At 63.9% G+C, this 57,317-nt stretch carries 49 protein-coding genes (2 of these 49 cut by a window edge); 24 read left to right on the top strand and 25 right to left on the bottom strand.

Annotated features, from left to right (window positions below; genetic code table 11):
* Positions 1-563, top strand: the final stretch of a protein-coding gene (locus tag AWB72_RS06865) for an MFS transporter (protein WP_052450139.1). It extends 709 nt beyond the left edge of the window; only the last 563 of its 1,272 coding nucleotides appear in the window; the start codon falls outside the window, past its left edge; the stop codon is at positions 561-563.
* A 465-nt stretch (positions 564-1,028) separates the two neighbouring features.
* Here the strand turns inward: AWB72_RS06865 and AWB72_RS06860 are convergent, their stop codons facing one another.
* The gene (locus AWB72_RS06860; protein WP_040053308.1) at positions 1,029-1,616 is read right to left on the bottom strand and encodes a MarR family winged helix-turn-helix transcriptional regulator; all 588 of its coding nucleotides are present in this window, start codon (positions 1,614-1,616) and stop codon (positions 1,029-1,031) included.
* Positions 1,617-1,844: 228 nt separating this feature from the next.
* Here AWB72_RS06860 and AWB72_RS06855 point away from each other — a divergent pair, with 228 nt between their 5' ends.
* The 8 genes from AWB72_RS06855 to AWB72_RS06820 all read left to right on the top strand — a co-directional run bounded on the left by AWB72_RS06855 (position 1,845) and on the right by AWB72_RS06820 (position 11,511).
* On the top strand, positions 1,845-3,197 hold the full coding sequence (locus AWB72_RS06855; protein WP_096030983.1) for an MFS transporter: 1,353 nt from the start codon (positions 1,845-1,847) through the stop codon (positions 3,195-3,197).
* Positions 3,198-3,401: 204 nt separating this feature from the next.
* Positions 3,402-4,376 carry a PDR/VanB family oxidoreductase gene (locus AWB72_RS06850; protein WP_040053310.1) on the top strand — a complete coding sequence of 325 codons (975 nt, stop codon included), beginning with the start codon at positions 3,402-3,404 and terminating at the stop codon, positions 4,374-4,376.
* 19 nt (positions 4,377-4,395) lie between these two features.
* Positions 4,396-5,721 (top strand): Rieske 2Fe-2S domain-containing protein, encoded by a 1,326-nt coding sequence (locus AWB72_RS06845; protein WP_040053311.1) that lies wholly within the window; start codon positions 4,396-4,398, stop codon positions 5,719-5,721.
* Positions 5,721-6,890, top strand: a complete 1,170-nt coding sequence (locus AWB72_RS06840; protein ID WP_040053312.1) for a Gfo/Idh/MocA family protein — start codon at positions 5,721-5,723, stop codon at positions 6,888-6,890. Before AWB72_RS06845 ends, AWB72_RS06840 begins: the two co-directional genes overlap by 1 nt.
* Before the next feature lie 26 nt (positions 6,891-6,916).
* A complete protein-coding gene (locus tag AWB72_RS06835; RefSeq protein WP_040053313.1) occupies positions 6,917-7,909 on the top strand; it encodes an ABC transporter substrate-binding protein in 993 nt (330 codons plus the stop codon).
* Positions 7,910-8,010: 101 nt separating this feature from the next.
* Positions 8,011-9,399, top strand: a complete 1,389-nt coding sequence (locus AWB72_RS06830; protein WP_040053314.1) for an MFS transporter — start codon at positions 8,011-8,013, stop codon at positions 9,397-9,399.
* Between the two features lie 175 nt (positions 9,400-9,574).
* Positions 9,575-10,669, top strand: a complete 1,095-nt coding sequence (locus AWB72_RS06825; protein ID WP_040053315.1) for a glycosyltransferase family 4 protein — start codon at positions 9,575-9,577, stop codon at positions 10,667-10,669.
* Positions 10,666-11,511, top strand: coding sequence for a polysaccharide deacetylase family protein (locus tag AWB72_RS06820; protein ID WP_040053316.1), 846 nt, complete (start codon positions 10,666-10,668; stop codon positions 11,509-11,511). The genes AWB72_RS06825 and AWB72_RS06820 overlap by 4 nt, the downstream gene beginning before the upstream one ends.
* A gap of 323 nt (positions 11,512-11,834) precedes the next feature.
* Here AWB72_RS06820 and AWB72_RS06815 read toward each other — a convergent pair whose 3' ends face one another.
* The 6 genes from AWB72_RS06815 to AWB72_RS06790 all read right to left on the bottom strand — a co-directional run bounded on the left by AWB72_RS06815 (position 11,835) and on the right by AWB72_RS06790 (position 20,994).
* Positions 11,835-14,624 (bottom strand): bifunctional YncE family protein/alkaline phosphatase family protein, encoded by a 2,790-nt coding sequence (locus AWB72_RS06815; RefSeq protein ID WP_342065420.1) that lies wholly within the window; start codon positions 14,622-14,624, stop codon positions 11,835-11,837.
* 714 nt (positions 14,625-15,338) lie between these two features.
* Positions 15,339-16,493 (bottom strand): ABC transporter substrate-binding protein, encoded by a 1,155-nt coding sequence (locus tag AWB72_RS06810; RefSeq protein WP_208863121.1) that lies wholly within the window; start codon positions 16,491-16,493, stop codon positions 15,339-15,341.
* A gap of 76 nt (positions 16,494-16,569) precedes the next feature.
* Positions 16,570-17,502 (bottom strand): 3-hydroxyacyl-CoA dehydrogenase, encoded by a 933-nt coding sequence (locus tag AWB72_RS06805; RefSeq protein ID WP_040053318.1) that lies wholly within the window; start codon positions 17,500-17,502, stop codon positions 16,570-16,572.
* Between the two features lie 99 nt (positions 17,503-17,601).
* Positions 17,602-18,333: an ABC transporter ATP-binding protein gene (locus AWB72_RS06800; protein ID WP_084593135.1), complete on the bottom strand. Its 732-nt coding sequence runs from the start codon at positions 18,331-18,333 to the stop codon at positions 17,602-17,604.
* Positions 18,326-20,116: a branched-chain amino acid ABC transporter ATP-binding protein/permease gene (locus AWB72_RS06795; protein ID WP_040053320.1), complete on the bottom strand. Its 1,791-nt coding sequence runs from the start codon at positions 20,114-20,116 to the stop codon at positions 18,326-18,328. Before AWB72_RS06795 ends, AWB72_RS06800 begins: the two co-directional genes overlap by 8 nt.
* Positions 20,113-20,994: a branched-chain amino acid ABC transporter permease gene (locus AWB72_RS06790; RefSeq protein WP_040053321.1), complete on the bottom strand. Its 882-nt coding sequence runs from the start codon at positions 20,992-20,994 to the stop codon at positions 20,113-20,115. The genes AWB72_RS06795 and AWB72_RS06790 overlap by 4 nt, the downstream gene beginning before the upstream one ends.
* A 170-nt stretch (positions 20,995-21,164) precedes the next feature.
* On the opposite strand from AWB72_RS06790, the gene AWB72_RS06785 reads away from it, so the two are divergent.
* The gene (locus tag AWB72_RS06785; protein WP_052450135.1) at positions 21,165-21,971 is read left to right on the top strand and encodes a FadR/GntR family transcriptional regulator; all 807 of its coding nucleotides are present in this window, start codon (positions 21,165-21,167) and stop codon (positions 21,969-21,971) included.
* 500 nt (positions 21,972-22,471) lie between these two features.
* On the opposite strand, the gene AWB72_RS06775 is transcribed toward AWB72_RS06785, so the two are convergent.
* Positions 22,472-25,144 carry an excinuclease ABC subunit UvrA gene (locus tag AWB72_RS06775; RefSeq protein ID WP_040053323.1) on the bottom strand — a complete coding sequence of 891 codons (2,673 nt, stop codon included), beginning with the start codon at positions 25,142-25,144 and terminating at the stop codon, positions 22,472-22,474.
* A 181-nt stretch (positions 25,145-25,325) separates the two neighbouring features.
* Here AWB72_RS06775 and AWB72_RS06770 point away from each other — a divergent pair, with 181 nt between their 5' ends.
* Complete coding sequence (locus AWB72_RS06770; RefSeq protein ID WP_040053383.1) at positions 25,326-26,027, top strand: SDR family NAD(P)-dependent oxidoreductase; 702 nt, start codon at positions 25,326-25,328, stop codon at positions 26,025-26,027.
* Between the two features lie 4 nt (positions 26,028-26,031).
* Here the strand turns inward: AWB72_RS06770 and AWB72_RS06765 are convergent, their stop codons facing one another.
* Entirely contained in the window at positions 26,032-26,196 is a 165-nt protein-coding gene (locus AWB72_RS06765; protein WP_208863120.1) for a hypothetical protein, read from the bottom strand.
* 513 nt (positions 26,197-26,709) lie between these two features.
* Between AWB72_RS06765 and AWB72_RS06760 the strand changes: the two genes are divergently transcribed.
* The 5 genes from AWB72_RS06760 (at position 26,710) to AWB72_RS06740 (ending at position 31,961) form a co-directional block, all read left to right on the top strand.
* Positions 26,710-27,444, top strand: a complete 735-nt coding sequence (locus AWB72_RS06760) for a Crp/Fnr family transcriptional regulator (RefSeq protein ID WP_040053384.1) — start codon at positions 26,710-26,712, stop codon at positions 27,442-27,444.
* Positions 27,445-28,008: 564 nt separating this feature from the next.
* Positions 28,009-28,869, top strand: coding sequence for an ABC transporter ATP-binding protein (locus AWB72_RS06755; RefSeq protein ID WP_040053325.1), 861 nt, complete (start codon positions 28,009-28,011; stop codon positions 28,867-28,869).
* Positions 28,862-29,674, top strand: a complete 813-nt coding sequence (locus tag AWB72_RS06750; protein WP_040053326.1) for an ABC transporter permease — start codon at positions 28,862-28,864, stop codon at positions 29,672-29,674. The genes AWB72_RS06755 and AWB72_RS06750 overlap by 8 nt, the downstream gene beginning before the upstream one ends.
* On the top strand, positions 29,671-30,648 hold the full coding sequence (locus tag AWB72_RS06745) for an ABC transporter substrate-binding protein (protein ID WP_040053327.1): 978 nt from the start codon (positions 29,671-29,673) through the stop codon (positions 30,646-30,648). The genes AWB72_RS06750 and AWB72_RS06745 overlap by 4 nt, the downstream gene beginning before the upstream one ends.
* 2 nt (positions 30,649-30,650) lie before the next feature.
* Entirely contained in the window at positions 30,651-31,961 is a 1,311-nt protein-coding gene (locus AWB72_RS06740; protein WP_040053328.1) for an amidase, read from the top strand.
* Position 31,962: 1 nt separating this feature from the next.
* On the opposite strand, the gene hydA is transcribed toward AWB72_RS06740, so the two are convergent.
* The 5 genes from hydA to AWB72_RS06715 form a co-directional block, all read right to left on the bottom strand.
* On the bottom strand, positions 31,963-33,414 hold the full coding sequence (gene hydA / locus AWB72_RS06735; protein WP_040053329.1) for a dihydropyrimidinase: 1,452 nt from the start codon (positions 33,412-33,414) through the stop codon (positions 31,963-31,965).
* 41 nt (positions 33,415-33,455) lie between these two features.
* A complete protein-coding gene (locus tag AWB72_RS06730) occupies positions 33,456-34,952 on the bottom strand; it encodes an NCS1 family nucleobase:cation symporter-1 (RefSeq protein WP_040053385.1) in 1,497 nt (498 codons plus the stop codon).
* A gap of 55 nt (positions 34,953-35,007) precedes the next feature.
* Entirely contained in the window at positions 35,008-36,294 is a 1,287-nt protein-coding gene (gene preA / locus AWB72_RS06725; RefSeq protein ID WP_040053330.1) for an NAD-dependent dihydropyrimidine dehydrogenase subunit PreA, read from the bottom strand.
* Positions 36,295-36,309: 15 nt separating this feature from the next.
* Positions 36,310-37,644: an NAD(P)-dependent oxidoreductase gene (locus AWB72_RS06720; protein ID WP_040053331.1), complete on the bottom strand. Its 1,335-nt coding sequence runs from the start codon at positions 37,642-37,644 to the stop codon at positions 36,310-36,312.
* Positions 37,645-37,734: 90 nt separating this feature from the next.
* Positions 37,735-39,003: a Zn-dependent hydrolase gene (locus AWB72_RS06715; RefSeq protein ID WP_040053332.1), complete on the bottom strand. Its 1,269-nt coding sequence runs from the start codon at positions 39,001-39,003 to the stop codon at positions 37,735-37,737.
* 226 nt (positions 39,004-39,229) lie between these two features.
* On the opposite strand from AWB72_RS06715, the gene AWB72_RS06710 reads away from it, so the two are divergent.
* Positions 39,230-39,922, top strand: a complete 693-nt coding sequence (locus AWB72_RS06710) for a TetR/AcrR family transcriptional regulator (protein WP_040053386.1) — start codon at positions 39,230-39,232, stop codon at positions 39,920-39,922.
* Between the two features lie 26 nt (positions 39,923-39,948).
* On the opposite strand, the gene AWB72_RS06705 is transcribed toward AWB72_RS06710, so the two are convergent.
* On the bottom strand, positions 39,949-40,542 hold the full coding sequence (locus AWB72_RS06705) for a ParB-like protein (RefSeq protein WP_040053387.1): 594 nt from the start codon (positions 40,540-40,542) through the stop codon (positions 39,949-39,951).
* A gap of 178 nt (positions 40,543-40,720) precedes the next feature.
* The gene (locus tag AWB72_RS06700) at positions 40,721-41,617 is read right to left on the bottom strand and encodes a LysR substrate-binding domain-containing protein (protein ID WP_040053333.1); all 897 of its coding nucleotides are present in this window, start codon (positions 41,615-41,617) and stop codon (positions 40,721-40,723) included.
* A gap of 204 nt (positions 41,618-41,821) precedes the next feature.
* Between AWB72_RS06700 and AWB72_RS06695 the strand changes: the two genes are divergently transcribed.
* Positions 41,822-42,460 carry a hydrolase gene (locus AWB72_RS06695; protein ID WP_040053334.1) on the top strand — a complete coding sequence of 213 codons (639 nt, stop codon included), beginning with the start codon at positions 41,822-41,824 and terminating at the stop codon, positions 42,458-42,460.
* A 138-nt stretch (positions 42,461-42,598) separates the two neighbouring features.
* Entirely contained in the window at positions 42,599-43,495 is an 897-nt protein-coding gene (locus AWB72_RS06690) for a pirin family protein (protein ID WP_040053335.1), read from the top strand.
* A gap of 136 nt (positions 43,496-43,631) precedes the next feature.
* Here AWB72_RS06690 and mdcH read toward each other — a convergent pair whose 3' ends face one another.
* Genes mdcH through AWB72_RS06650 form a run of 8 tightly spaced genes read right to left on the bottom strand, consistent with a single transcriptional unit; the run spans position 43,632 to position 50,482 of the window.
* Positions 43,632-44,567: a malonate decarboxylase subunit epsilon gene (gene mdcH / locus AWB72_RS06685; protein WP_040053388.1), complete on the bottom strand. Its 936-nt coding sequence runs from the start codon at positions 44,565-44,567 to the stop codon at positions 43,632-43,634.
* Positions 44,564-45,193 (bottom strand): malonate decarboxylase holo-ACP synthase, encoded by a 630-nt coding sequence (locus AWB72_RS06680; RefSeq protein ID WP_040053389.1) that lies wholly within the window; start codon positions 45,191-45,193, stop codon positions 44,564-44,566. Before AWB72_RS06680 ends, mdcH begins: the two co-directional genes overlap by 4 nt.
* A complete protein-coding gene (mdcE, locus tag AWB72_RS06675) occupies positions 45,193-46,008 on the bottom strand; it encodes a biotin-independent malonate decarboxylase subunit gamma (protein WP_040053336.1) in 816 nt (271 codons plus the stop codon). The genes AWB72_RS06680 and mdcE overlap by 1 nt, the downstream gene beginning before the upstream one ends.
* Positions 46,005-46,847 (bottom strand): biotin-independent malonate decarboxylase subunit beta, encoded by an 843-nt coding sequence (locus AWB72_RS06670; RefSeq protein ID WP_040053337.1) that lies wholly within the window; start codon positions 46,845-46,847, stop codon positions 46,005-46,007. Before AWB72_RS06670 ends, mdcE begins: the two co-directional genes overlap by 4 nt.
* Positions 46,844-47,146, bottom strand: coding sequence for a malonate decarboxylase subunit delta (locus AWB72_RS06665; protein ID WP_040053338.1), 303 nt, complete (start codon positions 47,144-47,146; stop codon positions 46,844-46,846). The genes AWB72_RS06670 and AWB72_RS06665 overlap by 4 nt, the downstream gene beginning before the upstream one ends.
* A gap of 35 nt (positions 47,147-47,181) precedes the next feature.
* Complete coding sequence (locus AWB72_RS06660) at positions 47,182-48,048, bottom strand: triphosphoribosyl-dephospho-CoA synthase (protein WP_040053390.1); 867 nt, start codon at positions 48,046-48,048, stop codon at positions 47,182-47,184.
* Positions 48,049-48,053: 5 nt separating this feature from the next.
* Positions 48,054-49,715 (bottom strand): malonate decarboxylase subunit alpha, encoded by a 1,662-nt coding sequence (gene mdcA, locus AWB72_RS06655; protein WP_040053339.1) that lies wholly within the window; start codon positions 49,713-49,715, stop codon positions 48,054-48,056.
* Entirely contained in the window at positions 49,712-50,482 is a 771-nt protein-coding gene (locus tag AWB72_RS06650; RefSeq protein ID WP_040053340.1) for a GntR family transcriptional regulator, read from the bottom strand. Before AWB72_RS06650 ends, mdcA begins: the two co-directional genes overlap by 4 nt.
* Positions 50,483-50,624: 142 nt before the next feature.
* Here AWB72_RS06650 and AWB72_RS06645 point away from each other — a divergent pair, with 142 nt between their 5' ends.
* Entirely contained in the window at positions 50,625-51,947 is a 1,323-nt protein-coding gene (locus AWB72_RS06645; RefSeq protein WP_040053391.1) for an MFS transporter, read from the top strand.
* Between the two features lie 57 nt (positions 51,948-52,004).
* Here AWB72_RS06645 and AWB72_RS06640 read toward each other — a convergent pair whose 3' ends face one another.
* Positions 52,005-53,129 carry a mandelate racemase/muconate lactonizing enzyme family protein gene (locus AWB72_RS06640; RefSeq protein ID WP_040053341.1) on the bottom strand — a complete coding sequence of 375 codons (1,125 nt, stop codon included), beginning with the start codon at positions 53,127-53,129 and terminating at the stop codon, positions 52,005-52,007.
* A 102-nt stretch (positions 53,130-53,231) separates the two neighbouring features.
* On the opposite strand from AWB72_RS06640, the gene AWB72_RS06635 reads away from it, so the two are divergent.
* The 4 genes from AWB72_RS06635 to AWB72_RS06620 form a co-directional block, all read left to right on the top strand.
* Complete coding sequence (locus tag AWB72_RS06635) at positions 53,232-54,134, top strand: LysR family transcriptional regulator (RefSeq protein ID WP_040053342.1); 903 nt, start codon at positions 53,232-53,234, stop codon at positions 54,132-54,134.
* Positions 54,135-54,253: 119 nt separating this feature from the next.
* On the top strand, positions 54,254-56,014 hold the full coding sequence (locus AWB72_RS06630) for an IlvD/Edd family dehydratase (RefSeq protein WP_040053343.1): 1,761 nt from the start codon (positions 54,254-54,256) through the stop codon (positions 56,012-56,014).
* Positions 56,015-56,194: 180 nt separating this feature from the next.
* Entirely contained in the window at positions 56,195-57,139 is a 945-nt protein-coding gene (locus AWB72_RS06625) for a dihydrodipicolinate synthase family protein (RefSeq protein WP_040053344.1), read from the top strand.
* A 46-nt stretch (positions 57,140-57,185) separates the two neighbouring features.
* A protein-coding gene (locus AWB72_RS06620) for an MFS transporter (protein WP_040053345.1) crosses the window boundary here: on the top strand, positions 57,186-57,317 show its 5' portion. The gene runs 1,176 nt beyond the window's last position; only the first 132 of its 1,308 coding nucleotides appear in the window; it begins with the start codon at positions 57,186-57,188; the stop codon falls past the right edge of the window.

Here is a 57,317-nt window from a genome sequence, read left to right as displayed (position 1 = left end):
TGTTGCCGCTCTACAGTCTTGCCCAGGCGGCGGCTCACCACGGCAACGCCAGCCAAATAACCGCGGCGAACATCATTGTCTCGCAAGTCGTGATGCTGGCGGCGGCTGTCTGTGCGAGCCGCATCATTCGCCGTTGGGGGTTCTGGTGGGTCATTCTCGTGACGCTGCTAACACTTCCGCTGCGAGCATTGGCCGCGGCCACGTTGACGACTACGTGGGGCATCGTGCCTGTGCAGGTATTGGATGGGTTGGGCGCGGGCCTCCAAGGCGTCGCGATACCGGCGCTCGTCGTCCACCTGCTGCATGGAAGCGGGCGAGTGAACCTCGGGCAGGGAGCGGTGAAAAGCGTAGAGGCGGTGGGCAGCTGCCTGAGTCCATTGCTCGGCGGATGGCTCGCCAGCCGTTTCGGCTATCCGACGGCCTTCGTTACGCTGGGAAGCCTGGCGATTCTTTCGCTGGCGATCTGGATCGCGCAAGGAGCGGTGATAAGGCGCGCTTGCGAAACGCGCCGCGACGAACTTTCCAGGATGGCCGACGTGGATGGTTCGGCGCTGCTTTCCTAGCGTGAGTCATTCGGGTGCACAGCGCAGCATCGATGATACGACCGTGGGACGCGGCGGATCGCTCCACCGTAATTGTGCTCACCGCAAGCGACCGTCCCGACATCATTCCGTTGTTCCGCATGCGGCTGTATGAGAGCACTGACAGCTTGGCGCTCGTACAGACCCGAGAGGAATCAGTTCATTGATAGGGCAGGTTATTTCGAAAGGAAGCCCGCCTCTGGCATCGGAACGTCGGGCGAGCCGACATCGCCGGCGAGATATTGGCGACGCCGCTTCAAGAGCAAGCCTGCGTTGATGTCATGCTCGCGCGCGATCCCGGCCGGTCGCTTATCGAGTGGTTCCCCGCACACGCCGACTACATGGATTCGGCGCTGGCTCCGTGGCCGGCGACGGCGGTGCGCCGCCAGCCTGTCGAGACGGTGATCGCGCGGCGCGTGCCCGCTGTGCTGGCGCGGCTCACCCTGCTTACACATCCTCCAGTGTCTCGCCGCGCTCTGCGATGATGCGTCCCAGCTCGCGCGTCGAAGGCACGCGCCGCATCGGATTCGTCGACTCGGCCTCGTCTTCGGCGAGATTCTCGATGATCGTCAGCAGTACCTTCCGCGCAACGTTGATATCGCGCTCACTCAATCCCGTTACGCTGATCTCGTTGACTTCTTCCGCGAGAGGCACCAGCTTTCTTTTCAGCGCGCGGCCCTCGGCGGTGAGGTACACATGCGTGTTCTTCTTGTTGTCCGGGCGCTGCTGACGTTCGACGAGTCCGAGCTTTTCCATCGCGGTGACGGCCGCAAACGTCGTGGGCGCCATCACGCCTGCCTGTTCGCTCAGTTCGCGCTGCGTGAGGCCATCCGTTTCCCACAGGATGCGCAAAAAGGTCCAGTGCCCGAACGAAACCGAATGCTCGGCGAGCCGCATCTGCAGCGCGCGCACCATCGAGCGGGTCGCGTCCTTCACCAGGTGCGCGAGGCGATCATGGGGCACGGCTTCGTGCCAGTGACGCAAGATTTCAGCCGTCTCACGCGGTGCGCCTTCCACAGTCTTCTTTCGTGTCATGACGATCTCTTCTTTCCGAACCAGAGGTCCTGCCTAGCCGACATCATATCCGCTCGATCCGCCGCCTTCCCATTCGCAATCCGCGCCGCATGTCTCGGTGCAAACCCGAGCTTGTTAGCGTGGTGGCGGGTCCTTATCATTATAGTTAGATATCGAATAAAAAACTTTCGATGGGGGCCGGATTCGACCCCGCATCGTTCCTGTGTGCAGACGCAACGGAGACGTCTTGTGGCCAAATCCACAGTCACGGAGTTCATGTCGGAAGCCGACGCGACGGCCGCGCGCATCGAGGCCACTTATCACAAGGTCACGTGGCGACTGATGTCGTTCATTTTCGTGTGCTGGGTGCTGAACTACCTCGATCGCGTAAACGTGAGTTTCGCGCAACTAAATCTGAAGCAGGATCTCGGCCTGTCCGATGCCGCTTACGGACTTGGCGTGAGTCTGTTCTTCATCGGCTATATCCTGCTCGAAGTGCCGAGCACGTTGTGGCTCAAGAAGATCGGCGCGCGGCTCACGATCTCCCGCATCATGATTCTGTGGGGTGGCATTTCCACGGCGATGGCCTTCATGACGTCGCCCGCGCAGTTCTATGTCGCGCGCATTCTGCTGGGCGCCGCGGAAGCGGGCTTCTGGCCCGGCATCATCCTGTACCTGACGTATTGGTATCCCGGCGCGCGGCGTGCACGCATCACGTCGCGCTTTTTGCTCGCGATTGCAGCGGCGGGGATCATCGGCGGTCCGCTCTCGGGCTGGATTCTGCACAACTTCACCGGCACCCTCGGATTCAAGAACTGGCAATGGCTGTTCTTCCTCGAAGGCCTGCCGGCGCTGGCGATGGGCATCGTTGCGTTCTTTTATCTGGTCGACCGGCCGCAGGACGCGCGCTGGCTCGACGACGACCAGAAGAAGATCATCCTCGATGCGCTCGCCGCCGACCGCGCGGAGAAGAAACCGGCGAAGCATACGCGCCATCAACTGCTGGTCGCGCTGAAAGACCCACGCGTTTATATTCTCGCGGCAGGTTGGGGCACCGTGCCTCTGTGCGGAACGATCCTGAACTACTGGACGCCGACGATCATCCGTCAGGCGGGCGTCGCTGACGTGCTGAACGTCGGCCTGTTGTCTGCGTTGCCGTACATCATCGGCGCGCTTGGCATGTTCGCGGTGGCGCGCAGCTCGGACGTGACGCTCGAACGGCGCTGGCACTTTTTCGTCTGCACGGCGGTGGGCGCACTGGGCGGCTTCCTGCTGCCAGTGCTTTCCGGAAATTCCGTCGCGGCCATCGCATGCCTCGGCATGATCTCGATTTCTTACTTCGGCGCGGCCGCGATCATCTGGTCGATTCCGCCCGCGTATCTATCGGATGACGCGGCGGCCGCAGGCATCGGCGCGATCAGTTGTCTCGGGCAAATCGGTGCGTTCTGCGGACCGATCGCGCTTGGCTGGATCAAGACGATGACAGGCAGTCTCGCAATCGGCTTGTCCGCGATCGCCGCGCTCGTGGTTCTCGGCGGCTTTGCCGTGCTGATCGGCGTGCCCGCGAACAGCTTGCGCGAGCATGCGGAAAAGCACGCGTGAGTCGCTCGAACCACGCGGCCGCGGAGATCGGCTTTCTCGCAGCACGACGGCGCCTTCCGGCGCCGTTTTTTTTGGACGGCTCCACGCGATCCTTCAGGGAAAACCCTCTTGATTCAAAATCATTAGATATCTAATATTAAGTCCATGAATGCGGCGAGGATGAACCAGCCGCGCAGATGATCAACGAAGCGGGAGAGTGCGGAGATGAGCGAGACGGCGAGCAGCGAACTGTCCTTCAGGACGCTCATTGTGGTGAAGAAGAACCCCGTCGCGGACGGCATTGTGAGCTTCGAATTGCGTGATCCGGAAGGCGGCGCGCTCGCGCCCTTCACCGCGGGTGCGCATGTGACAGTGCGCGTGCCGAGCGGTGTGAACCGCAACTATTCGCTGTGCAACGATCCGGACGAGACCGACCGCTACGTGATCGCCGTGAAGCGCGACGCTTCCGGCCGAGGCGGCTCCCTCAGCATGACCGATGACGTGGAGGAGGGCGATCGCATCGAAGTATCGGAGCCGCGCAACGAGTTCGGATTGAGCGAGCGCGCGCGCAGCTTCGTGTTCGTCGCGGGCGGCATCGGCATCACGCCGATTCTGTCGATGATGCGTCATCTCAAGGCCACGTCCGGTCCGCGTTTCAAGCTCTATTACGTGTCGCGCAGCGCAGAAACGACCGCGTTTCTCGATGAATTGTCGAGCGCGGAGTGGAAGCCGCACGCGGTGATTCACCACGATCACGGAGACCTCGCCAACGCCTTCGATTTCTGGCCGGTCTTCGAAAAGCCCGCCAGCGGCGCGCATGTCTACTGTTGCGGTCCGCGCGCGCTCATGGACAGCGTGCACGACATGACCGGTCATTGGCCGACCGGCACCGTGCATTTCGAGAGCTTCGGCGTGGATCAGTCGCGCGCGGCGGAAAACACGCCCTTCAGCGTGAAGCTCGAACGCTCGGGCCGTTGTTTCGAGATCCCGAAGGACCGGTCGATCCTGGAAATTCTGCGCGACAACGGCATCCGCGCGCCGAGTTCGTGCGAGAGCGGCACCTGCGGATCGTGCCGCACCACGCTGTGCGCCGGTGAGGCGGACCACCGCGACATGGTGCTCGGCGACGACGAGAAGCGCGATCAGATCATGATCTGCGTGTCGCGTGCGAAGAGCGAAGAACTTGTACTCGATCTTTGAAATATCTGGAGAAGCGTAGATGCTCACGCATGAAGAAAACGAATTGCTGTGCCGTGTAGAAGGCAATGCACCGATGGGCCAGCTGATGCGCCGCCACTGGACGCCCGTGTGCCTCATCGAGGAAGTCAGCGAGCCGGACGGAGCGCCCGTGAAGGCGCGCGTGTTCGGGGAAGACCTCGTCGTCTTTCGCGACACCGACGGCAACGTCGGCGTGATGGACGAGTACTGTCCGCATCGGCGTGTCTCGCTCGTGTACGGGCGCAACGAGGATTGCGGCCTGCGCTGCCTCTATCACGGCTGGAAGATGGACGTGAAGGGCAACGTGATCGAGATGGTGTCCGAGCCTTCGTCCAGCGACATGACGAAGAAGGTCAAGCACAAGGCGTATGAAACGAAGGAATGGGGCGGCTTCGTGTGGGCGTACATGGGCCCGCAGGACGCGATTCCGGCGTTCGTGCCGCCCGCGTGGGCGCCGACCGAGGACTCGCGCGTCTCCATCGCGAAAGCCATTCTTCCGTGCAACTGGGCGCAGATTCTGGAAGGCGCCATCGACTCCGCGCACAGTTCGAGCCTGCATTCGTCGGACTTCGTGCCGGCGCGCGTCGGCGGCGCGGAAGCGACTTCGAAGAACTGGCTGCGTCCGTCGACGGACAAGGCGCCGCGTTTGCAGGTGCATCGGACCGAATACGGCTTTCGTTACGCCGCATTGCGACGTCCGATCCAGAACGCCGCCACGCACGATTACGTACGCTCGACGGTGTTCGTCGCGCCCGCTACCGCGTTGATTCCGCCGAACAATCTGTACAACGTCGCCAATATCAATGTGCCGTGCGACGACACCAGCACCGCGTTCTATTTCATGGCGTGGGGCCATCCGGACAAGACGCCTGAAACGGAAACATGGCGCAAGTTTCTCGGGCAGCAGGTCGGCATCGATCTCGATGCTTTCTATCGGCCGCTGCGCAATCACGACAACCGCTTCTGGCAGGATCGCGAGGCCATGAAGGCGGGTAACTTCACCGGCATCAAGGGCTTCCCGAATCAGGACATCGCGATGTGGCTGACGATGGGCCCGATCGCGGACCGCACCGAAGAACGGCTCGGCGCGAGCGATGTCGCCGTGGTCGAGTTTCGCCGCCGCATGCTCGATGCGCTGAAGGCGTTCCAGGCGGGCGAAGCGGCCATCGGCACGGGTGACAAGGCGATCCCGCGCAGCGTGTGTTCGTTTCAGGCGATGGTGCCGAAAGACACCGACTGGAAGCAGTACCCCGCGCGGCCGGTGTGGGTCGAGGCGGCCGGACAAGCCTCGCCTGAACTCGAATCGAACTATCAGGTTCAGGTCTGATGCAGAAGATCCGCCTGGGCGTTGTGGGACTCGGCCGCGCTTTTTCGCTGATGCTGCCGACTTTTCTCGCGGACACGCGAGTGCAACTGGTCGCCGCCTGCGATCCGCGCGCAACGGCGCGTGCGCAGTTCGAGGCCGATTTCGATGCGCCGTCCTTCGACGACATCGACGCGCTCGCCCGCAGGCCTGACATCGATGCCATCTATATCGCGAGCCCGCACCAGCTCCATGCGGTCCATACGCGCATTGCGGCGGCGCACGGCAAACATGTGCTCGTCGAAAAGCCGATGGCGCTGTCGCTCGCCGAATGCGACGACATGATCGATGCATGCCGCGTGGCGGATGTGCATCTGATCGTCGGCCATTGCCACAGCTTCGATACGCCTTATCTGCGTACGCGTGAACTGATTGCATCAGGCGCGTTCGGCGCGGTCCGGATGATTCACGCGCTCAACTACACCGACTACTTGTACCGGCCGCGCCGTCCCGAGGAACTGAAGACCGAAGAGGGCGGCGGCGCGGTGTTCAGCCAGGCGGCGCATCAGGTCGATATCGTGCGCATGCTCGCGGGCAGCCGTGCGACGCGCATACGCGCGGCCGTCGGCAAGTGGGATGCAAAGCGTCCGACCGAAGGCGCGTACACCGCGACGCTGTGGTTCGAGAACGGCGCATTCGCCACGCTTTGCTACAACGGCTATGCGCATTTCGACTCGGACGAGTGGACCGGATGGATCGGCGAAATGGGACAGCAGCGCAATGCCGACGAATACGGCGTCGCGCGCCGAAAGCTGTCGCGGGTGACCTCGTCCGATGACGAAGCGCGTCTCAAGGCAGCGGGGACTTACGGCGGAAACGCCTACACGCCCGTGTCGCCAGTGGCCGATGCGCGCCGGCATCAGCACTTCGGTCCTCTGATCGTGTCGTGCGAGCGCGGCGATTTGCGGCCCTTGCCGCATCAGATCGTCGTGTACGGGGACGAACGGCGCGAGTGCATCGAACTCGAGGCGCCGAGCGTGCCTCGCGCGGAAGTGATCGACGAATTGATCGGCGCCGTGCACGGCGGCATCGCGCCACTGCACGACGGCGAGTGGGCGCGCGGGACGCTCGAGATATGTCTCGCGATGCTTCGTTCGAACGCCGAATCGCGCGATGTGCTCATTGGCGGCTAAACAACCAATTCCAGGAAACGTTGACTATGGCAAAGCTGAACCTTTCTATTGCAGTGGGCAACTACGATCGCATGCGGCCGCTGGTCGACGGCGAAGTGCAGATCGACGGCGTCGATCCCGTCTTCATGCTTCAGGAACCGGAGGAAATCTTCTTTCGCGCCTTTCGCCATGCGGATTACGACATCTGCGAACTCTCGCTCTCCAGCTACAGCGTGAAGACCGCAGCGGGAACGAGCCCGTATATCGGCGTGCCGATATTTCCGTCGCGTGCGTTTCGCCATACGTCGATCTATGTGCGCAACGATCGCGGCATCGAGACGCCGGCCGATCTGAAGGGCAAACGCATCGGCGTGCCCGAATATCAGTTGACGGCCAACGTGTGGGCGCGTTTGTTCCTCGAAGAGGATCACGGACTGAAGGCGTCGGACGTCACCTGGATTCGCGCGGGTTATGAGGAAGCCGGCCGTCTCGAGAAGATCAGTCTCAAGCTGCCCGACGATGTTCGGCTCGAAAATGCGCCCGAGAATCAGACGATCTCCGGCATGCTCGCGTCCGGCGAAATCGATGCGCTCATCGGGCCTCGCGCGCCGTCGTGTTTCACGGACGGCCATCCGAATGTGAAGTATCTCTTCGACGATCCGCAGAAAGCGGCCGCCGACTGGTACTCACGCACGAAGCTCTTTCCGATCATGCATCTGCTGGGCGTGCGGCGTACGCTTGCGGAGCAGCACCCGTGGCTGCCGGGCGCGGTGGCGAAAGCCTTCGAAAAGAGCAAGGCGATCGCGCTCACGAAGCTGAGCGATACGTCCGCGACCAAGGTCACGCTACCTTTCGTCGAAGAGCAATTGCGCAATGCACGCCGGCTGATGGGACACGACTTCTGGCCATACGGCTTCGAGCCGAACCGGCATGTGCTGTCGCGCTTTCTGAAGCGCCATCACGAAGAAGGGCTGTCGATCCGGCTGCTGCAGCCGGAGGAATTGTTTCATCCGGCTACGCTGGAGAGCTTCAAGATTTGAGCGTGCCTCGCAGCGTCCTCTCCAATGTGATCCGGCGCATGACCACTCCACGCACGAGACATCGCCGACTAAACGAGCCGCAAGCGGCAACGGGAGACATCATGCAGGCACGACATCCAGCAGATGAAACGCGCAGCGTGGTCCTGCAGGACGTGATCAACCAGCGCGGGCTGTCGCGGTTCCAGGTCGTCACGTTCGTGCTTTGCTTTCTGATTCTCGTCCTCGACGGCTATGACACCGTAGTGGTCGGCTACATCGCGCCGGCGCTCGCGGCGCACTTCGGGGCCACGCCCGCGCAGCTCGCACCAATGTTCGGCGCAGGCCTCTTCGGGCTGACGCTCGGATCGTTCATCTTCGGTCCCGTTGCCGACCGCTTCGGACGCAAGCCGACATTGCTAGCATCGATTGCGATTTTCGCGCTCTTCAGTCTGATGTCGGCCTGGGCGAATTCAATCGGCATGCTCATCGCGTTGCGTTTCCTGACGGGCCTCGGATTGGGTGGCGCCATGCCGAACGCGTATACGCTGGCGGCGGAGTATTGCCCCGATCGCCTGCGTTCGACACTCGTCGCGCCCATCGGATGCGGAATCGCCGTAGGTGGCGCGCTTGGCGGACTTGTCGCGTCGCGGATGATCGGCGCTTTCGGCTGGCAATCGATGCTCGTCCTGGGCGGTGTCCTGCCGCTGCTCGTTATCGCCGTGCTGGTGCCCTGGCTCCCCGAATCTGCGCGATACCTCGTGGCGCGCGGTGGAAGGGAAAGGCAGGCGCGCTCAATCCTGCAAAAGATCGCGCCCGACGCCGGTTTCCATGACGTGGTGATCATGAGCGAAGAGCGGCGGGTGCAGGGGCAGGCGATCAGCCAGTTACTGAAGCCGGGCGTCGGCGGCGGCACGCTGTTGCTTTGGACGACGGCGTTCATGACGCTCTTTGTCATCTACTTCCTCGGCAACTGGCTGCCGATCCTGATTCAGCAGAGCGGGCTGTCGTTCCGGAACGCATCGCTGATGACGGCGCTCTATCTCACCGGCAACAGTCTCGGCGCAATTCTGCTAGGCGTGCTGATGGATCGCATGAATCCGCAGTACGTGCTGTGCGGCGCGTTCGTCTGTGCCGCGATCAGCCTCGCATCGTTCGGCCATCTTTCCGGCACGCCCGCTCTGGCATTGCTGGCGCTCCTCATTACCGGCGTCGGCACCGGCGGCACGATGACCGGCACGAACATTCTTTCGGCAGGCTACTACGCAACGGCGGGACGTGCGACCGGCGTTGCCTGGACGCTCGGCATGGGCCGTGTAGGCTCGATCGTTGGATCGATGATCGGCGGCGCGATGCTGGCCGCGCACTGGGGGCCGAAGGTCATCTTCGGCGTCGTCGCTGCGCCGCTTGTCGTCGCAGCAGTCAGCGTTTCCGCGCTAGCGCGCTATCGATCTCGCCACGCCGATGCCGAGCGCGAGGAAGAGGAAGCCGCAATCGGATCGCCGGCACGTTGAAACGGACAAGACGGCATACCTGATTTAAAGGTAACGAGAGCCAGAGATCATTCGCCGGGAGCGGCGGCGCATTACCCTGAGTTGAGAGCTAGGACAAACCCTGAAAGATAGCTTACATTGTTACGGTATATTTCGTCGTGGAGACCATATCGAAAGATTACGTGCGGCAGGGAAAATGAAAGCGTTGAAGGTGTTGCACAGCGAATCGTCCACGGGTTGGGGCGGGCAGGAGATTCGTACTTTGAAGGAGATGCTCGCGTTGCGTGAGCGCGGGCACATTGTGGAAGTCGTTTGTCCCCGGGACGCGGGAATCGGCATCCGCTCGGCCGAGCTAGGTTTCAAGGTCCACTACGCGCGATTGCGAGGTGTGGGCGACATCCGGTCGCTAATGTCGGTCCAGGCGCTTTTGCGGCGCCATGCGTTTGATGTGCTGAACACGCACAGCGGTCATGACAGTCTTGTCGCGGGCACAGCCGCGCGATTCGTGGGTACGCCGCTAGTGGTGAGGACTCGCCATCTCGCGCTGCCAATCAGTTCACTCGCCACTTACAACTGGATACCGCATCGCGTGATCGCAGTAAGCCAGTATGTTCGACGATACCTGATCTCGGTCGGCGTTTCGGCTGATCGCGTCGAGACGATCTATGACGGGATCGTGAAGCCAGAACCCATCGCGCAATCGACGCTGCGCGCGGAACTCGGGCTTGGCTCGGATGCAGTGATTTGCTGCATGGTCGCGATCATGCGCGACAAGAAGGGGCATGAAGACCTGATCTCCGCAGCACAACCTCTTCTAGCGCGGCGTTCAAACCTGCACATCGTGATGGCAGGAAATGGCGAACGTTTCGACGAGATAAAAGGTGTCGTCGATGGTCTCGGGCTTGGACGACGTATCCATTTGATCGGATTCCGCACCGATATTCCGAACGTGCTGCGCGGCTGCGACTTATTCGTACTGCCCACTCACCAAGAAGCGCTCGGCCAGTCGTATATCGAGGCGATGGCGGCGGGGCTGCCTGTGATCGGTACTGACGTCGATGGTGTGCCCGAACTCATCAAACACAATGTCAACGGTTTGCTGGTGCCGCCGAAGAACCCCGACGCGTTGCGCGCCGCGCTCGTGCAACTGATCGACAATCCGGATCAGCGCACGCGGTTCGGTGAGGCGGGCCGCCGCATGACAAAAGACAGATTTAGTGTCGACGATATGGCGGACGAGACAATCGACTTCTATTTGCGCGGACTGCACCGACAGGAACGTCACGCATGAAGGGTCGCGCGCGTTCTGTTCCAGTGCTGATGTATCACCACGTCAGTAGCTCGCCAGGAATGATCACGGTCAGCCCCGAACATTTCGGGGCACAGATGGCGTATCTGGAGAGAGCCGGTTACCGCACCCTTGGCTCACAGCAACTATCCGCCTATCTGGCAGGGGAACCGGTGCCTGCAAAGTCTGTGGTTTTGACTTTTGACGACGGCTATCTGGACAACTGGGTTCACGCACATCCGGTGTTGCAACGGCATGGCTTCACAGCCCTTTGCTTTCTGGTGACTTCTTGGCCGCGCGACGGTGAAGTGCGGCCGAATGCGAGTAGTGCGGTTAACCTGACGGAACTCCCGCGCTTGCTTAACCATCGGGAAGGCGAGCTTGCGATTCGCAGCGGTCGTGCCGATGAAGCGATTCTGCGCTGGTCGGAGATCGACGCGATGCGCGTAGCCGGAACGTTCGAGTTTCACAGCCATACGCATACCCATGAACGTTGGGACCTGATCACGCCGAATCGCGACGAGAAGCGCGCACGTTTGACCGACGACCTCATCGCCGCCCGACAGATGCTCGAGGCGCGACTGGGGGACGTTTCAGATCATCTGTGCTGGCCTCAAGGCTACTATGACGAGGACTATCAGCAGATCGCGCTCGACGCAGGCTTCCGCAATTTCTACACCTGTCATACGGGTGCCAACGAAAGCGATCACGGGCGTGCGCTGACCGCGGGACGCTCGATCAACCGGCTCGAAGTGCGCGACCGCCCCGCGTCCTGGCTTGCCAGCCGCCTGTGGGTCCACAGTCGGCCCGCGCTTAGCCGCGCCTATCTACGGATCAAGCGCTGAGCCGCTCCATTTGGGTCGACTCGTCGATGTTTGCGAGCACTGCACGCAGCTAGCTGATAGGTGCATTGTGGCGTCGATATCATGATCGCGCGCGCTCGTCGCCGTCCGGCCGGTCACCGTGACGGGCGCAAGCGTGACTTCCGGCCGGCTCTGGATCTCCTGCGCCTGCGCGGAGTGGATCTCGCAAGTGACAGTTCTCAGCCGAGAGGCGTTGAATGAATTCGCGCGTATTGGCTTTGTCGCGAACGAAGGGAAAGTCGGCGGCCAGCGGCCTCTAGGACGGCCGACCGCAGCGAGAAGCGCACCTGCTTCAGGCGGTCCGATCAGTCATCGTCGTCGTCAGCAGCGGCAACCGTCTTCGAGCCGTCGGGCGTGATGTTCGTATAGATCGAATGCGGTTGCGGATACGGCCGGTCACCCATCACGCCTTTCCACAACACCTGGTTGAACAGGTCCGGCGGAATGCGATCTTCCTTCGAGAAGTCGAAGCCCTTCGTCGCGTCAGCCCAGTACGTCGCATCGTGCAGGGGATGAATGTCCTCGCCTTGGGCGAACTGATTGCCGCCGGCATTCACCACTTTGCCGACATTCGTGTTCTCGAGAATCGTCGATGCGACCGCGGTGTAGGTCCACCGCCCGTCCGAATGCGTGTCGAACAGATCGGACATTGGGCGGGCGTAGGCCGTGTTGAGATCGATATGCTGCGTGCCGAGCAAATCCTCGATGGTACGCAGCGCGTTGACCTGGCTGTACGCGGTGCTGACGACGGCATGCTTCTTCACATACGGACCCACGACATAAGCGGTGGAACGATGTGAATCGACGTGATCGGAGCCGGCCTGCGAATCGTCCTCCACGACGACGATCAACGTATCCGCCGCGTACGGGCTGTGCGCGACGGTCTCGACCAGCTTGCCCACCGCGAAGTCGTTATCCGCTTGCTCTTGTTCGGCCGAACCCATCTGGCCGACGTTCGTCGCATAGCTGCCGGTATGGTCCGAGCCCATGCGCACGAATTCGAACGACGGCAACTGGCCGTTCGCCACGTATTGCTGGAACTCGCGGTTCCATTCGAGTTCGCGGAAAGTATCCGGGTAAGCCTGGTCGAATCCGCGATAGTAGTGGTCAGTCAGATTGACGAGCGTCGGCTTGAGCGGATTGGCCTGCACGATGTTGGCGCCCGCGGGATCGAGCAGTGGATTGGCGACGGTGCCGATGCTGCCGACATTGTTCACCATACCGCCGTAGTTCCGCACGGATCCGCCCGCCTGCAGCACTGCATCGTAAATATTGGCCTTCTGATAGCCGAACGGTGCATCCGGCACCGAAACATCGGCGATGCCGGGCAGTGCGTTGGCGGCGCCTCCGGGCAACGAGGCCGTCGCCGTCGTGTATGCGCCGTTGGTGGCCGCGTCGCGGGAAGCGGTGGTCGAAAGACCGACGGGCAGGCCACGATTCGAGCCTTCCGATTCGTACGCCATGCCACGCTTCACGCCCGCGTAGTTCTCCTGTTGCGACACTTCTTCTGTCGGCGTGACGTGTGCGTGCTGCACCCAGGACCAGCCGTCCATCGAGCCGTCGCCCGGATCCGTGAAGTTGTCGATCGTGACGAAGTTGCTGGCAATGCCATGAAAGTTCGGCGTGGTGGCCTTGCCGTACATCGTCAGCGTCGGATCGCCGTTCGCGCCGTTGCCGAGATCGCCGAGAATCTGATCGTAAGTGCGATTCTCCTTGACGATATAAATCACATGGCGAACACGCTGGCGCATGAAGTTCATCACTTCGCGCTCACGTTCCGATTCCCTCACGGAGTAGTGATTGTTCTCGTTCACCTGACTGGTCAGCCGTTCGAGCGCGTCCTGACGCGGCACCGGTGCGCTGACCAGACTGCTCTTTTCGAGTCCGAACTGGTATTGCGCCGTGCTGCCTCCCGGCGTGTAGAGTGGATTCGGACCGGTGACCGACTTGCCGTTGATGATGTACATCTCGGAGCTGTCGGCGCTGAGGGTGATGTCCTTTGGCGCATATGCAGTCGGGATCAGGCCGTCTACGTGACAGCCGCGCTCGCCGTTAAGCGAGATCACCGCGATGGAGTTGTCGCCGTTGTTCACCGCGTACAGCGTCCTGCCGTCCTTCGAGACGGTCACGCTTACGGGATCCCGGCCGCTGTACTTGCCCCTCCCGCCATCGCGATGCTCGTGTTCTTCTTCCGTGCGCGCGGCGATGTCGATGGTCTGCTCCACGTTGCGGCTTGCGGTATCGATGACGGCGATCTGATCGGCATTCGAGACCGCGACATAGAGCTTCGACTGGTCCGGCGAGAGCGCCATGCCATAGGCATTGCCGTTCAAGGCAATGCGCTTGATGAACTGCGGCGAGTTCGGATTGGCCAGATTGAGCACGACGACTTCGCGGTCGCGCACTGAAGAGACGAACGCCGTGCCATCGGCCTTGAGCGAAACGGCCCACGGATATTCGCCGCCCGCGACACCGCTCTGCCCCGAGGTGTGGAAGGGGCGCAGATCGTAGTCGGAGACGAGCGTATTCGTCGACGTGTCGATGATAGAGATGGAATCGTTGTAGTTGTTCGCGACGACCAGCGTACGACCGTCGGCCGACAAAGCGAGACCGCCCGCGTTCGGCTTCACGCCTGCACCGATGCCCGTGGTGTGATTCAGCGCGATGGCAGCGGTCTGCGACCATTGCGCCGATGGGCTCGCCGACGCGCGGCCGTACACGTACACCTTGTCGTCGGCGCCGCCCGTTCCGTACAGTATCTGGTTGCCCTTCCACGCCAGGCCGTCGAACGCGTTCGGCTGATGGATCGCCTGCATCAACTTCGGGACGGCCTTGTTCGCTCCCGATACGTCGTATATGAAGATGTATTGAGTCGAGTCGGCCGCGTCGAGCGTGGCGTTGTTCGCGCCCGTGTACACCGTGTTATAGCCGGCGGTGATAACGGCGAGCGTGTTGCCGTCCGGGCTGAGCTCCGACTTGATGGCGCCGCTCGCGATCTGCTGCGGCTTCGCCGCGAGATGCGGATTGAGCAACTGCTGCACGGCACCCGGTATCGCCCGCGGCGAGATGAATTGACCTGTCGGCAGTAATTCCATCTTGCTTTCAGATTCGGCGCGAGCCTGAAAGGTTGGCAAAAGAATGGATACTGTAAGCAATCCTAATGTAATGTAAGGTCTAGTCAGCCGCAGGTTTTTCATTCTTGTCTCTCCAGATGGACAACGGAATTCGGCGTGTCCCCGGACACGAAAAGAACGTCGTGGCATGCATTTATTGTCGGAGCGTCGACCGGAAGCTCACGTTCTGGCAAGTATGCTTTTTAAGCGCATCCGCAAAATCTAGCTTTCGTACGTGTCAGATACGTGAATCGACGTGATTCGATTCGATCGAACGCAGAGGATGAGCCGGTGCAACGGACCTTCGGCGTGGGTTGACGACGACCTGCGCCAACCGGCCATTCGCGGACGGTCTTGCCAGGACATCGAAACAGCCATGACTGAGGACTCAGGGCCGGGCGGATTCTCGCTCGCATCGACGCCGCGCCGGGCGGCCTCCCGAAGTCGAGCTGGCCTTCGCCATCGCGCGCTATGCCGCGATAGTAGGCCGTGCGATCGTCGATCACACGGCCGTCATGTCAATAGCCGTTTCCAGATGAAAGCGCCTCCGTCGGGCCGGGAAGCGCGCGTGCGAAACCACATTCCGGACGCGGGACACTCGCACGTTCCGTAGTCGCCTCTGGCGCCATCGCAAGATGTCGTGACGATAGTGCCGCCGTGCGACCGGCGGCACTGCCTTTTCACAAGGCGGTTGCTTTATTGATTGCTGAAGTCGATGTGCTTCACGAATACGATCTTGCCGCCATCGTTCTTGACGATGTTGTAGCCGTGTAGACCGTCGCCGTTTGCATCGAACGTGTACGTGCCTTCAACACCCTTGTAGCCCTTGATATCGTGCAACGCCTTCGCGATATCGTCTGCCTTGGTGCTATTGGCATTCTTGATCGCGGTCGCCAGCAACTTGACCGAGTCATAAGCCCACGCGGAATAGAAGTCCGGCTCGACCTTATAGGCCGCGCGATACTTCTGTGCATAAGCCTGTGCCTCCGGGCTCGAATCGGGCGAGAAGTCGGCGATCGAATAGGAACCGTACAGCGCGTCGCCGCCGAGCTTCATTGCGGTTGCCGTCGATACGGACGGTGAACCGATCCAGTCCGCTTTCACGCCGAGCTGACGCAACTGCTTGCCGAAAATGGCGACATCGGTCGAATTGGCGATATACGTCGCGACGATGTCGGCGCCCGAGTTCTTCACGGCCAGCACGATCGGCGTGAAGTCCTGCGAATTGCTGTTGAAGCCTTGCACGATCACCGGTGTGATGCCCGCCGCTTTCAGCGCTTCCGTCAGATTGTTCTTCCCGCCGTTTCCGAATGCATCGGTCGAATGTATGACCGCCCATTTCTTCAGCTTCATCGTATTGACGCCGTAATCGGCAATCACCTTTGCCGAATAGCCGTCGTTCGGACGCGCGCGGAAGATCCACGGATTGTTCGTATGCGTGAGGCCGACGTCGGTGCCGCCCACGAGAATCGGCATGCGTGCGCGCATGACGGTCGGCGAGATCGCCTGAATCTGGGTACTGCGCACCGTCGCAATCAGTGCGGACAGATTGCCCGCGCTCGTCAGCTTCGAAATTGCGAGAACGGAGCCCGGGTTCGTGCTCTGGTTGTCCTCGTTGCGCACTTCGAGCTGATGGCCAAGCACGCCGCCCGCCTTGTTGATTTCGTCCAGCGCAAGCTTTGCACCGTTCGCCTGATAGATGCCGGCTTCGGAGCTTGGCCCGGTGCTCTCGGTCATCATGCCGAATGTGATGGGGTCGGCCGCGAGCGCGTGCGACGACGCCAGTGTGAGCGCGGCAGTGGTAGCGGTCATGGCCATGACGGCCGCAAGCCGTGCGGATTTTGTTTTCATAACGTGTCTCCAGACGTTGAAGGCCCGGAGCCCGATGCAGTGGTCATGTTCGTCGCGGGCCCCGGGTTGCGCAGTTTCATTCCTGCGGCGCGGATCGCTTGTGTGCGACGAGGTTCATCAGACGCTGATCGCGCCATGCATTGCGCGCCGGCCGTTGCTCGGCCGGCAATGCGGCAAGACGTTCCTGCTCCAGCTTGCCGATCAGGGCATCGGTCCACGCGCGAGGCGCCGCCTGTTTCGCGATGTCGTGATACAGCGGGCCGTAGCGCGCGCAGTAATCGCGAATGCCGCCCGGCGCGTTGAGGTCGATGGTTTCCATCGGCCCCATGAACGACCAGCGCAGGCCGAGACCGTCCTTCACGGCTTTGTCGATATCGGCGCCGCTCACGTAGCCGTCTTCGACGAGGCGGAATGCTTCGGCGAGCAGCGCGCCTTGCAGACGGTTCACGATAAAGCCCTGAATCTCTCGACTGACGACGATCGGCACCTGCCCGGCGCGCGCATAGATCGCGCGTGCGCGTTCAATGACGGCCGGGTCGGTCCACGGCGCGGGAACCAGTTCGACGAGCGGCACGACGGACGGCGGGTTGATCGGATGGCCCACGAAGCAGCGCTCGCGGCACGCGATCCCTTCGGTAAAGGCCGACGCCGGGATACCCGAAGTCGAACTCGCGAGCAGCGTCCGGGGACCCACCAGCCGGTCGAGCTTCGCGTAGATTTCCTTCTTCGCATCGACTGTCTCGCGGACGTTCTCCTGCACGAAGTCCGCGTCGCGCACCGCGTCTTCGAGTGAACCGGTCGCGCTCACGCGGGACAGCACGGTCTCCGGGTCTTCGGTGATGAGGCCGGCCGCGTGCTGCTTGACGAGACTTGCCTTCACCGTGTCGCGCGCGCTCGCCACTGCGTTCGTGTCGATGTCGAAGAGCGCGACCGTGTGCCCGGCGCGGGCGAACACCGAGGCCCAGGCACAGCCGATCAGCCCTGCGCCGATGATTGCGATTTTTTCCATCCTTGATTGACTCCCTGTGGTTCTCTCATCAAAAACGTTGGACGTATGTTCCCTGCGAACGCGCGGACGGGGCGGGGCGGCCCACGCTGCCGACTCGCGCTACCCGGCCGGGGCCGCCGCCTTGCCACCCAGATAGGCGGCGCGCACCTCTTCGTTTCCGAGCAGGCTGCCGGGGGTGCCTTCGACGATCACCCGTCCCGTCGACAGCACGTAACCGCGATCGGCTACCGACAAGGCCATATTGGCGTTCTGCTCGACGAGCAGTACCGTGGTGCCGCGTTCACGAATCGAGCGGATCGTCGCGAAGAGCTGCTGCACGATGATGGGCGCGAGCCCGAGCGACGGCTCGTCGAGCATCAGCAGCTTCGGCTTCGACATGAGCCCGCGCGCGACCGCCAGCATCTGCTGCTGACCGCCCGACAAACTCCAGCCCAGCGCATTCGACAGGCGTCGCAGATCGGGGAAGATCCCATACATCTCTTCGACATCGGCTTCGAGCTCGCGCCGGCTGACGCGGCCGCGCGGCGACGAGCCGATCAGGATGTTTTCCCTGACCGTCAGACCCGGAAAGATCCGCCGCCCTTCGGGAACATGCGCGATTCCCATGCGCACGATCTTCTCGGCCGACATCCGCTCGAGCGCTTCGCCCTTGAAGCGGATCTCTCCACGCGTCGGCGCGACGAGCCCGGACACGTTGCGAAGTACCGTGCTCTTGCCGGCACCGTTCGCACCGAGCAGGGCGACGATCTCGCCCTGCTCGACATGCAGCGAAATGTCGTGGAGGGCCTGCACGCGGCCGTAGTGACTTTCGATATGGCTCAGTTCAAGCATCGGCATGTGCATTCTCCCCAAGATAGGCAGCGACCACCTCCGGATGGGACATCACTTCGTCGGGCTTGCCTTCGGCGATCTTCTTGCCGAAGTTCAGCACGGTGATCGTGTCGGAGACCTGCTCGATCAGGCTGATATCGTGCTCGATGAGGAAGATCGTCATGCCGTGTCCCTTCAGGCGCTTGAGCAGTTCGCCGAGATTTTTCTTCTCGGTCAAATTCAGGCCGGCCGCCGGTTCATCGAGCAGCAGGAAGCTCGGATGTCCCGCGAGCGCCCGGGCAATCTCGATCAGCCGTTGATGCCCGTAAGGCAGATTCTTCACGGTCACATGCATCTGCTCCGCCATGCCGACGAACTTCAGGGCCGACAATGCGCGATGATGCAGCGCCGCGCGCGTGTTCCCGATCGGGTTGTTGGCGCGCTGCGCGCCGACCATCACGTTCTCGACCACCGACATCGATGCGAACAGGCGGATGTTCTGGAAGGTGCGGCCGATGCCGAGACCCGCTCGCTGATGCGGCGACATTCCGGTGATGTCGATGCCGTCCAGCTTGATTCCTCCGCTTGTCGGCTTATAGATGCCGTTCAGTACGTTAAGCGTCGTTGTCTTGCCCGAGCCGTTCGGTCCGATCAGCGTATGCACGGTGCCGCGCGCGACTTCGAGTGAAATCCCGTCGACCGCCTTCACACCGCCGAAGTGCTTCGCAATGTTCTCGACGGTTAGGATGGGCGCGGGATTGTCGGTCGGCACATCGAGCGAAAGCGGTGCGATGCTGTCGACGTCGACCGTCGCTGCCGTTGCGCGCACGAAGCGCCCCCGCACGAGGCCCCAGATGCCCGCCGGCAGGAACACCATGATCAGGATGACGGCGAGACCATACACAGCCAGGTAGATGTCTTTCAGGAACCGCAGCCACTCGGGCAGCACGATCAGCAGACCGGTGCCGACCACCCCGCCGAACGCCGAATCCGCGCCGCCCAGCAAGGTCATCGTCAGGAATTCGATCGAGCGCGCGAAGTTGAAGTTGTCCGGACTGATATAGGCGAAACCCGCTGCGTAGAACGCGCCGCCGACGCCCGCGAGCCCGGCGCTCAGCGTGAACGCCGTGACTTTCACGCGCAGCGTATGGACGCCCGTCACCTCGGCTGCCAGTTCGTTCTCGCGCACCGCGCGCATCGCCCGGCCGATGCGCGTATGCGGCAGCCACCAGACGAATGCGACGGCCGCATAGAGAAACGCGAGGCACAGCACCAGGTACATGCGGTCGTCGGTGAACTGCAAGCCGAAGAGCGACGGCCGTCCGATTCCCGCGATGCCGTCCGGACCTTGCGTGACGCCCGCCCAGTTGACCATCACGAGATCGAAGATCTGCTGGAAGCTGATCGTGATCATGGCGAGATAGTGACCGCCGAGCCGCAGGGTCGTGAGGCCGAGCACGAAGCCGGCGACCGTCGCAAGGCCGATGCCGAGCAGCAGCGTGACCCAGAAGTTCAGGCCGAGCACCACGGTGCCGAGTCCGACCGCATAGGCGCCGAGTCCGAAAAAGGATGCCTGCGCGAGATTGATCTGCCCCGTGTAGCCGAGCACGACGGTCATGCCGAGCACGGCGATCGCGTAGGTCGCTGCCTGCATGAAAATGTTGAGCACGTACGGCGTGAGCGGAACGACGAAGGGCACGAAGGCGACGACAAGGGCCACGATGGCGAATGCGGCGACGCCGACGCTGAAACGCGCGCCGCGCGCGACGCGAGCCGGACGGGTGGAGGCGGATACCTGATTCATGCCTTCTCCGAAATCTTTTCGCCGAAGATGCCTTGCGGGCGCATCAGCAGGAAGAGGAACAGCAGCAGGAATGCGAACGCATCCTTGTAGGCGACCGAGATGTACTGCGCGCCAAAGCTTTCGACCACGCCGAGCAGCAGCCCGCCGATGATCGCGCCGGTGATATCGCCGAAGCCGCCGATGATCGCGGCGGCGAACGCCTTGAGCGCGATGATCGATCCCATGCCGATCGACACGAAGAGAATCGGCGACACCAGCGCGCCCGCGAGGCCGCCGAGCACCGCGCTATAGAAGAACGTGAACGCAATCATTCCCGCGACGGGAATGCCGACGAGCCGCGCCATGTCCTTGTCCTGCGACGTGGCCTGCAGTTTCTTGCCGAGCATCGTGCGTTCGAACAACACGTACTGGAACGTGACGGCGATCGCGGTGAAGCCGAGGATCACCAGGTACTGCGTGTCCATGAAGACGCCGCCCACTTCGATGCCCGGTTTGTCGAACAACCGGTTCATCGGGCGCGGCTGCGGGCCGAAGACGTACTGCGCCGCGTTCTGCATGAAGATCGACGCACCCAGCGTGCTGATGATCACCGGCAGATAGGAGCGATTGCGCAGCGGGTAGTAGACGCCGAGCGCGAAGATCACGCCGAACACGCCCAACGCGACGAGCGCGAGCACGAACGCGAGCCAGTAGGGCAGGCCGCTGCTGAGAAACGCGACCATCGCGAAGCCGCCGACCATCGCGAAGTCGCCTTGCGCGAAGTTGACGACGTTCGTCGCCCTGACGATCAGCACGAAACCGAGCGCGACCAGGGCATAGATCGAGCCCAGCGCAAGTCCGGCGAACAGCACCTGGACGTTGTTTACGATGAAACTCATCGCATGTCTCCTCCGCTTTTGTACTGACACGACGCGAGGCACTGCTCGCGACGCATAAGCAGCTAGATGTATAAAAGTTGTCTAGGAATAGTATTAAGCTGTATCTTTGCTGTCAACCAAAAGTGCGTACAATAAATGCACGTTCAACGCGTTCGAAGAGGAATTGAGTGATGACCCCCGCGATTCCCGGCGCTGTGGCGGAAACCGACGACCCCGCTGGCGGCACGTTCGATACCGGCACGCTAGGCGAGCGTGTCGCAGAAAAGCTCGTCGCGAAGATTCGGGAGGAGGGAATTGCACCGGGCACCCGCTTGCCGTCGGAGCACGCGATGGCGCAGCATTTCGGGGTGAGCCGCACGATCATGCGCGAGGCTATTGCGCTTCTGAAAGCCGACGGCTTGCTGACCACGCGCAAGGGCAGCGGCGCGTTCGTTTGCAAGACGGCGCTTCCGCGCGCGGCAAGGGGCGACCCGTTGACGGAGCAATCCGTGCAGTCGCTGCTGAATCTGACTGAAGTTCGTCGCGGTCTCGAAGCGGAGATCGCCGCGCTTGCCGCGGTGCGCCGTACGCCCGGGCAACTTGCGGCTATCGAGCACGCGCTGCGCGGCGTCGAAGATGCGATGCGCGCTGGCGGCGACGGTGTCGAGGAAGACGTGCGATTTCACCTGTGCATCGCCGAGGCGACTGGCAATCCTTATTGGGTGCGTTTTGTCGAGATGTTCACGCAGCAGATTCGCCTTGCTGTGAAGGTCACGCGCGCCAACGAAGCGCGTCGACTGGATTTCATGAATCAGGTGCGCGAAGAGCACGAAAGAATCGTCGCGGCGCTTGCCGCCGGCGATGCGGATCGGGCGCGCGCGGCAGCAGGCGACCACATGTTGTGCGTCGCCGAACGCGTGCGGCTTGCGGACCGCGACTTCTGGGCGGGAAGCGGCGGCGAGCTGGCGAGAGACCTCGTGAGCAGTTTTGGTCGGTGAGACGCGCAGCGGTGCATGAACCGGCATCAGCTGGCTTCCGGCTCTCAGCGCTTCGATGTCGTTTGATACCTGCTTTGCGGACGTCGGGTGTGGCAGCCAGGCTATGCGAGACACCATCGCCTATACGTCGGACCCGGAGGTAGTCTCGATCGTTGGTGTGGTTTACGGCGGACAAGATTCCAACTGGCGCTTAGCCTTGGTGAGGATCAGTGACCACAAGGTCGACAGCGAATGACGGTTGTCGCAGCAACGGGCCCGTTGTTAAATTGACATAATGTAATTTAGCGCATTTTCTGTTGTAGGTCGCAAGTTCAAATGTCGGGTTTGGGGGCGCGTTGGAAATGTCCGATTTTCGCCCTTGGGCGCAAGCTGGTTTGATGCGTCGTCGCATCGGGCGGCGAGTGCCGATCGACGCGCGTTCATACGTTCAAGCATTGAGCAGCGATGCTCCGAGTCCATCCATTCATGCAATCAGCAACGATCTGACTCCTTCGCCGTCCTCACATCGCTCCCTCACCACGCGCCGCTTCGCGCAAATAATGCGCCGTGCGGCTCCCCGCATGGCGTGCCACGACGCCCGGTCCGCCCGCCGCCACGATCGTGCCGCCGTTTTCCCCCGCGCCCGGGCCGATATCGATCACCCAGTCGCTTGCGGCCGCGACGCGCATGTCATGCTCCACGACCACCACGGTGTTGCCCGCATCGACGAGGCCCTGTAGCTGCGTCATCAGACGGTCCACGTCGGTGGGATGCAAACCTGTGGTCGGCTCATCGAGGATATACAGCGTGTCCGCACGATGCGCGCGCTGCAGTTCCGTCGCCAGCTTGATGCGCTGCGCCTCGCCGCCCGACAGTTCCGTCGCAGGCTGGCCAAGCCGCAGATAACCGAGGCCGATGTCGCGCAGCACGCCCAGCGCGCGCATCACGGCGGGTTCATCGGCGAAAAAATCACAGGCGGCATCCACGCTCATGCCGAGCACGTCGGCAATGTTCTTGCCGCGCCATTCGATTTCCAGCGTCTGCGGGTTATAGCGCGAGCCGTGACAGGTCGAGCATGACGTGTACACGCTCGGCAGAAACAGCAGTTCGACGCTCACGAAACCTTCGCCTTCGCATGTCGGGCAGCGCCCCTGCGCGACATTGAACGAGAAGCGGCCTGCGCCGTAGCGGCGCTTCCGCGCGCCGGGCGTATCCGCGAAGAGCTTGCGGACGTGGTCGAACAAGCCCGTGTAAGTCGCGAGATTGGAACGCGGCGTGCGGCCAATCGGTTTCTGATCGACGCGCACGAGACGCTTCACAGTCTCCATGCCTTCGACGATCCGCCCGTCCGCCATCGTTTCGACGGTGGCGAGGAGCGGGTCCTTCTCTTCGTCGCCGGGATCGTCGAGCGAGCGGCCGAGCCGTTCCGCGACGAGTTCCGGCAGCGCCTGACTCACGAGGCTCGACTTGCCCGAGCCGGAAATGCCGGTCACCGTCGTGAACGAGCCGAGCGGAAACGCCGCATCGATGCCATGCAGATTGTTGCGCGTGATGCCCGCGAGCCGCAGCCAGCCGCGCGCCTTGCGCGGCTCACGCGACCGGCGCTCGCGTTCGCCGAACAGATGCTTGCGCGTCTGCGATGCCTCGACGCCGGCGAGTCCCGCCGGCGGCCCGCTGTAGAGCACTACGCCGCCCCGCTCTCCCGCTGCGGGACCGACATCCACGAGCCAGTCGGCGCGGCGCATCGTGTTCAGATCGTGTTCGATCACGAAGAGCGAATTGCCCGCCGACTTCAGGCGCTGCAAGGCGGCGAAAAGCGCTTCGCTGTCGGCGGGATGCAGGCCGGCGGACGGCTCGTCGAGCACATACACGACGCCGAAAAGTTGCGAAGCCAGTTGCGTCGCGAGCCGCAGGCGCTGCAGTTCGCCCGATGACAGCGTCGGCGTGGCGCGATCGAGCGAGAGATAGCCCAGGCCGAGATCCGTCAGCGTGCGGATGCGCTCCAGCAATTCCGCCGCGATCCGTTCGGCGGCAGCGCGTTTCTCGTCGGAGAGATTGGGCGTGGCGCGCACATCGGGCGCCGCCTTGTGCGCCGAACCGCCCGCCGCCACGCGCCTGGCCGTCGCCGCGCGGCGCGCATCGCGGTTCAGGACGTGGCCGTCGGCATCGGATTCAGGCCATTCGCCGCGCGCGATCGGGCCGAGCAGTTCGGCCAGGCGGCTGAGCGGCAGGCGCGAAAACTCGGCGATATCGAGTCCCGCGAAGGTCACCGACAATGCCTCTTTCTTGAGCCGCTTGCCGTGACACGCGGCGCAGTCGCTGCCCACCATGAAACGCGAGACACGCTTCTTCATGAGCGCGCTTTGCGTATGCGCGAAAGTGTGCAGGATATAGCGGCGCGCGCCCGTGAAAGTGCCCTGATAGCTCGGCTCCGCGCCGCGCTTCAACGCCGCCTGCGTTTCCTTCGGCGTGAGGCCGGCATAGACCGGCACGGTCGGCGATTCTTCCGTGAAGAGAATCCAGTCGCGATCCTTCTTCGGCAAGTCACGCCACGGTTTGTCCACGTCATAGCCGAGCGTCACGAGGATGTCGCGAAGATTCTGCCCGTGCCACGCAGGCGGCCATGCCGCGATGGCGCGTTCGCGGATCGTGAGTGTGTCGTCGGGCACCATCGACTTTTCGGTGACTTCGTACACGCGTCCGAGTCCATGACAAACCGGGCACGCGCCCTGGACCGTGTTCGGCGAGAAGTCTTCGGCGTACAGCATCGGCTGCTTCGGCGGGTAACTGCCGGTGCGCGAGTAGAGCATGCGCACGAGGCTGGAAAGCGTCGTCACGCTGCCGACCGATGACCGCGCGTTCGGCGCGCCACGCTGCTGCTGAAGCGCGACGGCGGGCGGCAGACCTTCGATCGAATCGACCTGCGGCACGCCCACCTGTTCGATGAGCCGCCGCGCATACGGCGCGACCGACTCGAAATAGCGCCGCTGCGCTTCCGCGTACAAGGTGCCGAACGCCAGCGATGACTTGCCCGAGCCGGACACGCCCGTGAAGACGACGAGCGCGTCGCGCGGCACATCGACATCGACGTTCTTCAGGTTGTGCTCGCGCGCGCCACGCACGCGCACGAAGCCCGTGAAAGCGGCGGTCGGAGACGATTCGGGGCTGACGGGCTTGTTTTTGCGAGCATCCATAGGGCGGCAAGCGTGATGGCGACCTTGAATGGGAGCAGGTGATGTGCCATCGCCTACTCTGAAGAGTCGCACGTGCAATGCTAGAAGCGCTCGGTCGCATAAAATGCCCAAAAGCCCGGCACCTAGCGATAGTCGATGTGACGTCGCAACGCCCGCCTCTCACCAGTCGACCCGCATGGCCATGAGCACACTTCCCTACCGCAGCGCCCTCATCGTTGGTGCCGGGCCCGGCATCAGCGGCTCTCTCACGCGGCGTCTGCGCGCCGAAAACATTCCGGTCGTCATCGCCGCGCGCAATGTCGGAAAGCTCGCGTCGCTCGTCGATGAAACCGGCGCGATCGCCCTGCCCGTCGATGCGTCCGATGCCGGCCAAATGGAAGCGCTCTTCGCCGAGACCGAAGCGCGCATCGGCGCGCCGGAAATCGTCGTCTACAACGCAAGCGGGCGCGTGCGCGGACCTATCGCGGAACTGGATGCCGAAGAAGTCGCGAAGGCGGTCGCCGTCTCGGCGCTCGGCGCGTTCCACGCCGTCCAGCAGGCCGCGCGTCGCATGATTCCGGCCGGCCACGGCGCGATCCTGCTGACGGGCGCGACTGCGGGCATCAAAGGCTACGCGCTGTCCGCGCCCTTCGCGATGGGCAAGTTCGCGCTGCGCGGCCTCGCGCAAAGCGCCGCGCGCGAACTCGCGCCGAAGGGCATCCACGTCGCACATTTCGTCATCGACGGCGGCGTGCGCGCGGAGCATCGCGCCGATCCGCCCGACGCGCCCGACAGCACGCTCGATCCCGACGCCATCGCGCAAACCTATCTCGATGTGCTGCGCCAGCATCGCAGCGCGTGGACGTGGGAAATGGAACTGCGGCCGTGGGTGGAGAAGTTCTGAAGCGTCACGCGCTCGCGACAAGCCGGCCGATTCGCCCGGCCATCGCGCAGTCGACCGGCGTGGAGACGATCATGCCGGGACCCGGCCTGCCATCGACGGAAAGCGCCGAAGAGTCCAGCTCGACCGATCCGAGCGCCGGATGCTTCAGCCGCTTGATGCCGCCGTGCAAGATTTTCGCCGCCCCGTGCATCTTCTACGTAGCTCGTTGCAATCCACGAGCGTCATGAACCGCTTGAGCCGACTGATCGTTGCTTTCGACGCGCCACTCGCCAGCCAGCGTTTGATTCCCGCATGCAACATTTCTGAATCCATCGGCGCCGGCGAATCGACATGGCCGGTCTCATAGCGCTAATCGATCGGAGTGAGTTCGCAAACGTTAAACATCGCCGACATTTCGGTGAATACGTTCAACCGGGTCTAAAACCCTCAAATAGCCGATTCATAAATGAATCAAAACTCGTTTATCTAAATGATTCCATTTATCAATTGGTCCGCTCGTATGATCTTTGGCACGGCTCTCGCTTATGTATGACCAGGCACACGAAAACAGTCAGCACTGTCTGCGAGCGGACAGCGCGAGAGTGCAAGGGGCCGGTCGACACTTCAGCGAATCCAAAACCATCGCGAACGGAGAATCGGCCGGAGAATGAGAAGCGCAAGGCGCATAGACCAACGAGAGAGTATGTTGACCCTTCAGTCGGACCTGCACGGAAACCACTTATTAGGCGCACTTCCCGCACATGAATGGCAGGCGATCGCTTGCGATTTGGAACTTGTCCAATTACGCACGGGACAGTTGCTTTGTGATTCCGGGAAACGCATCCATCACGTCTACTTTCCCATTACCGCTGTCGTCACGCTTTTGCACACGATGGAAGACGGTGGCTGCGTCGAGGTCGCCGCAGTAGGCCGCGAGGGAATGACAGGCGTGCCGGTGCTGACCGGCGGCGATACGATGCCGACCCGTGTTCAGGTTCAAGGCGCAGGGTCCGCTTATCGAATGAGCGCGAACGCGCTGCGTCAGCACTTCAGCCGTTCCGACTTCCTGCGGCGCGTCACGCTCCTCTATATGCAGGCGCTATTGACGCAAGTGGCGCAGACGGCTGCCTGCAATCGTCACCATACGCTGAGCAAGCAGCTTTGCCGCTGGCTGCTCATCCAGTCCGATCGCACGCGGTCGGACGAAATGCGCGTGACGCAGCAACTGATCGCCGACATGCTGGGCGTGCGTCGTGAAGGCGTCACCGAGGCCGCAGGGAAGTTGCATGACGCAGGGCTCGTCCATAACAGCCGCGGCTGCATCAAGGTGCTGGACCGCGCCGCCCTGGAGGCCAGCGCCTGCGAGTGCTACGGCATCGTCAAGCGCGAGTTCGACCGCATGCTGCCGCGCATGCGTCAGACCGAGGAGCTTGTGTGACCGAGTTACTGGCGTGACGCTGAAGGGGGATCAGCGTCACGCCATCCAGATGGTCGGTTTCGAAAGGTGACCGACTTCATGACTTCATCGGCTTCATAGGCGCGACCGCGTCTGCATCGAACGAAAAGAGTCGCGGCATCGATCTGCTTCGATGCCGAAGCGACCGCGCATCTGCCCTAAGCCCACGAGCGGCATATCACTCCGCGACATCGACCGTCCCGCAGCGCTCGATCCACGCACTCATCTACCGAAGCATCATTCAACGGCGACCTGCCGACATTGATCGTCCTTCACAAGCTCCGCTGACATTGCAAACCCGCAAGAGCGATCAGCGCGCCAGCGCCTTTTCTCGTCGCCACGCACCAGTCTGACCGCATCGCGCACCGATTCGCTCGATCATCCGCACCGCGAACGCGCGGCAGCACCCATCTGGCGCACTGACGCGCCCTTCACGACCTGCGCACCGATATAGAAGCTTTTTTGACAAGGACAGCTTCTTATTTTGGATTGTGCATCATGCAATTCAGCAGCTACTTCACTTGACGAGACCTTGCGAGGAACGACATGAAGGGATCGAACGCAACCGCAGCCAGTACGTTCTCCGAGCCGCTGCGCGTGCGACAACTCAGTCACGGTTTCGAATCGCCCGACGGCTCGGCCGTGACCATCTTCGACAGACTCGACTTCTCCGTGGGACATGGCGAGATCGTGTCGATAGTCGGACGAAGCGGCGCAGGCAAGAGCACGCTCTTCAATCTCATCTCCGGCCTGCTCACGCCGCAATCAGGCGTGATATCGGTCGGCCAACGCGCGGACGGCGAAGCGGGCCGCATCGCCTATATGTTGCAGAAAGACCTGATGATGCCGTGGCGCACGGTGCTGCAAAACGCGCTGCTCGGCATCGAGCTGTATCGCAAGGTGCAGCCCGATGATGTCGCCTCTGCGCGGCAGATGCTCGCGCGCTACGGGCTCGGCGCGGTCGCGGATGCGTATCCGCATTCGCTCTCTGGCGGCATGCGGCAGCGCGTGGCGCTCACCCGGACATTGCTCGTCGATCCGACGCTCGTGCTGCTCGACGAACCCTTCTCCGCGCTCGACTACGAAACGCGTCTCGCGCTGGAAGACGACATCATCGCACTGAGTGCGCGAAGCGGCACGAGCGTCGTGCTCGTCACGCACGACATCGAAGAGGCCATCGCGATGAGCGATCGCGTGATCCTGCTTGGCGGGCGTCCCGCGCGCATCGAGGACCAGATCGAGATCGAGTTGACGACGCACGGACCGCGCACCGCCGTATCCGCGCGCGAGGCGCCCGAGTTCCGCGGCTATCACGCGCGGATCTGGAACGGCTTGCGCGGACAACCCACCTCTCGTAGCGCCGAAGCCGCTCAATCAAGCATTCCCGCAGGAGCCGTCCATGACTGAAGCCGTTCTCTCCACCGGCGTCACGCAGAAGAAAGCCGTGCGTCGCGAGCCCGCCAGGCTCGGCACGACGGGCGCCGTCGTCGGGATCGTCGTCGTGCTGGTCGTCGCCTGGCAACTCGCCGTCAGCTCGGGCTGGATCAACGGCAAGCTGCTCGGCTCGCCGTCCGGCATCTACGAGGCGGCCGTCATCGGCGCGACGCAAGGCACGCTCGCATACGACACGTGGGTCACGCTCTACGAAACGCTGGCGGGCCTCGCCATCGGCAGCGGCCTCGGCATCGCGTTGGGCTTGTTGCTGTGGTTTCTGCCGGCAGTCTCGGGCGTCGCCGAAGGTTTGTCCGTCATCCTCAACAGCATTCCGAAGATCGCGCTCGGGCCGCTTATCGTGATCTGGTTCGGCTCGGACGCCTCGTCGAAGATCTGGCTTGCCGGCATCTCCACGTTCGCCGTCGCGATGATCTCGTCGTGTGCCGCCGCGCGCGAAGTCGACAAGGACCTGCTCAATCTCTTCAAGTCGTTCAAGGCCAGGCCGTCGATGATCTTCGCGAAGCTCATCGTTCCGAGCGCGCTGCCGTGGATCTTCTCGACCCTGCGCGTGAACATCGGCTTCGCGCTGATCGGCGCGGTCGTCGGCGAATACATCGCATCGCAGTCGGGGCTCGGTCACGCGGTGTTCGTCGCGGGCTCGCTTTTCGATCTCAATACCGTCTGGCTCGGCATCATCGTGCTGACCCTGATGGCCTCGGTTCTCAGCTGGATCGTTCAACTCGCGGAAGCGAAGATTATTTCCTGGAAGAAAAAATGACGAAGACTCACGCTCTGCTCAACAGCATCGCGGCCGCCTGCGTGGTGGCATCCGGAATCGGCGCGACATGCGCGCAGGCCGCCGAGCCGGTCGTGATCTATCAGGCGTTTCAGTCGATCCAGTATCTGCCGCTCTACGTGGCCATCGACAAGGGCATCTTCGAGAAGAACGGTCTAGCCGTGCAAAAGGTCACGGCGGGCAGCGGCGCGGCGGGCGTCGCGGCAGTGATCGGCGGCCACGCGGATTTCTCGCTGCAAGACCCGATGACGGCGATGCTCGCGAACCTCAAGGGCGCATCGCTCGTGAACGTCGCGAACGTCGTCGCGGGCGTGCCGGTTTGGGTGATCGCGCCGAAGGATTCGACGGTCAAAGGCGTCGGCGATCTCGCGGGCAAGAGCGTGGCGACCGCGCTGCCGCCATCGACGAGCACGTATCTGCTGCAACGGCTCATCAGCGAACAGAAGCTCGCGGACGTGAAGATGAACACCGTGCAGATCGGCACCGAACTCGCGCCGGTGACCGCGGGCCGCTCGGAAGCCGCCGCGCTCTACATGCCGCAAGCGGAAACGGGGCTGGCACAGGGTTACCGCATCGTGTATGCGTTCCCGAAAGCGTATCCGGGCGGCTACGCGTTCTCGACCATCGACACACTTGCCGCCACCATCAAGAGCAAGCCGAAGATGGTCGCCGCGTTCGTGAAGTCGATCGGCGAAGCCGAAGCGCTGATTCAGCAATCGCACGACACCGCGAAGAGCGTCGCGCGCGCCGAGTTTCCGTCGCTCGATCCGAAGATCGTCGATTCGGCGGTTCAGCGTCTCATCGACCAGAAGATCTACGCGGCCACGCCCGGCATTTCCGAGCAGGCCTTCCGCAATGCGCTCGATCTGCAGGAGTCGATCGGCAACATCAAGCCCGGCGCGATCACGTATGCGAACGGCGTCGACAACACGTTCGCTGCAGCCACGAGCAAGTGACGATGAATCGACTCGCGCCCTCATTGCTCGCGACACTGCTCGCGAATCGTAACGACGAAGCCGCCGCGCGTGCCACGCTGCTCGATGCGCAGGCCCGCGCCGATGCGCTGGAGCCGTGGCTGCGCGCGTTCGTGCATCGGCCCGACCGATACGATTTCGGCGACGCCCGTGCGCGTCCGCTCGCGGGCGTGCCAATCGGCGTCAAGGATCTCGCCGATACCGCCGACATGCCGACGCGCTACGGCTCGCCGGCTTACGACGGGCATCGGCCCGAGCGCGACGCGCGCATCGTCGCGATGATCCGCGCGCTCGGCGGCACGGTCTTCGGCAAGACCGCGACCACCGAGTTCGCCTGGCGCGGACCGGCGGCGACGGTCAACCCCTGGAACCGCGCGCACACGCCGGGCGGCTCGTCGAGCGGATCAGCGGCGGCGGTCGCGGCGGGCATCGTGCCGCTGGCCATCGGCACGCAGACGGTCGGCTCGATCATTCGCCCGGCCGCGTATTGCGGTGTCGTCGGCTACAAGCCGTCGTATCGCGCGGTGCCGACAGAAGGCGTGCATCCGCTGGCGGCATCGCTCGATCACGTCGGCTTCTTCGCGCGGTCGGTCGAAGACGTGGCGATCGCGCATGCGCTGTTCGTCGAAGGCGCGCCGCAAGCGGTCGAAAGCGAAGCGGCGTGGCGCGATCACTTTCCGCGCGGCACGTCCGCGCTCACGCTCGGCGTCGTTCGCACGCCGTTCTGGGACGAGCTGATCGCGCCGCATCAACGCAGCAGCTTCGATGCGTCGCTGCGGAAGCTGAGCGGAGGCGGCGCGCGCATCGTCGAACTGGACTATGGCGCCGACCTGCCGCAGATGCGCGAAGCGACGCTGACGATTCTCGCGGTCGAGGCGTATCGCGCCATCGGCGATGTCGCCGCGCGCGCGCCCGCTCTGATGAGCGAGCACATGCGCCTGCTGCTGGCGGAAGGCGAAGCGATGCCGCTCGCGCGGTACCAGCAGGCGTTGCTGCTGCAGGCGCAGGTGCGCGCGCAGTCCGCCGCGCTGATGCAAGGCTGCAACGCGCTCGTGACCTTGCCCGCCAGCGGTGAAGCGCCTCACGGACACGCCGATACCGGCGACGCCCGCTTCTGCGCGCCGTGGAGTCTCATGGGCGCGCCCGCGGTCAATGTGCCGTCCGGCTGGAGCGATGCGAATCTGCCGCTCGGCTTTCAGATCGTCGGCGCTTTCGGCGATGACGCGAAACTGCTGCGCGTTGCCGCGCGCATCGAAGGCATGCTGAAGTTCGAAGGACGCGTCGTCACCGATTGATTCACCGTTCCACCGGATGCGGCTCGCGCAACTTCTTCGCCACGCGCGCCGCCTCGAAATACGACGCGTTCGGCGGACGCTTCAGGTATTGCCCCGCACCGCGCACCGCGCGCAAGTCGCCATCGGTCCAGGCCAGCGCGCCGCGCGTGAGCGTGTGCGTCGCCACGCCTTGCACGGTCATGCCCTCGAAGACGTTGAAGTCGACCTTTTGATGATGCGTCTTCACGGATATCGTTCGCGTGGCCTTCGGGTCCCACACGACGAGATCGGCATCCGCGCCGACCTGCACCGCGCCCTTGCGCGGATAGAGATTGAAAATCTGCGCGGCGTTCGTCGATGTGACGCGCACGAACTCGTTCGGCGTGAGCCGCCCCATGTTGACGCCGTGATGCCACAGCACCGACATGCGATCTTCCACCCCGCCGCATCCGTTGGGAATCTTCGTGAAGTCATCGCGCCCCATCGCCTTTTGCGATGCGCAGAACACGCAATGATCGGTCGCCGTGGTGTGAAGCTGACCGGATTGCAGGCCGCGCCACAGCGCCTCGCGATGCTCGCCCGTGCGGAACGGCGGACTCATCACGTGCGCGGCCGCGCGCGTCCAGTCGGGGTCGCGATAGACGGATTCGTCGATGACGAGATGCCCCGGCAGCACTTCGCCGAACACGCGCAGACCGTCGTTGCGCGCGCGTGCGATGACATCGACCGCATCTTTTGCCGATACATGCACGATGTATATCGGCACGCCGAGCACTTGTGCGATGCGTATCGCGCGATTCGCGGCTTCTCCCTCGACTTCGGGCGGGCGCGACAACGGATGCGCTTCCGGTCCTCTGAACCCCTTCGCGAGCAGTTGCTTCTGCAGCTGAAAGACCAGCTCGCCGTTTTCGGCGTGAACCGTCGGCAGCGCGCCGAGTTCTAGCGAGCGCGTGAAGCTGTTCACGAGCACTTCGTCGTCGGCCATGATTGCGTTCTTGTACGCCATGAAGTGCTTGAAGCTCGATACGCCGTGTTCGTGGACGAGCAGTCCCATATCGCGATGAACCGACTCGTCCCACCACGTCACGGCGACGTGAAAGCCATAATCCGCCGATGCCTTCTCGGCCCAGCCGCGCCATTGCCTGAACGCATCCATGAGCGGCTCTTTCGGACTCGGAATCACGAAGTCGATGATGCTCGTCGTGCCGCCCGACAGCCCCGCCGCGGTGCCGGTGTAGAAGTCGTCGCTCGCGGTCGTGCCCATGAAAGGCAGTTCCATATGCGTGTGCGGATCGATGCCGCCGGGCATCACGTACTGATCGGCGGCGTCGATCTGTTGCGTGTTCGATGGCGCGTCGAGGTTCTCGCCTATCGCGAGAATCTTGCCGCCGTCTTGCGGATCGGCGCATAGCACGTCGGACCGGTAGGTGCGGTCAGCATCGATGATGGTTCCGCCGCGAAGCAATATGGGCATCGTCACGTTCCTCCATTCACGTTCGGTGTCGCGCGTGCCGGCTAGGCTCGCATCATTCCCGCGCGCGGGCTTCCGCGCAGTTTCATCCAGCAGCCATAGACGACGGCCGCCAGCACGAGTCCGACGAACCACGCGTAGGTGTAAATCGTGTTGAAAACAGCGGGCACGCCGGCAAACGAAGCGGGAAACGCCGTGTGCAGGAAGCCCGGCAGATTCGGCAAGACGCCGACCACCAAGGCCCCGACCGCCGCCATGTTCCAGCCGTTGCTGTAGCTGTATTCGCCGTTTTCGTCGAAGAGTTCGCGCGAATCGAGGCGCGTGCCGCGAATGAAGAAGTAATCGACCATCATGATGCCGGCGACGGGTCCGAGCAACGCCGAGTAGCCGACGAGCCACGTGAAGATATAGCCCTGCGTGGTCGCGAGAATCTTCCACGGCATCATGACGATGGCGATCGTGGCCGTGATCATGCCGCCCGCGCGATACGAAATGCCCTTCGGCCACAGACTCGAAAAGTCATACGCGGGGCCGACGAGATTCGCCGCGAGATTGCAGCACATGGTGTCGAGCGTGAGAATCACCAGCGCAACGCCGACGCCGATGCCCGTCATGCGGCTCGTCAGATCGATGGGGTCCCATACGGCCTTGCCATAGATGACCACCGTCGCCGACGTCACCACGACCGAGATGACCGAGAGCAAGGCCATCGGCGCGGGCAAGCCGATCGACTGGCCGATCACCTGATCGCGCTGCGAGCGTGCGAAGCGCGTGAAGTCGGGAATATTGAGCGCGAGCGTCGCCCAGAAGCCGACCATTGCCGTGAGGCCCGGCCAGAACGTCGCCCAGAACAGCCCCTCTTTCTTGCCGCCCGCGACGAATTGCGAAGGCGCGGACAACATCGAACCGATGCCGCCCGCCTTCGACGTCGCCCACCACACGAGCACGACGCACATCACGACCTTGATCGGCGCCGACCAGCTTTCGAGCCAGCGAATGGAATCCGTCCCGTGCACGATGAAGTAGATCTGCAACGCCCAGAAGACGAGAAAGCATGCAAGCTGCCCGACGGAAATGTCGAGAAACGGCAATGCCGCGCCATGCAGGGCGTTACCGGTGAGAATATTCAGAAGCGTATAAATGGCGCTGCCGCCGAGCCATGTCTGAATGCCATACCAGCCGCACGCCACGATCGCGCGCAGCAGCGCAGGCAATTTCGCGCCCTGCGTGCCGAACGACGAGCGCACGAGCACCGCATACGGAATGCCGTGCTTCGCGCCCGCATGACCGATGAGCAACATGGGCACGAGCACGATGACATTGCCGAGCAGCACGGTCGCGACCGCCTGCCACGGCGACATGCCCTGCTCCGTGAGTCCCGCCGCCAACATGTACGACGCGATGTTCATCACCATGCCGACCCACAACGCCGCGAAGTGATACCACTTCCAGGTGCGCTGCGCGGGACCCGTGGGCGCGAGGTCGTCGTTGTACAAGCTGCTGCGTGTTTCGACATCGAAGTCATGCGCTGTCTGATTCATCGGATGCACTCCGGCGGTGAGGTTCAAATGACGAGCGCTGCAATTGATTTATTTTTTATGCGGCCTTGGCGGGTTCTTCGGTGTCCACGCGCGCGGGATTGTTCGGATGCGTCGTCCAGTTCGCGTATTCGCCGGCATCGACCCGCTCCATCGTGATGCATTGCTCGACCGGGCACACGTGCATGCACAGATTGCAGCCGACGCATTCGGCATCGACGACTTCGAAATGACGCACGCCGTCCTTCTCTTTCGTAATGGCCTGATGCGATGTGTCTTCGCAAGCGATATGACACAGGCCGCACTTGATGCACTTGTCCTGATCGATACGCGCCTTGATGTCGTACTTGAGATTGAGGTATTTCCAGTCCGTGACGTTCGGCACGGCGCGGCCGCGAATGTCGTCGAGCGTGGCGTAGCCCTTCTCGTCCATCCAGTTCGAAAGGCCGTCCGCGAGATCGGACACGATCCGGAAGCCGTAATGCATCGCCGCCGTGCAGACCTGCACGCTGCCCGCGCCGAGCACGATGAACTCCGCCGCATCGCGCCAGTTCGAAATACCGCCGATGCCGGAGATCGGCAGGTTGGGCGTCTCCTTGTCGCGCGCGATCTCCGCCACCATGTTGAGCGCGATAGGCTTCACCGCCGGTCCGCAATACCCGCCGTGCGTGCCCTTGCCATCGACGGTCGGCATCGGCGCCATCTGGTCGAGATCCACCGCGACGATGGAGTTGATCGTATTGATGAGCGAAACGCCGTCCGCACCGCCCTTGTACGCCGCCCGCGAGCCCATGCGGATATCGCTGATGTTCGGCGTCAGCTTGACGAGGCACGGCAGCTTCGTCGCTTCCTTGACCCAGCGCGTGACCATCTCGACGTATTCGGGCACTTGTCCCACCGCCGCCCCCATGCCGCGCTCGCTCATGCCGTGCGGACAGCCGAAGTTCAGCTCCACGGCATCCGCGCCCGTGTCTTCCACTTGCGGCAGAATCCACTTCCAGTCGCTTTCGTTGCACGGAACCATCAGGGAGACGATCAGCGCGCGGTCAGGCCAGTCGCGCTTCACTTGCGCGATCTCGCGCAGGTTCACGTCGAGCGGGCGATCGGTGATCAATTCGATGTTGTTCAGCCCCGCGATGCGCTGCCCGTTCCACTGCACCGCGCCATAGCGCGAACTCACGTTGACGACGTGCGGATCGAGACCGAGCGTCTTCCATACGACGCCGCCCCAGCCGGCTTCGAACGCGCGGTTCACGTTGTAGGCCTTGTCGGTCGGCGGCGCGGACGCGAGCCAGAACGGATTCGGCGATGCAATGCCCGCGATGTTGCAAGTCAGATCGGCCATGTTCTCGTGTCCCCGTCAGGCGGCTTTGATGGCGGTAAGCGCGAACGACGCATCGATGGATGCCGCCGCGATCTTCCCGTCCTGCACGGCTTGCACCGTGAGATCGGGTCCCTCGTGCGTGGAGCAGTCGCCGCCGGCCCAGACCTTGGCGAGCGTCGTCTGACGGTTTTCGTCGATGACGATGCGCCCGCCGTCGAGCGTCAACAACTCCCGCGCAATGCCGACCGGGACCAGCGTTTGTCCGATCGCCTTCAACACCATGTCGGCATCGATGACGAAATGGCCGCCCGGGCCTTCGAATTCGACGCCCGTGACAAGTCCCGCATCGCCTAGCAAGCGCTTCGGACTCGCGTGCGTCACGAGCGTCACGCCGCTTGTCTGCGCGAACTCGCGTTCGGCCCACGTCGCGCTCATGTGCTCGATGCCGCGCCTGTATGCCATCGTCACTGCTTGCGCGCCGAGCTTGCGGCTCTGCACGGCGGCGTCCACGGCGGTGTTGCCGCCGCCGATCACGACCACGCGCCGGCCCACCGGCACGCTCGCGAGGTCGTCGGCCTGGCGCACTTGTTCGATGAAATCGACCGCGTTCATCACGCCATGCAGCGCTTCCCCGTCGAGCGCGAGTTCACGCGTGCCCGCGAGACCGAACGCGATAAACACGGCATCGTATTGCTGACGCAGTTCATCGAGCGTGACGTCACGGCCGAGCGCGATGCCGTTCCTGAACTCGATGCCGCCTATCGCATGAAGCCACTCGATCTCGCGCTGCGCGAAGTCGTCCACTGTCTTGTAAGCCGCGATGCCGTATTCGTTGAGACCGCCCGGTTTCTCCCGCGCATCGAAGACCACCGCGCGATGCCCCGCCAGTGCGAGCCGATACGCACAGGCGAGCCCAGCCGGTCCCGCGCCGACGATCGCGATGCTTCGCCCCGTCTCGGGCGCACGCCGGAACAACGGCTCGCCGCGTGCCATCGCCCAGTCGGTTGCGTGACGTTGCAGCGCGCCGATTGCAACTGCTTCGTCATCCTGATGATTGCGCACACAGGCGCCTTCGCACAAGATTTCGGTCGGGCACACACGCGCGCACATGCCGCCGAGCGGATTGGCCGACAGAATATCGACCGCCGCGCCCTTCAAGTTGCCGTTGCCGATCTTGCGGATGAAGCCGGGTATGTCGATGTGCGTCGGGCACGCCTGCACGCAAGGCGCGTCATAGCAGTAATGGCAGCGGCTCGATGCAGCCGCCGCCGCGGTCGCGTCGAGCAGCGGCGCGACGTCCGCGAACTGGCACGCGAGCGCTTCCTGCGAGAGACGGTGCGGTGCGATATCGCCCGTTGTCTTGATGGTCATGCGCGTTCCCTCGTCGATATGAGGACGTGACTCGGCCCGTGCGGTCACGCGACCGCCGTTTCCGGACAAACAAACGAAGACCGCCGTGAACTACGAAGCGCGTTCCAGCATGGCGTGCAGAAGCACGTTCGCGCCCGCCTCGATCCATTCGGGCGTCGCGTCTTCGATCTCGTTATGGCTGATGCCATCGACGCAAGGCACGAAGACCATCGCGGTCGGCGCGACCTGCGCGAGATAGCACGCGTCGTGGCCCGCTCCCGACACCATGTCCCGGTGCGAATAGCCGAGACGCTTCGCCGCCGCGCCCACGGACGCGACGCAGTCGGCATCGAATTTGACGGGCTCGTAGTAGAAGATCTGTTCGAGCGCGGTGAGCAAACCAATTTCGTCCGCGATGCGCGCGACGCCTTCACGCAGCGCTGCATCCATGCGCGCGAGCACGGCATCGTCGGGATGGCGGAAATCGACGGTGAAGAACACGCGCCCCGGAATCACGTTGCGTGAGTTCGGATGCACCTGCATCATGCCGACCGTCGCGCAGGCGAGCGGCGCGTTGTCGAGGCCGATGCGGTTCACCAGATCCACCACGCGCGATGCACCCAGCAGCGCGTCCTTGCGGCGCGGCATCGGCGTGGGGCCCGCGTGCGCTTCCTGGCCGGTCAGCGTGATCTCGTACCAGCGCTGGCCTTGTGCATCGGTGACGACGCCGATGGTCTTGTTCTCCGCTTCGAGAATCGGCCCCTGCTCGATATGCAGCTCGAAGGCCGCATGCACCTTGCGACCGCCGCACGGCACGTCGCCCGCATAACCGATGCGCTTCAGTTCCTCGCCGATGGTCTTGCCGTCGACGTCCGCGCGCGACAGCCCGTATTCGAGCGAGAACACGCCCGCGAACACGCCGGAAGCGACCATCGCCGGCGCGAAGCGTGAGCCTTCCTCGTTGGTCCAGATCACGAGTTCGACAGGATGCTCCGTCTCGATGCGATGATCGTTCAGCGTGCGGAGCACTTCCAGGCCGCCCAGCACGCCGTAGATGCCGTCGAAGCGGCCGCCGGTCGGCTGCGAATCCGCGTGGGAGCCGGTCATGACGGGAGCCGCGTCCAGGTTGCGCCCGGCACGCCGCATGAAGACATTGCCCATCTGATCGACGCTGACGGTGCAGCCCGCTTCCTTCGCCCAACTGACGACGAGATCGCGCCCTTCGCGGTCGAGGTCCGTCAGCGCGAGACGGCAGACGCCGCCCTTTTGTGTGGCGCCGATCTTCGCCATCGTCATGAGGCTGTCCCACAGACGGGGGCCGTTGATTCTGATCGATGTATCGAAACCTGCGATTCCCACTGCATCTGTGACAGCGTTCATTCGCGTTGCTCCGGAGCGTCGACTTCGTTTGAGGGGACTTACTGATGCGTTTTTTGTTCTGACAAACCGGATGCAAATCTTGTCCGGATGGACAGGTTGTAGCCGATTAAAATAAGCAAATCAACGTCTTTCTAAAAAGCGTGAGCGGCCGGCCCGAGAGCGAGAAGCGTGCCATCGCGCGCTGGCCGACATACATACAATGGATGCACGACGACCCGAACGCGCCATGACGACTACAACGACGACGCATGAAGAAGAGGCCACGGCTCGCTCCATGCAGCCCAGGCGGCGCAAGGCGCATATCCGCGAGTCGAACGAGGCGCGTCTGCTTGAATGCGCCGAAGCCGTGTTCGCGGAGAAAGGGCTGGAAGGCGCGAGCACGGCCATGATCGCGGAGCGCGCGGGCCTGCCGAAAGCCAACCTGCACTACTATTTTCCGACGAAACTCTCGCTGTATCGGCGCGTGCTCGAAGACCTCTTCGAAGACTGGCATCGCGCGGCGGATACGTTCGAATGCAGCGACGATCCCGTGATCGCCATCGGCGGATACGTGCGCGCGAAGATGGAGCTATCGCGCCGGCGGCCGCTCGGCTCGAAGGTCTGGGCCAGCGAGATGATCCACGGAGCGGAACACATGCGCGACATACTCGATGCGCGCGTGAAGCCGTGGCTCGATACGCGCGTGGCCGTCATTCGTGCGTGGATCGATCGCGGGCTGCTCGCGCCTGTCGATCCGAAGACCTTCATGTTCCTGATCTGGGCGATCACGCAACATTACGCGGACTTCGATGCGCAGATACGCGCGCTCAAAGGCACGCGCGCGCTGAACAAGAAGGCTTTCGACGAGGAAACGGAGGAAGTGGTGCGTCTCGTGATTCGTGCATGCGGAGCGGTGTCGCCTGCGGCCGCGTCAAAGTGAATTGCGACGAGCGGCCCGCTATGAACTCACTCAACCGGTCCCAGATAACCCGGAAGCCCGAGCGCCGATTTACTTTGCGCGAGCCTTACTGCTTTCTTAACCAGTGAGTCGAACTCACTATCACTGTCAGGTTTCGGCAGGTGATTTCGAAAGAAATCGGCCCATCGAAATTCCTCGAGCGGGACCGAAGTCTTCTCGTAGCCACCCGCTTCACGCACCGAGGCGGACAGGCTGCGAAAGACATCATCGTCGAGATCCCAAACATGCTTGCGCATCTCCGAGAACGAGACGCGCCGGCCATTCGCGTCGTAGGGATAAGTCCAGCGCTTGTTTTCCAGCGTCAACCAGAATTCGGCCCTCGATAACGCGGACAAGTCCTCGAGAAGAACGACTGGAACACGCTCGATTTTTGCAATCCACAACGCTGCGGCAACGTGATGATGGTCAGTCGCATACGGCTCGTCATCCGGGCCGCACACGATGGGAATGGGTTTCTCCGCGATCGCCATCTGAAGTTCGTGTCCCTTCAAGGACGCGTAAGTCTTCGCCTTCTGGCGCACTTCGCGCATTCCGTGAGTCAGTTGAGTCGGGCGTAGTCGAGCGATCTTTACCGTTTTCATCATCTTCTCCGATCCGCTTTGCTCGATGTCGGGAGCGTTCGTTCGGCTTTTAGCAACTTTTGCGCCGCGTTTGACTCAGCCTGAAAGGGCCGCGTCAGCTTTCCTTTCGAGAAGCGCCCTTCCCCGGCAACCGCCGAGCCGCTGCAGGGAAGGGAACGTCCGAACGCAGCCAGGACGCTTACTCGTCTTTCCGAATATGCGTCGCAATGTAGTCGATCAGCAGCCGCACCGCCGGCAGCAGCCCCCTTCGCGATGGGAAAACGGCATGGACCACGCCGCCCTTCGGCTTCCACTGTGGCAAGACGTCGACGAGGCCGCCTCTCTCCAGTTCGGTCTCGACGACCATGTAGGGCAACTGCACGACACCGACGCCTTTCAGCGCGGCCTGCCGGAGTTCGGTCATGTCGTCGGTGATGTAGCGCGGCGAATGTGGCACGCGTGCCTGCGCTGCGTCGGGGCCGACCAAGGCCCAGGCGTGATCGCGATGCGGCCCCCAGTCGAGGCTGGGCATGCCGGACAGATCGGCCGGATGCAGTACGTGTTCGTGCCGTTTCATGAGCGCGGGCGCGGCGACGAGCCGCTGCGGACTGCCCGAAAGGACGCGCATGACGAGGCCGCTGTCTTCGAGCGGCGGAAAACGCACGCGCAATGCCAGATCGAGACCTTCGCCGAGGACGTCGACCCGGCGATTGGTCGCATCGAGATGAATCTGAACCTTCGGATACAGCATCAGGAAGTCGGCGACGAGTGCTCCAATGCGGTATTCCAGCAGCGTCGTCGGGCAACTCATGCGCACGATCCCTTGCGGCTCGGAAAGCCTGCGCTCCATGACCTCGCGCGCGGCATCGGCTTCCACGAGCACCGCGATGCACCGCTCGTAGAACTCTTGCCCGATCTCCGTCACCGAGAAGTGTCGCGTGGACCGGTTCAGCAGGCGAACGCCGTATTTTTCCTCGAGTTCCGCGACGCGCCGGCTCAGCTTGGACTTCGGCATGTTGAGCGCCCGGCCGGCCTGAGTGAACCCGTGATTGTCGACCACCTTCACGAAGTAATAGATGTCGTTGAGGTCGTCCATTTGTCTCCCTCCGGCAGATGCCTGGACAGCGCCAGGCCGCATGGACATCGCTTCGTTGTTCCTCTCATAGGACACAGTCGGCAATTTACTGCACTCGACCCGTCCACCTCGCGCGACTAGGATTGTGCCTGCATGCAGTTCCGATGCATCGCACATCGATCCCCGATCCCCGATTCCCACCTCCTTCCCGCACTGGAGACAATCATGGCAAGCGAACCGATCCGCGACCCCGCGAGCGATCATCTGCTGACCCCGCAGAATTCGGCGTTCATCGTCATCGACTATCAGCCGGTTCAAGTGAATTCCATCGCGTCGATGGATCGGCAACTGCTGGTCAACAACATCGTGGGCGCCGCCAAGGCTGCGGACGCGTACAAGCTGCCCATCATTCATTCGACGGTCAACGTCAAGACCGGCCTCAACAAGCCTCCGATCCCGCAACTCCGCGCGGCGCTCAGCGAATATCCCACCTACGATCGCACGAGCATCAATTCGTGGGAGGACGTGGAATTCCGCAAGGCCGTAGAGGCGACGGGCCGCATGAAGCTCATCATGACTGCGCTCTGGACGGAAGCCTGCCTCACCTTCCCGGCCCTCGATGTGCTGAAGGCGGGCTACGAGGTCTACGTCGTCGTCGATGCGGTCGGCGGCACGTCCGTCGCGGCGCACGAAGCGGCGTTGCGCCGCATCGAGCAGGCCGGCGGCAAGATGATCAGCGTCGCGCAGATGTTCTGCGAGTTGCAGCGCGACTGGGCACGCAGCGAGACCGTTCCTGCGTTCATCAACCTGTTCATCGAAACCGGCGGCACGGCCGGCATTCAGTTCGCGTACGACAAGAGTTGAGGTTGCGCGCCCCGCGTTTCCAGCGTTCCAGCGGTGGGACACAGAAAATCGATTTCGCCCTCTACCGCCCTCACCGTTCCGCCACTACCTTGTGTGCATCCAAAACAGGTCGACGGACTTTTCTACAGGGCATCCGACATGAAAAAGATTTTCGGTATCTACAGCAATCCGGACTCGCATTGGGTCGGCGACGGCTTTCCGGTGCGCACGCTGTTTTCACATCACACGATGGGCCGCCACACGAGTCCGTTCCTGATGCTCGACTACGCGGGTCCGCACGACTTCGCGCCGACCGCCCGCCGTCAGGGCGTCGGACAACACCCGCACCGTGGCTTCGAGACGGTGACCATCGTGTACCAGGGCGAATTGGAGCACCTCGACTCGACCGGCGGCGGCGGTCAGATCGGCCCCGGCGATGTGCAATGGATGACAGCGGGTTCCGGAATCCTGCACGAGGAGTTCCATTCGCGCGGCTTCGCGAAAGCAGGCGGGACGCTCGAAATGGTTCAGCTCTGGGTCAATCTGCCCGCCAGGGACAAGATGACGGCGCCCGGTTATCAGAGCATCGTGGCGAAGCAGATTCCGTCGGTCGATCTTCCGGAGCGCGCCGGATACGTCCGGGTGATCGCCGGCAATTATGCGGACAAGAACGGCCCCGCGCGTACCTTCACGCCAATGGACGTTCTCGACGTGCGGCTCAATGCAGGACGCGATGCGACGTTGCGCCTGCGGGAAGGACGAGCGCTCATCCTCGTCGTGCTGCACGGTGAAGTCCGCGTCAACGGCTCCGAGCAAGTCGTCAGCGACGCAGAAATGGTGCTGCTCGGGAAAGATGGCACGGACGTGCATCTGGAAGCCGCGAGCGATGCCGTGGTGCTCGTGCTGAGTGGCGAGCCGATCGAAGAACCAGTGGCCGCATACGGTCCGTTCGTCATGAACACGAGCGAAGAGATTCGCGCGGCGGTCGAAGACTTCAACAGTGGAAGGTTCGGGAGAATGGCGGCGGCGGACCGGAGTCAAGACTCGATGCGTTGATTCGCCGGACGCCGTCGCCATGCGTTCGCGTCGTTCTCTCAGGTTCTGGCTCGGCCCCCGGAATTTGGCCAGAACCCTTTCAGCCGGCTCGATCCGAGCCGGTTTTTTTTTGACTTGCAACGTACGCCGGATTGCGTCACGCCTGTGCGCGTCGGCAAGCGGCACGCACGCGGGCGGCGACCGATGCGGCTGGCGACGCGTCCATCGCGATCGCGGCGGCGTCCGGCAGCGCCTCGGTGGCAAGCTGGGAAAGCGTCTGGCCCGGCGGCATCTCGACGAAAACCGTCGCGCCGAGTTCGGATAGGGCGACGGTGGAATCGTGCCAGCGCACCGGATAGCGCAGATTGGTGGCGAGGTCTTCGCGCACGGCATCGGCGTGGCGCAGCACGCGCGCACCGCGATTGCCGACGTACGGAATGCGCGGCGCGCCCATCCGCACGTCCCGCGCCGCTTCGGTCAACTGCATGGCGGCGTCGTCGAGCAGCACGCAATGCGACGGCACGCTCACGCACAGGCGCTCGGCCTTGCGCGCGCCCCGCGAGAGCGCGATGTCGCGGACCTGCGCGAGCGCGGCGTCGCTGCCCGACACGACGATCTGGCGCGGCGCGTTCAGATTGCCGATGTAGGCGTCGGCGCCGCTGTCGGCAATCGCGCGGGCCAGTTCCGTTTCGTTCAGGCCGAGCACCGCGAGCATGCCGTAGCCGTGCGGATACGCGTTCTGCATCAGCGTGGCGCGCAGGCGCACGAGCTTCAGCGCGTCGGCGAAGGCGATCGCACCGCACACGACCGCCGCGCCGTACGCGCCCACCGAAAGCCCCGCGACCGCCTCCGGCTCGATGCCTTCGTCGGCAAGCGCACGCGCGCCCGCCACGGCCGCGACCACAAGCGCGACCTGCACCGCGACGGTCGATGCGAGCGCGTCTGCCGTATCGAGCGCGAGCACGTTTTCGCCGAGCGCATCCGATGCCTCGTTTAGCGTGCGCGCGATTCCCGGATGCGGCCGGTCGCCGCCGAGCCGATGCAGGAAGCCCGGCGTTTGCGCGCCCTGCCCCGGAAAGAGATACGCGATCATGTCGCCGCCCACGGATCGATCGCGAGGCGCGGGCCATCGGCGCTGCGCAGCATCACGCGCAGATTCGCGCGCGCGAATTCGGCGAGCGAAAAGGCCGCGTCGGGCGTTTCGAGTTGCACGTCGATGCGCGTCCCCGCGTGGCGCGCGGCGTGCGAGAGCGCGTCGAAGAGCGATGACGCATCGGCGCGCGGCAGCGGCGTCGGCGTGCGCACGACGATGTCGAGGTCGCTGTCAGGCGTGATCGTCGGCAGCGCGCTCGCAAGCTCGAATCCCGCGCTGCCCGCCGGGCCCCAGTCGAGACCGCGCGCGTCGATGATCGGCGCTACCGCGCGCAGCAGCGCGAACGCGGGCAAGGCGGCGCGCGCCGAATCCGGCGCACGCGCGTGCAGATCTTCGGGGCTGAGAAGCGCGTCGATCCAGCGCGGCTCGATCCACGTGCCGAAGCGTTCGCCGCGCGTGCCGCCGCGCACGCCGACCGCGATGGCGTCGCCGATGCGCGGTGCGCGCCGCACGACGACGAAGGGCGCGCGCGCGAGCGCCGTGGCGACCCACGCGGGCGCATCGGCGAAAGCAGGCGTGCCGGGCGCGAGACGCAGCAGATCGTGCGGACGCGGCGCGCGGTGCATCACGCGCTCCACTGCTCGCGCATGCGCCTGCGCACTTCGATCGACGCGGCGCGCGTGCGCTTTGCATCGGCGGAAGCGAGCCGGTTCGACAGATCCCGCGAGCCGTCGCGCGCATCCTTCACCGCAGCGGCGAGCGATGCCTTCACGCGCTCGATGTCGGCGGAAGAAGGCGCATCGGCATCGACGTCCTGGATCAGCTCGTGCAGCAGCCCGAGCTTCGCATACGCGCTCATCTTGTAGGACATCGGCAAGACGGTGTCGCCGAGCGCGTCGAGACTCTCCACGCTGCGACGCGTGACGCGCGCGGCGGCTTCCTTGCCCATTGCGTGAACGGCGGTGCCGGGCGCGTCCAGCGCGACGATGCGGTTCGCCTGATAGCCGTGCGCGAGATACGCGCCCGACATCGCCGGGCCGACGATCAGCGCGATCACCGGATGCCCGGCAAGGCGCGCGCTTGCGTACGCATCGACGGCGGCCGCGCAGGCAAGATGAATGCCGAGCAGTTCCTCGCGGCGTCCGTACGCCTGGCTCTTCACGTCGACGACGGCGACGACCGGGCGCTTCACGCCGGCATCACGGTCGGCGCCGATGACGTCGCGCACGGCGCGCGCAAGCAGCCAGCCTTGTTCGAGGCCGACGACGTTATCGGTCGCGCGCGGGAACCGGTTCTGCGGATCGGGCACGACGGCGATGAAACGCGCGCGCTCGCCGCCGAGCTGCCCATCGCGGGCGCGAACCGGGCCGCTTTCGGCCCCGGCGGAATCGGACGCGAGCGCGTCGAGCCAGCGCGCGCCACGGGAAAGCGTGTCGGTCATGATGTGCCCCAGAGGTTGCGCAGCGTGTCGGGATCGATGGCGTCGGGATTCACTTGCGCGAGCCGCGCGAGGTAACCGTCGACGTCCTCGGTGCGATGCCGCTTCGGCACGCCGCGCGTGAACGCGGCGAGCACGGCGTCGCGCACCTGATCGGTATCGTCTTCGACGAGCGTGTCCGCCAGCCCGACCGCGACGCGTTCCTCGCCGCCGATCATCGACCAGATCAGGCGGCGATCGCCCGAATCCAGTTCCTCGATGCCCGCTTCCTGCTCGATCACTTCCGGTCCGTTCATGCCGAGGCGCGCCTGACGCGTCATCACGAGCGCGCTGCACAGCGCCGCCGCGAGCGACATGCCGCCGAAGCAGCCGACCATTCCGCCGATCACGCCGACGACCGGCACATGACGCCGCAACGCGACGATCGCTGCCTGAATCTCGGCGATGACCGCGAGCCCCAGGTTCGCTTCCTGCAGGCGCACGCCGCCGGTTTCGAACAGCACGACGGGGCGAATCGGACGGCCGGCTTCGCATTCGCTCAAGGCCATTTCCAGCGCCGCCGCGATCTTCGCGCCCGACACTTCGCCGATGCTGCCGCCCTGGAACGCAGGCTCGATCGCGGCGATTACCGCGGGTTCGCCGCCAAGCGTGCCGCGCGCGATCACCGCGCCGTCGTCGGCCTGGCAGACGATGTTCTGCATCGCGAGCCACGGCGATTCGAGCTTGTCGAACGGCCCGAGCAATTCGCGGAAGGTTCCCTTGTCCAAGAGCGCGCGTGCGCGTTCGCGCGCCGTCAGCTCGATGAAGCTGTGCCGCGCGAGAAAAGTGTCGTGCGCGTTCATGCCGTGTCTCCTTCGCTCGCTTCCACCGCTTCGTTGAGGCGCAGCATCACGACGCCGGGCGTCGCGCCGAAGTCGTTGAGTTCGATTTTCGCGGCGCCGTCGTAGCGCTGAAAGAAGCGGTCCAGCACGCTCTTCCACACATGACCGTAGCCATCGACGCTCGTGCGGATCACCACTTCCGCGTTCGCCGTCTGCGAGGGCGAGAGCAGCACTTCGAGATCGCCCGAGCCGACCACGCCCACATGCGCGCGGCGCGTGACGGGCCGTTTGGCCGGGTATTCGTATCGCATGTTTTCCATCGTTCGTTCCTCTTCGATGCGCTTCGTGGTGCCTTTCAGGCGAGGCGCCTGAGACTGTCGAGAAAGAGCGTCGCGGCGAGCAGGTCGGCGGCGCCGCCCGGCGATGCGTTCAGCGCCAGCAATTCGGCGTCGAGCCGTGCGAGCGCGGCGCGGCCCTCGTTCGTGCCGGCGCCGCCTGCGCGCATCACGCGCTTCGCGCCGCGTTGCGCCGTGGTGAGCGCCGTCGTTCCGCCGCGATGCAGCAGGCATGTATCGTCCAGCGACGCGATGATCGCGATCAGCGCATCGAGCCGCGCATCGGATTCGGCGAGGCCGCGCGCGCGGGCGTTATCGAGCGCGGGCAGGCCGACAAGCCGCGCATGCGGAAAGCCCTCGCGCGCTTCGCCACGCGCGCCCGCCACGCGATAACGTTCGCTCACGCGCGCGCCGTGACTCGTCGCGACGGACGCGGGCGCGTAGCGGTCGTCGTACTGCGCAATCGCGGCGGCGGATGTGCAGATCGCGTCGCTGTCGTCCGGTGCGTGCATCGCCGCGCCCGCGCAGAGCAGGCCGACGATCCAGATCGCGCCGCGATGCGCGTTGCTGCCGTTCGTCGCGCGCATCATCGAACATTCGCCTTCGCGGCCGATGCGCGCCAGCTGCTCGCGCAACGCCTGCGAAGGCTGCACGCCGCACGCGGCGCGCGCGATCGCGAGGAAGGTCGGTTGCAGCGCATGCGCGGAGCGCAGCATCGTGTCGAGATTGAGATCGCGATGCGCGCCGCTGCCGCGTTCATCGACGAGCGCGGGCTTGGGCGTAAGACGCGCCTCGGCGACGAGCGCATCGACGGCGTGTGTCGCGATGGTCAGCGGCGGCGCGACGAATGCTTCGGCGTCGCGGCGCAAAAGGGAAATGGCGTTCATCGCGATCACCAGCTTCTGAAGCGCGCGGGCGGCGCGTAGAGCCCGCCCGACCACGAAACGAGATCGTCGATGCTGCGCGCCGCCAGCAGCGAGCGCTTCGCTTCGCCGCGCCGCACGCCCAGGTCTTCCGGATACGCGACGATGCCGCGCCGTCTCAGCTCTTCCGTCTTCGCAGGATTCGCGCGCATGCCGATGGGCGTCACGCCCGCGACCGCCGCGAGCGCCGCGCGCCGTTCATCGACGCCTTCGGCCGCATGCAGATTCGCGATGCCCTCCTCGGTCACGACGTGCGTGACGTCGTCGCCGTAGATCATGACGGGCGCGATCGGCATGCCGCTTTTCTCGCCGACTGCGATGGCATCGAGCGCATCGACAATGGTCGGCTCGCCGCCCTTCTTGTACGTCTCGGCGGTCTGCACCACGAGTTTGTGGCCGCGCGCGATCTTCGGATTCGGGCCGTCGTCTTTCAGCAGCTTCAGCCACGCTTCGCTCGAATGGCGTCGGCCGCGCGGATCGTGTCCCATGTTCGGCGCGCCGCCGAAGCCCGCGAGCCGCCCGAGCGTGACCGTCGACGAATTCGCGTCGGCATCCATCTGCAGCGTCGAGCCGATGAAGAGATCGACGCCGTATTGCCCCGCAAGCTGACAGAACACGCGATTCGAGCGCAGGCTGCCGTCGCGTCCGGTGAAGAACACGTCGGAGCGCGCCGCGATGTAGTCCTCCATGCCGACTTCGCTGCCGAAGCAATGCACGCTCTGCACCCAGCCGGACTCGATCGCTGGAATGAGCGTCGGATGCGGATTGAGCGCCCAGTTCGTGCAGATCTTGCCTTTCAGTCCGAGCGATTCGCCGTACGTCGGCAGGAGCAGCTCGATCGCGGCGGTATCGAAGCCGATGCCGTGATTGAGCGACGTGACGCCGTAACGGTCGTAGATGCCGCGTATGGTCATCATCGCCATCAGGATCTGCAATTCGCCGATGTGACGCGGATCGCGCGTGAAAAGCGGCTCCACCGCGAACGGGCGATCCGACTGCACGACGACATCGACCCACGAGCCGGGAATATCGACGCGCGGCAGCTCATCGACGATCTCGTTCACCTGCGCGACCACGATGCCATGCCGGAACGCGGTGGCCTCGACGATGGTCGGCGTGTCCTCGGTGTTCGCGCCGGTATAGAGATTGCCGTGACGGTCCGCCTGCACCGCGCACACCAGCGCGACCTGCGGCGTGAGATCGATGAACATGCGCGCATACAGTTCGATGTACGTATAGATCGCGCCGATCTCCAGCTTGCCGTCTTCGAGCAGTTGCGCGACGCGCAGACTCTGCGGCCCGGCGTACGCGAAATCGACCTTGTGCGCGATGCCTTGCTCGAAGAGCGCGAGATGCTCCGGCCGGCTGATGCTCGAGATGAGCAGATGGATGTCGTGCACGCGCTCGGGATCGAGCTTCGCGAACGCGCGCGAAAGGAAGTCGGCCTGCTTCTGGTTGTTGCCTTCGAGCGCGACGCGGTCGCCGGTGACGATCAGCGCGCTCAACGCATCGACGATGCGCGCGGAATCGAGCACGGAGCCGGTCAGCCACGGCTCGATCAGCTTCAGACGCCGCGCCTTTTCCTGTGCGCGCGTGTTCCAGTTCCGGGTTTCAGCGATGACGTCGTTCATTGGTCGGCCTTCGGAGTTTTCGTTCGGTTCGATGCGCGGCGCTTCTTCTTGACGTGGCTCGACTGCGCGAGCGCTTGCGCATCGGCGAGAAAGCGGTGGATCAGTTCGCCCGTCGCGAGCAGATGACGCGCGACGAGCGTCTGCGCCTGTTCGATATCGCGCGCGACGAGTGCATCGAAGATGGCGCGATGCTCGGCGTCGGACGAATCCTTGTGAATCGGCAGCCCGAGCTTCAGACGCAGATAGCGCTCGCCGCGCCGATGCATCTGGCCGATCAGTTCCATCAGGCGCGGCCGGTTCGCGGGCGCGTAGAGGCTCATATGGAACTGCTCGTTGCGCACCACGTAGAGCGTGGGATCGGGTTCGTTCTCGGCGGCTTCGAGCAAGCGCTTCGATTCGGCGAGCGTCTCGGGCGTGTGATGCCCGATCGCAATGCCGATCGCCAGGCTCTCCAGCGACGCGCGGATCTCATAGATCTCGCGCGCCTCGTCGGCGGATTGCAAGCTGACGGCCGCGCCGCGATTCGGCTCGATCATCACCCAGCCCTCGCTTTCGAGCTGGCGGAACGCTTCACGCACCGGAATGGCGCTCACCGAGAACTGCCGCGCGATCGCGTCCTGGCGCAGCGGCTCGCCCGGCAGCAGCGAACCTTCGACGATGGCGGCGCGCAGCGCATCCGCGATGAAACGCGACGTGCTCTGACGCGGTTCGAACTGCGCATCGCGGAATGAAGCCGGATGCGACACGGCGGAGAGATCTGTCGGCATGGCTAGGTGAAAGTGCGGAGTTGTCGTGGGGTGTTGTTCAAATATTATATATAAAACGGCACACGGAACCCCGGTGCTTTCCCTAGACGCCATAACAAACATTCGTACCGCGCGTCGTTATTTCATCTGCGGAGACATGGCCATGCCGACAACACTGGATCGACAGATAAGCGCCACGCGCACTACCAAGACACCGCTCAACCGCTCGCAAATCACGGGCTTCTGGGGCGCGTGGGCCGGCTGGACGCTCGACGGCATGGATTCGTTCATCTACGCGCTCGTGCTCGCGCCGGCGCTCACCGAGTTGCTGCCGCGCTCGGGCTACGCGGCGACGCCCGCGAATGTCGGTCTCGCGGGGTCGATCCTGTTCGCGCTGTTTCTGGTGGGATGGGGGCTGTCGTTCATCTGGGGGCCGCTTGCCGACCGCTTCGGCCGCACCAAGGTGCTCGCCGCGACCATCTTCACGTTCGCGATCTTCACGGGTCTCGCCGCGACCGCGCACACGGTGTGGGAACTCGGCATCTACCGGTTCTTCGCGGGCGTGGGCATCGGCGGGGAATGGGCGCTCGCGGGAACGTATGTCGCGGAAGCGTGGCCGGAAGATCGCCGCAAGATGGGCGCGGGCTATCTGCAGACCGGCTACTACGCGGGCTTCTTTCTTGCCGCCGCGCTGAACTACACCATCGGCGCGGCGTTCGGCTGGCGCGCGATGTTCCTCGTCGGGCTGTTCCCGGTCGTCATTTCGATCCTCGTGCTGTTGCGCGTGAAGGAAACCGACAAGTGGGAACGCGCTGAAGCAGCCGAGCCGCATATCGCTCACGTGAAGCACCAGAGCCCGCTCAAGGCGATCTTCAACGCGCAGTACCGCAAGCGCACGATCGTCGCGGCCGTGCTGCTGACGGTGGCGATCATCGGTCTGTGGGCGGGCGCGGTGTACGAGCCGTCGGCGGTCATCCAGCTCGCGGCGAAGGCCGGCATGGACAAGGCGGGCGCCGCGCGCATGGCGTCGATCGCCACCGGTCTGTTGTCGATCGGCACGATCGTCGGCTGTCTCGCGCTGCCGCCGATGGCCGAAAAGATCGGCCGCAGAAAGACGCTCGCGGTGTACTTCGTCGGCATGGCGGCATCGATCGCGCTCGCGTTCGGCTGGGCGTTCTATCTGCCGAACGGGCTCGTGCCGTTCATCGCGCTGCTCGTCGTGCTGGGCTTCTTCGGCGGCAACTTCGCGCTCTTTTCGCTGTGGCTGCCCGAGCAGTTCGAAACCCGCGTGCGTGCGACCGCGTTCGCATTCTGCACGTCGGTGGGACGCTTCTTCGGCGCGATCGTGAACTTCGGCATCGGCGCAATGGTGCTCAACATGAAGACGCTCGGCGTGCCCATCGCGCTCACGGCGATTGCGTTCCTGATCGGCCTCGCGGTGATCCCGTTCGCGCCCGAGACGAAGGGGCAAGAACTGCCGAACTGACACATTGGACTTGTTCTCACGCGAGCGGCCTTCGCCATTGCGAGGGCCGCTTTTTTGCTAGACGACGCGCGTCCACTTGCCGACTTTCGCGACCTGCGCTTCATCGAACGAAAAGCCCAGGCCCGGGGAATCGTGCAGCACGACACGGCCGTTGCGATGCGCCAGTTGCCGGTCGACCAGACGCCGGAAGTTGAGCACCTGATCGTCCCAGAAATATTCGACGTAACGCGCATTCGGCGTCGCCGCGACCAGCGGCGCATGCAGGTCGTGGAACCAGTGCGGGCACATCACCACGCCGTAACTCGCCGCCGTCGCCGCGATCCTCCGCCATTCGGTGATGCCGCCGCACACCGCCGCATCCGTCTGCAGAATCGCGGCCGCGCGCTTGTCGAGCAACTCCTTGTGATACCAGCGGCCGTAGCCGATCTCGCCCGTCGCAATCGGAATGCGCGTGGCTTGTGCAAGGCGCGCGTGATTGTCGACATCGTCGGGAGAAAACGGCTCTTCGATGAAATACGGATCGTATTGCTCGAAGCGCCGCACATGCTGCAACGCCTGCGTGAGATCGCGCCAGCCGTTGTTCATGTCGATCATCAGTTCGACATCCGGACCGACCGCCTCGCGCGCCGCCTTCACGCGGCGTTCCTCTTCCTGCGGCGACAGGCGGCCGCCCTTCATCTTCACCGCGCCGAATCCCATCTCGACGTAGCGCGCCATTTCCTCACCGAGCTTCTCCGGCGTCTTGCCTTCGAGGTAATAGCCGCCGCTCGCGTACGCGGGCACCGTCTCCAGTTCCACCGCGCCGAGATACTTGTGCAGCGGCACGCCGTGCGTGCGCGCGTTGAGGTCCCACAGGGCGATATCGAGGATCGAGAGCGCGCGCATGACCGTACCCGCGCGGCCTTGCAGCAGCGCCTCGTCGTACATGGCCTGCCAGAGTCCTTCGATTGCATACGAGTCGCGTCCGATCAGCACCGGCGCGAGCAATTGCTCGACGGCCACCGTCAGCAATTCGCCCGCCGCGCTGCCGACGTAGCAGAAGCCGATGCCTTCGACGCCGTCGGTCGAGCGCACCTTGACGAGCCCGTAGTGCCGGGTGGATACGGTGCGCGTCGAGAAGGACGTGACGCGATCGAGCGGCACCGCGGCCGCGCAGACGTCGATCGATTCGATGATGGGCATGCCGGTCGTCTCCCTGTCGCTATGGTGATTGCTTCAGTGTGATGACATGCGCGTTCGAGTGGAAGTATCCTTTGGCTTCTTCAAACCCAAAAGATTTTATCGATGGACTCGCGCTATCTGCAGAGCTTCGTGTTCGTCGTCGAACTCGGTTCCATCGCCGAAGCGGCACGCAGACTCGATCTCACGCCTGCGGCCGTCGCGCAGCGCGTGAAGATGCTGGAGGCCGAACTGGGCACGACGCTCGTGCGGCGCTCGGGCCGCACGGTCGGCGCGACCGAAGCCGGCGAGCGCATCCTCGCGCGGGCGCGCGCGGTGCTGCACGACATCCGCGACCTGCGCTCGGACATCGAGGAAACGGGGCAACTGGGCGGGCAATTGCGCCTGGGCGGCATGGCGACGATGATGGGCAGCCTCATTCCCGATGCGCTCGCGGTGCTGCTCGATCGCCATCCGCGCATGGACTTCTATCTCGAGCCGGGCACCTCGCTCGATCTCTATCGCAAGGTGACGAGCGGCGATCTCGACGCCGCCGTGATCGCGCAGCCGCTCTTCAACCTGCCGAAGAGTTGCGACTGGCACACCTTCCGCAGCGAACCGCTGGTGCTGCTTTCACCGGCGTCGATGCACGTCACCGACGTTCACGCCACGCTGCTGTCAGAACCTTTCATTCGTTACGACCGCGATGTCGTCGGCGGTCAGCTCGCCGATGCCTATCTGCGTCAGCATGGCATCAAGCCGCATCAGCGCTGCGAGCTGGACGGTCTCGCGGCCATCGCGACGCTGGTGGACCGCGGGCTGGGCGTATCGCTGGTGCCGGACTGGGCGCCGACCGAGTACGCCGGCGTTTCGGTGCGCAAGTGGGCGTTGCCGCATGTCGCGCCGAAGCGGCTCGTCGGCCTGATCTGGGGCCGCTCCTGCGCACGCATCCGGCTCGTGCACGCCTTCCTCGACGCGGCGGAATCCATCGAACGGGCGCGGCAGGCGCAGCCGAAACCGAAGCGATAGACGGGCGTTGCTCACTTCCGGAAGCAAAAACTTCTATGCTTTGAAGCTAGCGGGAACCCGTCGCGGCATCCGCACGCACTGGCGATAATGCACGTAACCCCACAGGAGACGCCCCCGACATGAGCGACACATTCAAGAAGAAGCCCGCGAGCGATGCGGCCGCGCCACCGAGCGGCCTGCGCAAGTCGCTCGCGAACTACGGCGACAACGGCTTCTCGCTGTTTCTGCGCAAGGCGTTCATCAAGGGCGCGGGCTATACCGACAGCGCGCTCGACCGGCCGGTGATCGGCATCGTCAATACGGGCAGCGCGTACAACCCGTGCCACGGCAACGCGCCGCAACTGATCGAGGCGGTCAAGCGCGGCGTGATGCTCGCGGGCGGCTTGCCGATGGACTTCCCGACCATCTCCATCGCCGAATCGTTCTCGCAGCCGACCAGCATGTATCTGCGCAACCTCATGTCGATGGATACGGAGGAAATGATTCGCGCGCAGCCGATGGACGCCGTCGTGCTGATCGGCGGCTGCGACAAGACGGTGCCCGCGCAGCTGATGGGCGCGGCGTCCGCGAACATCCCGACCATTCAGCTCATCACCGGTTCGATGCTGACGGGCGCGCATCGCGGCGAGCGCGTGGGCGCGTGCACCGATTGCCGGCGTTACTGGGCGCGCTTTCGTGCCGAGGAAATCGACGAGACGGAAATCTCGGCGGTGAACAATCAGCTCGTCGCGAGCGTTGGCACCTGCTCGGTGATGGGCACCGCGAGCACGATGGCCTGCATCGCCGAGGCGCTCGGCATGACGGTGCCGGGCTGCGCGTCGCCGCCGGCGGTGACGTCGGACCGCATGCGCATTGCCGAACTCACGGGCACGCAGGCGGTGCAGATGGCCCGCGACGGTCTCACCATCGACAAGATCCTGACCGCCGAAGCCTTCGAGAACGCGATGCGCGTGCTGCTCGCCATCGGCGGATCGACCAACGGCATCGTGCATCTGACGGCGATCGCCGGGCGCATGGGCTACGACGTCGATCTGAAGGCGCTCGATCGCATGGGCCGCGAGACGCCGGTGCTGGTCGATCTCAAGCCGTCCGGCGCGCATTACATGGAGGACTTTCACAAGGCGGGCGGCATGGCGACGCTGCTGCGCGAACTGAAGCCGCTGCTCAACCTCGATGCGCTGACGGTCACGGGCCGCACGCTCGGCGAGGAAATCGAAGCGGCGGGTCCGGCTTTCGAGCAAGACGTGGTGCGTCCCTTCGACCGGCCGATCTTTCCGCAAGGCGGCATCGCGGTGTTGCAGGGCAATCTCGCGCCGGGCGGCGCGATCATCAAGCAATCGGCGGCGAATGCGCAGCTCATGGAGCACGAAGGCCGCGCGGTGGTGTTCGAGAACGCGGCGGACCTGGCCGCGCGCATCGATGCCGACGATCTCGACGTCAACGCCGACGACATTCTCGTGCTGAAGAACATCGGTCCGAAAGGCGCGCCGGGGATGCCCGAAGCGGGCTATATCCCGATTCCGCGCAAGCTCGCGACGGCGGGCGTGAAGGACATGGTGCGGATCTCCGATGGCCGCATGAGCGGCACCGCGTTCGGCACCATCGTGCTGCACGTGACGCCCGAATCGGCGGTGGGCGGGCCGCTCGCGTTCGTGCAGCACGGCGACCGCATCCGGCTCAGCGTGTCGAAGCGCGAGATCAGTTTGCTCGTCGACGATGCCGAACTGAGCGCGCGCGCGCAACGTCATCCGGTGACGATACCGGCCGCCGACCGCGGATATCGCAAGCTCTTCTTCGACACGGTCACGCAGGCGGACAAGGGCGTGGACTTCGATTTTCTGCGCGCGACGGAGCATCGCGGGACCACGCCGCGAAGCTAGGCGCGACGTGCGCTGCATAGCAACTCAAGGCCGCTTTCGAGCGGCCTATTTCATTCGTGCATCGATACCGCGCCGGACACAAAAAATTTTTGCCTTTGAAGCAAGCGCACGTCTGTACTTCGCGCTCCGGCCGACGGCCATACTGGGCGCGCCCCGCACAACCTCAGGAGACGCCTGCCCATGTCCACGACCTTTCACGGCGCGCTGTCGCCGGTCCTCACGCCTTTCGACGACGACGGCGCGCCATCGGCGGAACGTCTCGTGCGTCACTGCCGCGCACTCTTGAACGATGACGTCGGCCTGGCCGTGTTCGGCACCAACTCCGAGGCCAATTCCATGTCGGTCGCGGAAAAGCGCGTGCTGCTCGACGCGCTCATCGACGCCGGACTGCCCGCCGCGCGCATGATGCCCGGCACCGGCGCATGCGCCCTGCCCGACACGATCGAACTGACGCGTCATGCGGTCACGCGCGGCTGCGGCGGCGTGCTGATGCTGCCGCCGTTCTATTACAAGGGCGTGAGCGACGAAGGCCTGTTTCGCGCCTTTGCGAGCGTGATCGAAGCCGTCGGCGATGCGCGGCTCAAGGTCTATCTCTATCACATTCCGCCGGTCGCACAGGTGCCGCTCAGCCTCGCGCTGATCGAGCGCCTGCTGAAGGCGTATCCCGGCACGGTCGCGGGCATCAAGGACAGTTCGGGCGACTGGAACAACACGTCGGCGGTGATCGATGCGTTCGCATCGACGGGATTCGAGGTGTTCGCGGGCAGCGAGACGTTCCTGCTGCGCACGCTCGAGGCGGGCGGCGCGGGCTGCATCACCGCGACGGGGAACGTGAACGCGGCGGCAATCGCGAGGCTCGCACGCGAGTGGCCGAGCGCGGATGCAGTCGCGCAACAACGCCGTCTCGACGAAGTGCGCGCGGTGTTCCAGCGCTTCCCGATGATCGCGGCGATGAAGGCGGCGATTGCGTGGCAATCGGGCGACGAAGGCTGGGCCAACCTGCGCCCGCCGCTGGTGGAACTCGGCGCGGGGCAGCGCGCGCAGCTCGAAAGCGCGCTGGACGCGATCGGCTTTCGCATGCCGCATGCCGCGCAGCTCGCGTTGCGCACGGAAGCCGCGCACTGATCGCTCGCCGTACGCACACATAACTCGATAAGAACCGGAGACGACCTTGTACGACAGCACCTCGATTCCCGCGTCGATCGAAAGAGACGATGCCAATGCCCTGTTTCACCGCGTGGCGTGGCGCTTCATGCCGCTGCTGTTCGTCGGCTACGTGGTGGCGTATCTGGACCGCGTGAAC

Origin of the sequence: Caballeronia concitans, assembly GCF_001544615.1 — a bacterium.
Taxonomy (GTDB): Bacteria; Pseudomonadota; Gammaproteobacteria; order Burkholderiales; family Burkholderiaceae; genus Caballeronia; species Caballeronia concitans.
The sequence above is the reverse complement of the archived record's forward strand: the minus strand, read 5'-3'. Positions and strand labels throughout refer to the sequence as shown.

What these genes read in the sequence shown, in the direction of transcription:
- AWB72_RS06860 (WP_040053308.1), bottom strand. Translation starts at nt 1,616, where the DNA reads ATGACACGAAAGAAGACTGTGGAAGGCGCACCGCGTGAGACGGCTGAA.
- AWB72_RS06850 (WP_040053310.1), top strand. Translation starts at nt 3,402, where the DNA reads ATGAGCGAGACGGCGAGCAGCGAACTGTCCTTCAGGACGCTCATTGTG.
- AWB72_RS06845 (WP_040053311.1), top strand. Translation starts at nt 4,396, where the DNA reads ATGCTCACGCATGAAGAAAACGAATTGCTGTGCCGTGTAGAAGGCAAT.
- AWB72_RS06840 (WP_040053312.1), top strand. Translation starts at nt 5,721, where the DNA reads ATGCAGAAGATCCGCCTGGGCGTTGTGGGACTCGGCCGCGCTTTTTCG.
- AWB72_RS06835 (WP_040053313.1), top strand. Translation starts at nt 6,917, where the DNA reads ATGGCAAAGCTGAACCTTTCTATTGCAGTGGGCAACTACGATCGCATG.
- AWB72_RS06830 (WP_040053314.1), top strand. Translation starts at nt 8,011, where the DNA reads ATGCAGGCACGACATCCAGCAGATGAAACGCGCAGCGTGGTCCTGCAG.
- AWB72_RS06825 (WP_040053315.1), top strand. Translation starts at nt 9,575, where the DNA reads ATGAAAGCGTTGAAGGTGTTGCACAGCGAATCGTCCACGGGTTGGGGC.
- AWB72_RS06820 (WP_040053316.1), top strand. Translation starts at nt 10,666, where the DNA reads ATGAAGGGTCGCGCGCGTTCTGTTCCAGTGCTGATGTATCACCACGTC.
- AWB72_RS06815 (WP_342065420.1), bottom strand. Translation starts at nt 14,624, where the DNA reads ATGGAATTACTGCCGACAGGTCAATTCATCTCGCCGCGGGCGATACCG.
- AWB72_RS06810 (WP_208863121.1), bottom strand. Translation starts at nt 16,493, where the DNA reads ATGAAAACAAAATCCGCACGGCTTGCGGCCGTCATGGCCATGACCGCT.
- AWB72_RS06805 (WP_040053318.1), bottom strand. Translation starts at nt 17,502, where the DNA reads ATGGAAAAAATCGCAATCATCGGCGCAGGGCTGATCGGCTGTGCCTGG.
- AWB72_RS06800 (WP_084593135.1), bottom strand. Translation starts at nt 18,333, where the DNA reads ATGCTTGAACTGAGCCATATCGAAAGTCACTACGGCCGCGTGCAGGCC.
- AWB72_RS06795 (WP_040053320.1), bottom strand. Translation starts at nt 20,116, where the DNA reads ATGAATCAGGTATCCGCCTCCACCCGTCCGGCTCGCGTCGCGCGCGGC.
- AWB72_RS06790 (WP_040053321.1), bottom strand. Translation starts at nt 20,994, where the DNA reads ATGAGTTTCATCGTAAACAACGTCCAGGTGCTGTTCGCCGGACTTGCG.
- AWB72_RS06785 (WP_052450135.1), top strand. Translation starts at nt 21,165, where the DNA reads ATGACCCCCGCGATTCCCGGCGCTGTGGCGGAAACCGACGACCCCGCT.
- AWB72_RS06775 (WP_040053323.1), bottom strand. Translation starts at nt 25,144, where the DNA reads ATGGATGCTCGCAAAAACAAGCCCGTCAGCCCCGAATCGTCTCCGACC.
- AWB72_RS06770 (WP_040053383.1), top strand. Translation starts at nt 25,326, where the DNA reads ATGAGCACACTTCCCTACCGCAGCGCCCTCATCGTTGGTGCCGGGCCC.
- AWB72_RS06760 (WP_040053384.1), top strand. Translation starts at nt 26,710, where the DNA reads ATGTTGACCCTTCAGTCGGACCTGCACGGAAACCACTTATTAGGCGCA.
- AWB72_RS06755 (WP_040053325.1), top strand. Translation starts at nt 28,009, where the DNA reads ATGAAGGGATCGAACGCAACCGCAGCCAGTACGTTCTCCGAGCCGCTG.
- AWB72_RS06750 (WP_040053326.1), top strand. Translation starts at nt 28,862, where the DNA reads ATGACTGAAGCCGTTCTCTCCACCGGCGTCACGCAGAAGAAAGCCGTG.
- AWB72_RS06745 (WP_040053327.1), top strand. Translation starts at nt 29,671, where the DNA reads ATGACGAAGACTCACGCTCTGCTCAACAGCATCGCGGCCGCCTGCGTG.
- AWB72_RS06740 (WP_040053328.1), top strand. Translation starts at nt 30,651, where the DNA reads ATGAATCGACTCGCGCCCTCATTGCTCGCGACACTGCTCGCGAATCGT.
- hydA (WP_040053329.1), bottom strand. Translation starts at nt 33,414, where the DNA reads ATGCCCATATTGCTTCGCGGCGGAACCATCATCGATGCTGACCGCACC.
- AWB72_RS06730 (WP_040053385.1), bottom strand. Translation starts at nt 34,952, where the DNA reads ATGAATCAGACAGCGCATGACTTCGATGTCGAAACACGCAGCAGCTTG.
- preA (WP_040053330.1), bottom strand. Translation starts at nt 36,294, where the DNA reads ATGGCCGATCTGACTTGCAACATCGCGGGCATTGCATCGCCGAATCCG.
- AWB72_RS06720 (WP_040053331.1), bottom strand. Translation starts at nt 37,644, where the DNA reads ATGACCATCAAGACAACGGGCGATATCGCACCGCACCGTCTCTCGCAG.
- AWB72_RS06715 (WP_040053332.1), bottom strand. Translation starts at nt 39,003, where the DNA reads ATGAACGCTGTCACAGATGCAGTGGGAATCGCAGGTTTCGATACATCG.
- AWB72_RS06710 (WP_040053386.1), top strand. Translation starts at nt 39,230, where the DNA reads ATGACGACTACAACGACGACGCATGAAGAAGAGGCCACGGCTCGCTCC.
- AWB72_RS06705 (WP_040053387.1), bottom strand. Translation starts at nt 40,542, where the DNA reads ATGAAAACGGTAAAGATCGCTCGACTACGCCCGACTCAACTGACTCAC.
- AWB72_RS06700 (WP_040053333.1), bottom strand. Translation starts at nt 41,617, where the DNA reads ATGGACGACCTCAACGACATCTATTACTTCGTGAAGGTGGTCGACAAT.
- AWB72_RS06695 (WP_040053334.1), top strand. Translation starts at nt 41,822, where the DNA reads ATGGCAAGCGAACCGATCCGCGACCCCGCGAGCGATCATCTGCTGACC.
- AWB72_RS06690 (WP_040053335.1), top strand. Translation starts at nt 42,599, where the DNA reads ATGAAAAAGATTTTCGGTATCTACAGCAATCCGGACTCGCATTGGGTC.
- mdcH (WP_040053388.1), bottom strand. Translation starts at nt 44,567, where the DNA reads ATGATCGCGTATCTCTTTCCGGGGCAGGGCGCGCAAACGCCGGGCTTC.
- AWB72_RS06680 (WP_040053389.1), bottom strand. Translation starts at nt 45,193, where the DNA reads ATGCACCGCGCGCCGCGTCCGCACGATCTGCTGCGTCTCGCGCCCGGC.
- mdcE (WP_040053336.1), bottom strand. Translation starts at nt 46,008, where the DNA reads ATGACCGACACGCTTTCCCGTGGCGCGCGCTGGCTCGACGCGCTCGCG.
- AWB72_RS06670 (WP_040053337.1), bottom strand. Translation starts at nt 46,847, where the DNA reads ATGAACGCGCACGACACTTTTCTCGCGCGGCACAGCTTCATCGAGCTG.
- AWB72_RS06665 (WP_040053338.1), bottom strand. Translation starts at nt 47,146, where the DNA reads ATGGAAAACATGCGATACGAATACCCGGCCAAACGGCCCGTCACGCGC.
- AWB72_RS06660 (WP_040053390.1), bottom strand. Translation starts at nt 48,048, where the DNA reads ATGAACGCCATTTCCCTTTTGCGCCGCGACGCCGAAGCATTCGTCGCG.
- mdcA (WP_040053339.1), bottom strand. Translation starts at nt 49,715, where the DNA reads ATGAACGACGTCATCGCTGAAACCCGGAACTGGAACACGCGCGCACAG.
- AWB72_RS06650 (WP_040053340.1), bottom strand. Translation starts at nt 50,482, where the DNA reads ATGCCGACAGATCTCTCCGCCGTGTCGCATCCGGCTTCATTCCGCGAT.
- AWB72_RS06645 (WP_040053391.1), top strand. Translation starts at nt 50,625, where the DNA reads ATGCCGACAACACTGGATCGACAGATAAGCGCCACGCGCACTACCAAG.
- AWB72_RS06640 (WP_040053341.1), bottom strand. Translation starts at nt 53,129, where the DNA reads ATGCCCATCATCGAATCGATCGACGTCTGCGCGGCCGCGGTGCCGCTC.
- AWB72_RS06635 (WP_040053342.1), top strand. Translation starts at nt 53,232, where the DNA reads ATGGACTCGCGCTATCTGCAGAGCTTCGTGTTCGTCGTCGAACTCGGT.
- AWB72_RS06630 (WP_040053343.1), top strand. Translation starts at nt 54,254, where the DNA reads ATGAGCGACACATTCAAGAAGAAGCCCGCGAGCGATGCGGCCGCGCCA.
- AWB72_RS06625 (WP_040053344.1), top strand. Translation starts at nt 56,195, where the DNA reads ATGTCCACGACCTTTCACGGCGCGCTGTCGCCGGTCCTCACGCCTTTC.